This is a genomic window from Streptomyces sp. CNS606 (genome assembly GCF_000426325.1).
Map to the genome: position 1 here is coordinate 1 of NZ_AUFD01000005.1, position 57,339 is coordinate 57,339.

Genomic DNA, 57,339 nt, shown 5'->3' on the forward strand with positions numbered 1-57,339 from the left:
GGGGTCCTGGGCGTCGAGCCAGTCGACGAGCTGCTTGAAGGAGACGCAGCGCACGTCCTCCAGCGGGCACACCGTCTTGATGACCTCGGCGAGGCCCTCCATGTAGATGCCGCCGTTCCACTGCTCGAAGTGGTTGCCGACGATCATCGGGGCACGGTTGCCCTCGTAGGCGCGGCGGAAGCCCTGCAGGAGACCGTCGTGCCACTGACGCTCCCAGTACGCCCGCCTGGCCGGGTCGCCCTCGACCGTGCCGGACTGGTTGGCGAGGAAGTTGTAGTCCATCGACAGGGTCTCGAACGAACGCCCGGGCATGGGGATCTGCTGCAACGGCAGGTCCCACAGCCCTTCCTCCTTGCCGGGCCACACCTGGGTGCCGTTGCCGCTGGAGTCGTAGCGGAATCCCATGTCCCTGGCTGCGGGGAGCAGGTTGTCACGGCCTTCGAGGCAGGGGGTGCGGCCGCCGATCAGCTCCTTGTCGTAGTCGAAGGGCAGCGGGGGCATGCCCTTCCAGCCGGTGGTGGTCTTCCAGTGCTGGACGAAGTACTTGGACTGCCCGATCTCGCTGAGCCAGTCGTCGGTCGTCCAGTCGCGGATTCCGCCGCGTCCGCAGAAGTGCCCGTTGAAGTGGGTGCCGACCTCGCTTCCGTCGAGCCAGGCGAGGCGGAGTTCCCGGAGTGTGGCGCGGAGGTGACCGTCCGACAGGAAGGAGATGTCCGACGCACCCGCCTGGTGCCCGGGCGGGTGGTAGCGCGCGCGTTGCTCCTCGGGCAGCACGTACAGGCCGCTGAGGAAGTAGGTCATGGAGGCGTCGTGCTTCTTCGCCAGCTTGCGGAAGCGGGAGAAGAGGCGGTTGCCGTCCTCTCCGGCGCCGTCCCACGAGAAGACCACGAACTGCGGTGGCTTCGCGCCGGGTTCGAGCCTGGCCGGAGCCGGCTGGTGCGGTTGCGGGCCGGTCGCGGCCGTGGAGCCGTCTCCCAGCAGCCGCGTCCGCCCGTCCGGTTCGGGAGACTCGCCAAAGGTGGGGCCGGGAGCGGGCCCCGCGTGGTCGAGGGCCGGCCCGTCCCCGGTCAGCTCCGTGCCGGCGCCGATCAGCGCGGTGGTGAGGGCCAGCGCCGCAGCGCGTGCGGCCCAGCGTCGGAGGCCGGTCACGAGGACACCTTCTTCGGCAGGCGGTGCAGCGGTCGGCCAGGATGGTAGTGGACACGACAAGATGGCGTGACCGCGGGGCCGGAGCTGCGTCCCCGGCGCCGTTGCCGGAAGGGCGCGGGTCTGCCGTACGCGGCCTGAGCGCGCAACGGGGGCGGAGCCGGCTACCGCCGGACGCCCGCCCCCGTTGCGCTGTCCCGAAGGGGTGCCGGGTCAGGTGTTGTTGGCGAGCGCGAGCAGGCGCGAGCGGCTGCCGTTGAACTTGTTGCGGTCCACGTTTCCGGAGACGCCGTTGACGCTGCCGGTGCTGGTGTACTGCCAGGCCGTCCAGGTCGGGAAGCCGGCGGGGATTGTGGGGGAGGGGCTGCTCGTCCAGTGGGCGGCCCACAGCGGGCTCTTGTTCCCCATGCCCGACCAGCGGCCGGTGCAGGTGTTCCACCAGCTCGCCGTCGTGTAGATCACCACGTCACGGCCCGTGCGCGACTTGTAGGTGTTGTAGAACGCGGAGATCCAGTTGCGCATCTGCGCGGTGGACTTGCCGTAGCACATGGCGCCGTACGGGTTGTGCTCGATGTCCAGGACGCCCGGCAGGGTGCGGTTGTCGCGCGACCACGCGCCTCCGTTGGAGGCGAAGAAGTTGGCCTGGACGGAGCCGCTGGAGACGTTCGGGCGCGCGAAGTGGTAGGCGCCCCGGATGACGCCGGCGTTGTAGGCGCCGGTGTAGTTGGTGTTGAACCGCGAGTCCTCGAAGCTGGTGCCCTCGGTGGCCTTGATCCACGCGAACTGGATGCCGGAGTTGCGCACGGCGCCCCAGTTGATGCCTCCCTGGTGGTGCGAGACGTCGATGCCCTGGACGCCGCCACCGGAGCCGTTGATGCCGAGGCCCGGCGGCGGGGTCGCCTCGGGGGCTCCGTGGATCTCCTGGCCCACGCCCATGTAGGCGTGCCCCTCCTCGATCGCGTGGTCGCCTGCGCTCTCGGGGGCCGCGGTGGCGGCGCCTGCCGTGCCCAGCATCAGGGCGAGAGCGGCGGCTCCGGCCAGAGCGGTGCGGTGCAGACGACGCCGGGGGGAGCGGGCTCTGTGCGGGTGCATGCGGCCTCCGGGGCAGCGAGAAACGGGGAACATGACGCGAGCACGTCAAAGCGAAGCTGCTCTGCGCGGTCGTGTAAAGACGTTCCGTCCACCGCCTGTGGTCCGGACCTCTGCCGGGGAGGTGAGAGCACGGGCCCCGGAGGAAAGTTTCACCGCTGAAGGTTCCGGCGCAGGCGCGGGGTCCGGGAAAGGGAGTCCGCCGTCGGCATGGCGAGAGCGCCGGGGCGGCTCCCGCCATGCCGACGGGACGCAGGGTGAGCGCGTCACCCGTCGTGTCGACGGTGCGTCACTTCTCCACGCGCCAGGTGCCCTGGTCGGTGAGGTCACCGCGCAGCGCCGGGTCGCGGACGGCGTCGGTGCGGACCGTGGCGCGGGCGCGCAGGCGGTGCGGGCCGTCGTCGGCGGCGGCCAGGGCGCGGGCGACCTTCACGGTCGTCTCCCCGCGCAGTTTCCGCAGCTCCGAGCCGTCCAGGTACCAGCGGACGTCGACCGACGCGCCCCCGGTCAGGTCCGGCACGCGGACGGACACCTCGTCCGCGCGCGTCAGCGTCGCCGTGCGGGCGGTGTCCGAGGCCAGCACGGAGGCGTGCCGGTAGAAGCCGGCGACCATGGCCTCACGGCCGACGAGGTTGAACTCCGTGCTGCTCAGCGACCGCATCAGGGAGTTCTCGCTCGGTCGGTGGATGCCGCGGGTGTGGTACGCGGCACCCTCGAAGGTGCCGATGACGCCGCCGTCCGGGGTGGGCTCGCCCAGCCACCGGTGCCACTTGGTCTGGCGGCTCGCCATCTCGGCTTCCGTGTACACGCTCGTGTTGGAGTCGGCGGTCTCCGGGCCGGTGTACGTCTGGTCGGTGTAGGCGTACTCGTCGGCCAGCTTGCCCAGCGAGTGACCGGTCTCGTGCACGGCGACCAGGCCGGACTGCGCGTTGTCGCCGGAGTGGGTGGCGATCCCGTCGTAACCGAGGCCGGAACTCACCTGGTTGTAGCCGGCTCCGCCGTACTTGCTGCTGTTGGCGATGACGACGACCAGGTCCGCCTCGGGCGCGAAGGCCGCGTAGTCCTCCACCTTGTTGGTGTCCACGCACAGCAGGCGCTCGGTGCCGTTGCACCAGAAGGAGGAGTCGAGTGCGGTGTCGCGGACGACGCCCTGGTCCGGGTCGCCGGAGACGCCGGACTCGGCGGAGACGGCGTCGATCGCCCAGACGTTGAACAGGTCCGCGTGCGCGGTGTACGGCTCGACGCCGAGCAGCGCGTCCCAGCTCTCGCGCGCGTCGGTGTGGAAGTGGTCGAGCTCGGCCGCGGTGTAGCCGTCGCCGATGACGGCGATGTCCAGCTTCTCGGCGGTCGGTCCGTTCTGCACGATCGTGGTGACGTCGCCGTCGCCGGCTGTCGCGCCGGGAGCGTGGGAGCCGTCGCGGGCCAGCCGGTCGGGCGCCGCGGCCGGCACCTCGGTGTGGCGCGGGTGGCCGTCCTCGCCGAAGTACTCGACGTGCAGCATCCGTTCGGACGGGCCGTCGTCGGGCGTGGGGGCGGGGGCCGCCTGCCCGGGGGCGGCGAGGGCGAGTGCTGCGGCGGCGGCCGTGCAGGCGGCCGCGAGGGTTCTGACAGTGCGCACCGGTGGTCCTCTCGTGGGGTCGGGGTTCCGGTGCACCCGCGGAGGCCCGGGTGTCGCCTCACGGTTCGAGGCCCCCCGTCCCGCCGCCGGCGCGCCGTCACGCTATGAACCTGCGATGCACCTGTCAACGTTCGGCGTGGGTGCGGTGACCGTCCACCGTCGGGGGTGCCCGCGCGGGGGCGGCACTCCGGGGACGTTGCCGGTGGCCGTGCGCGGGGTGACGATGGAGGGAGACGCGTGACCGGGTCCGCCCGAGCGCGACGGTGCGCGCGGCCCGGTCGCCGGAACGAGGTGAGGGCGATGCGGATGCTGCTCAAGGCCCGCCTGCGCACCGAGCAGGGCAACCGGGCGATACAGAGCGGGGAGATGGAGAAGACGCTGCTGGCCCTACTGGAGGACCTGAAGCCGGAGGCCGCCTACTTCGTGCCCGACGAGGGGAAGCGGTGCGCGCTGATCTTCTTCGACATGGAGGACTCCTGGGAGCTGCCGCGCATCACCGAGCCGTTCTTCATGGAGTACGACGCGGAGGTCTCGATCCAGCCCGCGATGAACGTCGAGGACGCGCAGCGGGGGCTCGCGGCCCTCACCGGCCACGGCTGAGTGCCCGGAGCCGGCCGGGGACGGCAACGGCCGGGTCGGGAAGCGGTCAGGCCGTGGTGCGGATCAGCTCGTCGGCGGCGTCGTTGACGGCCTGCGGGGTGCCCGTGAGGTCCAGCACGAACAGCGGCAGCGCCAGTTCGTCCGCGCGGACGCGGGCGTCGTGGGAGTAGCCGGCGAGGGAGAAGCAGGCGGCCGTCGCGGACTCGTTGAGCCCGTTCAGCCACAGCGTCTCGATCTCCCGCAGCGGTGTCGGTGTCGTCGTCGGGTCGACGTGCGCGACCAGCGCCGGTCCCCGCAGGTCCACGCCGGACGCGGGGCGGTTGCCGGCGACCCGCACGTCGTGGAAGCCGAGCCAGCGCAGGTAGTGCGCGGCGGCCGTCTTGGCGTCCTGCGCGGTGCGGATGGTCACCGGCCGGAACGCGGGCCGCCGGGTCGGCGGCCTGCCGGGGCGGGTGCGTGCCGGCCGCTGCCGCACGGCCGACCCGGGGTCCGGGCCCGTCTCCAGGCCGTCGCCGGAGGGCAGCGGCCCCAGCTCGGTGTGCGGCCGCGGCGGGGGTGTGGCCGTGGGCACCCGCACGGTCGTGCCGCAGGGGCAGCCGAACTCCGGCTGCGGCCACTCGTCGCTGCGTCCGCACGCCCGGCATCGCACCGCGACCCAGGAGGACGCCCAGGTCCGGTGCTCCACCCGCACCGGGACCCCGCCGGCCAGCAGTGGCAGCGTCACGGGCTGCCCGCACGCGCACGGATAGGTCGGCGGGGCGTACGCGTGCTCGCGACGGCAGTCGGGGCAGCGTACGGTCACGCTCTCGGCCACTCGGCGGCTCCAGCGGGATGACGTGGCGAACGGCGGCGGATGGTGCGGTCACCCGCGCCGGGGTACGGCCGGGTAGGTCCCCATCGTCCCTGATCGACGCCGTTCGGCGAAGAGTTTTCCGCGGCGAGATGCGCGAGTCCGGATCACGTGGTGGCCCCGTGCGGGCAGCACGCGCCGGACGGGCTGCGGCAGGACGACGTGCTGCACGGTGACGCGGGTGGGCGGGGACGGCGCGGCCGGGGACGCGAAATGCCCCGCCGCCGGGCCGGTCACCCCTCCTGCATGGACCGGCCGGCGACGGGGCGCGCTTCAGGCAGACCTCTCCCCGGTCGTCACCCTTCGCGCAGCTCGCGCACGGCTTCCTCGACTCGCTCGCCGTAGTGCGGATCGGCAGCGTGGAAGTGCGCGAGGTTCTTCTCGATCACGTCCTCGCGGGAGAACTGGGAGAGACCTCCGGCGATGTTCGCGACCAGGCGTGCCTTCTCGTCCTCCGACATCAGCCGGTACAGCTCGCCGGCCTGGAAGAAGTCGTCGTCCTTGGTGTGCTGGGGCGCCTGGTGGGTGCCGGTCCAGCCGGACACCGGGAGGGGCGCGGACAGCGGACGGCCGGTCTCCACCGGTCCGCCGTAGGAGTTGGGCTCGTAGTTCCGCGCGTACCGGCCCTGCGGGTTGACCGCCATCAAGCCGTCCCGGCCGTGGTTCGAGGCGGTGGCCCGCGGCGCGTTGACGGCGAGCTGGGTGTGGTTGACGCCCAGCCGGTAGCGGTGGGCGTCGGCGTAGGCGAAGAGCCGTCCCTGGAGCATCTTGTCCGGCGACGGGCCGATGCCCGGCACGAAGTTGTTGGGCGAGAACGCGGACTGCTCGACCTCGGCGAAGACGTTGTCCGGATTGCGGTCCAGCACCAGTCGGCCCACCCGCCGCAGCGGGTAGTCCGCGTGCGGCCACACCTTGGTGAGGTCGAAGGGGTTGAAGCGGTAGCCGGCCGCCTCGTCCGCGGGCATCACCTGGACGTACAGCGTCCACGACGGGTACACGCCCCGCTCGATGGACTGGAGCAGGTCGGTCTGGTGGCTGTTCGGGTCGGCGCCGGACAGCTCCGCGCCCTGTTCGCTGCTCAGGCAGCGGACGCCCTGGTTGGTCTTGAAGTGGTACTTGACGAAGAAGGTCTCGCCCGAGGCGTTCGTCCACTGGTAGGTGTGCGAGCCGTAGCCGTTCATGTGGCGGTAGGAGGCGGGGATGCCGCGGTCGCCCATCAGCCAGGTCACCTGGTGGGTGGCCTCGGGGGAGTGGGCCCAGAAGTCCCAGACGTTGTCCGGCTCCTGGCGTCCGGTGAACGGGTCGCGCTTCTGGGAGTGGATGAAGTCCGGGAACTTCAGCGGGTCCTTGATGAAGAACACCGGGGTGTTGTTGCCGACGAGGTCGTAGTTGCCCTCCTCGGTGTAGAACTTGAGCGCGAAGCCGCGCGGGTCGCGTGCGGCGTCCGGGCCGCCGAGGCTGTCGGCCACGGTGGAGAAACGCAGGAAGGTCTCCGTGCGGCGGCCGACCTCGCCCAGGAAGTGGGCGCCGGTGTACGCCGAGACGTCGTCGGTGACCTCGAAGTGGCCGTAGGCGCCCGAGCCGCGGGCGTGCACCACGCGCTCCGGGATGCGCTCGCGGTTGAACCGGGCCAGCTTCTCCAGCAGGTACTGGTCCTGGAGGAGGAGCGGACCGCCGGCGCCGGCCGTGGCGGAGTTCTGGTTGTCTGCGACGGGGGCGCCGGACTCCGTGGTGAGAGTCCCCGCCGTCGGCTGGGGCTGCGTCATGGTGACCCTTCTGGGAGAGGTGCGCCGCGGGGCGGGCGCGCGGAAGACGGTTTCCGCATCCTGGGAGCGTAGGGACGGCGCGCGACATCGTCAACAGTTTGTTGAAGTCGCCTGGGTGGGCGGCGTGGGACGCGAAGCGCGCGCCGTTTGCGGTCAGGGCGCGAGGGTCCTGATCGCGGTGGGGGCGTGGCCCGGCTCGGTGGCGACGTCCTCGAACTCCTTGACGGCGCTGATGTCCGCCGTGGGGCTCATCGAGATGTTGGTGATGCGCTCGAGGATGGCCTCGACGACCACCGGCACCCGGTGCTCGGCCGCCAGCTTCCTGGCCCGTTCGAAGGCGGGCAGCAGGTCGTCCGGCTCGGTCACGCGCAGCGCCTTGCAGCCCAGGCCCTCGGCCACCTTGACGTGGTCGACGCCGTACACGCCCAGCTCGGGGGTGTTGATGTTCTCGAATTCCAGGTTGACCTGGAAGTTGATGTCCAGGCCGATCTGGGCCTGGCGGATCAGGCCCAGGTAGGAGTTGTTCACCAGGACGTGGACGTACGGGATCCGGTGCTGCGCGCCGACCGCCAGTTCCTCGATCATGAACTGGAAGTCGTAGTCGCCGGACAGGGCGACGACCGTCGCGTCCGGGGCCGCGGTGGCGACGCCGAGCGCGGCCGGGACGGTCCATCCGAGCGGCCCGGCCTGGCCGCAGTTGATCCAGTGCCGGGGCCTGTAGACGTGCAGGAACTGGGCGCCGGCGATCTGCGACAGGCCGATGGTCGACACGTAGACGGTGTCCCGGCCGAACGCGCGGTTCATCTCCTCGTAGACGCGCTGCGGCTTCAGCGGCACGTCGTCGAAGTGCGTCCGGCGCTGGAGCGTGGCCTTCCGCTCCTGGGCGGAGGCCGCCCACGCCGAGCGGTCCGGCAGCCGTCCGTCTGCCTTGAGTTCCCTCGCCACCTCGACGAAAAGCGTGAGCGCGGCCCCGGCGTCGGAGACGATGCCGTAGTCGGGCGCGAAGATCCTGCCGATCTGCGTCGGTTCGATGTCGACGTGGACGAAGGTCCGGCCCTCGGTGTAGACGTCCATCCGGTAGCCGGTGTGGCGGTTGGCCCAGCGGTTGCCGATGCCGAGGACGAAGTCGGACTCCAGGAAGGTCGCGTTGCCGTAGCGGTGGCCGGTCTGCTGGCCGACCATGCCGGCGTTGAGCGCGTGGTCGTCGGGCAGGACGCCCCAGCCCATCAGGGTCGGCACCACCGGGATGCCGGTGAGCTCGGCGAACTCGACCAGCAGGTCGCAGGCGTCGGCGTTGACGATGCCGCCGCCCGCGACGATCAGCGGGCGCTCCGACGCGCCGAGCATGGTGAGCGCCTTCTCGATCTGCCGGCGGCTCGCGGCGGGCTTGTGCACCGGGAGCGGTTCGTAGAAGTCCGGGTCGAACTCGATCTCGGTCTGCTGGACGTCGATCGGCAGGTCGATGTGCACCGGCCCGGGACGGCCGGAGCGCATCAGGTGGAAGGCCTCCTGGAAGACGCCCGGCACCTGGGCCGCCTCCAGCACGGTGGTGGCCTTCTTGGTGACCGGCGCGGCGATGGCCTCGATGTCGACGGCCTGGAAGTCCTCCTTGTGCAGGAGGTGGGTCGGCGCCTGGCCGGTGATGGTCAGGATCGGGATGGAGTCGCCGCTCGCGGAGTACAGGCCGGTGATCATGTCGGTGCCCGCCGGTCCCGACGTGCCGATGCAGACGCCGATGTTGCCGGCCTTGGCGCGGGTGTAGCCCTCGGCCATGTGCGAGGCGCCCTCGACGTGCCGGGCGAGCGTGTGGTCGATGCCGCCGCTCGCCTTGAGGGCGGCGTAGAAGGGGTTGATCGCCGCTCCCGGCACGCCGAAGGCGGTGTCCACCCCTTCCCGCTTGAGGATTTCGACTGCCGCCCGTGCGGCGGTCATACGAGGCATGGGTGCTCCAGGTCGGTGAGAGGAGTGGGTATCCGGACGGCGGCGCCTGGGCGCGACAGGACAGGTGTCGGCGCCGCCGTCCGGACGTTCGGGGCAGGGCCGGTCAGCCCTGGGAGGGGACGCCGGACAGGCGCTCGACGCCCCGCAGCAGCGCGGAGTGGTCCAGGCCGCCGTCGCCCTGCGCGCGCAGGGAGGCGACCAGGTTCGCGACCACGGCGCCGACCGGCAGGGCCGCGCCGACGCTGCGGGCGGCGTCGGAGACGATGCCCATGTCCTTGTGGTGGAGGTCGATGCGGAAGCCCGGCTGGAAGTCGCGCTTCTTGAAGTTGTCCTTCTTGCGCGCCAGCACGGTGGAGCCGGCGAGGCCGCCGGCCAGGACGTCGAGGGCGGCGTCGAGGTCGACGCCGGACTTCTCCAGGAAGACCACGGCCTCGGCGCAGGCCTGGATGTTGACCGCCACGATCAGCTGGTTGGCGGCCTTGACGGTCTGTCCGGAGCCGTGCGGGCCGCAGAGGATGACGGTCTTGCCCAGCGCGTCCAGGATCGGCTTCGACCGGTCGAAGACGGCCTGCTCGCCGCCGACCATGATGGACAGCACAGCCTCGATCGCACCGGCCTCGCCGCCGGAGACGGGGGCGTCCAGGACGCTGAGGTCCTTGTCCAGCGCGGCCGCCGCCTCCGCGACCGCGACCGAGGTCTGCGGAGTGATGGACGACATGTCGATCACCGTGGCGCCGCGCCTGGCGTGGGCGAGTACGCCGTCCTCGCCGAGGACGACGGCCTTCACCTGCGGGTCGGCCGGGACCATGGTGATCACGACGTCGGCGTCGCGGACCGCCTCGGCGACGGAGGCGGCGGCGGTGCCGCCGTTCTTCGCGAGCCGGTCCAGCTTGTCCTGCTCGAGGGTGAAGCCGGTGACGTCGTAGCCGGCCTTGACGAGGTTCTCGGCCATGGGGGAGCCCATGATGCCGAGGCCGATCCAGGCGATCTTCGGGAGCTTGCTCATGAGGGTGACGCTGCCTTTCGGTCGGTCGGTCGGGTGGCGGGGCGCGGGTCGGTCCGCGTGGGGCGTTCGGGGAGGCGCCGCGTCAGCGCGCGCCGCGCAGCGGTGCGGGGAGCCAGCCGAAGGACCCGGCGCTGGGGCCGTCGCCCGGCTTGTACTCCAGGCCGACCCAGCCGTCGTAGCCGTGCTTGCGGAGACGTCCGAGCAGGTCGGTGAAGTCGAGGTCGCCGGTGCCGGGGGCGCCCCGGCCCGGGTTGTCGGCGATCTGCACGTGTCCGGTGACGCCGGCGTACCGCTCGATCACTCCCGGGAGGTCCTCGCCGTTCATGGACAGGTGGTACAGGTCCATCAGGAAGCGGGCGTTGTCCAGCCCGGTGGCGGCGTTGACCTGCTCGACGACCTCGACGGCCCGGGGTGCGCCGACGATCGGGCACCGGGGGGACTCGGGCGCGTTCAGCGCCTCGATCAGCACCACCGCGCCGATCCGGTCGGCCGCGCGGGCGGCGAGCTGGAGGTTCGCCAGGGCGAGCGCATCCTGTTCCTCGTCGCTCACGCCCTCGACGCGGTTGCCGTAGAGGGCATTGAGCGCCGTGCAGCCGAGGGACTCGGCGAACCCGGCCGCGACGTCGATGTTGGCGCGGAAGCGCTCCGACTCCTCGCCGGGCACGGACAGCGCGCCGCGGTCGGGGCCGGGGAGCCGCCCGGCGTAGAAGTTCAGGCCGGTCAGCTGCGTCCCGGCGTCGCGCAGGGCGTCGCGCAGGGCGTCCAGGTCGGACTGCGGCGGTACGGGCGCGTCGACCCAGGGCCACCACAGCTCCACGGCCCGGAAGCCCGCGGCCGCGGCGGCGGCGGGACGCTCCAGGAGCGGCAGTTCGGTGAAGAGGATCGACAGGTTGACCGTGAACCGGTGGTCGCTGCTGCCGATTTCTGCGAGGGGGGCCACGTCGATCGTGCTCCCTTCCGTGAGCGGTCCGCGTGAATGCACTGAGATTTCACAATGCGGAAGTTGTATTCTGCTTGTTGGAAGAGTGCAGTCGTCTCCCGTCGGCTGTCAAGTGCCGTCCACCGCGCTTACGCTGATCCCGTGCGATTGAAAGTGGAGTTCACGACGGAGCCCTTCGACCTCGACGAGCCCCCGCAGCACGCGGTCGTGGCCCGGGAGACCCTGCAGGCCGCGCCGCTGGACGCGGTCGACGTCGGCCCGTTCGGCAACACCGCCGAGGGCGGCTCGGAAGAGGTCCTGGCGGCGGTCGGCGAGATGCTGCGCCGGGCCCTCGGCGCCGGTGCCACGCGGGTGTCCCTCCAGGTCAACGTCGTGGACGGCGAGAGCGGGGACGCCCGGTGAGCGTCCCGCAGGAGCACCCGTTCGTGGCGGCGGTGAAGCCGCTGGTCGACGCCATGGGTGGCGAGATGGTCACCCCGGACGAGGCGGCCGGCGACGACGTCGTGCTCGCCTGGGAGGGCCGGGACGTCCTGGCCGTACGGCTGCCGCACCTGTCCGACTCGCTGGATCACATCCTGGCCGAGCTGGAACGCCGGCACGGGATGCCGCTGGCGGAGCTGGACCGCAGGACGAAACAGTCCGTCGTGCGCATTCTGGAGGCCCGCGGCGCCTTCTCGGTGCGGCACGGCGTCGAGACGGTGGCCGGTGCACTGGGTGTCAGCCGCTTCACCGTCTACAACTACCTGAACAGGGAGAACGCGGCCCGCGCCACCGAATAGCCGGGCCGGGCCGTGTGACGGGTGCGTGCGGCGCAAAAAATTCAACAAAGTGTTGACGTTCCGTGTCCCGGGGGCTTAGCTGTACGTCAGCCCGAACAGCACCACGGCTTCGGAGGCCCCCGTGACGTCGAGTCCGAAACCAGGTCTGACCTGGTTGAACACCACCGAGGAAGGTGCGGCGCGGACCGCGCTGACCGAGGTGTGCGCCTCGGACGCCTGGGCGAGCCGGGTGCTCGCCCGGCGCCCGTACACCGATGCCGCCGCACTGTTCGCCGCCAGCGACGCCGCCATGGCCGAGCTGACGGCGGCGGACCTGGCCGAGGCGATGGCGGGGCACCCCCCGATCGGCCGCCCCAAGCCCGGCGACCCGGCCTCCGCCCGCGAACAGCGCGGCATGGCCGGCGCGCCGGAGGAGCTCAGGGCGCGGATGCTCGAACTCAACCTGGAGTACCAGGAGAAGTTCGGGCACGTCTTCCTGATCTGCGCCACCGGCCTGACCGGCGAGCAGATGCGGGACGCGGTCCTGGCGCGTCTCGCCAACACGCCGGCACGCGAACGGGAGAACGTCCGCAACGAGCTGGTGAAGATCAACCGCATCCGGCTCACCCGCCTCGCGCACGAAGGAGACTCGCGATGACCGCCGCATCCTCCCCGGCCGCCGCAGCAGACCGCACCTCGGTGTCCACGCACATCCTGGACACCAGCCGGGGACGCCCCGCCGGGGGCGTCGCCGTGCAGCTGTCCGTGCGCGACGGCGACGGCGGCGCCTGGATCCCGCACGGCGCGTCGAGCACCGACGCGGACGGGCGCTGCAAGAACCTGCCGGACCTTCCGGAGGGCACCGCGCAGGTACGGCTCCGCTTCGAGGTGGCGCCCTACTTCGCACGCACCGCACACCACACATCCGACACACCCGACAACGCCGAGGAACAGCAGGACGCCCCCCGCGCAAGGGACAGCGGCCCTGACACCAGGACGCGTGGCCCGTTCTTCCCCGAGGTCGTCCTCACCTTCGCGGTGGACCCGGGCGAGCACTACCACGTACCGCTGCTGCTCAACCCGTACGGCTACTCCGTGTACCGAGGGAGCTGACACCCATGACCGCAACGTCCCGCCCGGCCCGCCCGGTGGTTCTCGGCCAGAACCAGTACGGCAAGGCGGAGAACCGCGTCGTCAAGATCACCCGCGACGGGGACACCCACCACATCAAGGACCTCAACGTCTCCGTCGCGCTGTCCGGCGACATGGACGACGTGCACTACTCCGGGTCCAACAGCCACGTCCTGCCCACCGACACCACCAAGAACACGGTGTTCGCCTTCGCCAAGGAGCAGGGCATCTCCTCGGCGGAGCAGTTCGGCGTCCACCTCGCCCGGCACTTCGTGGAGAGCCAGGAAGCCATACACCGCGCGCGCATCCGGATCGAGGAGTACTCCTGGGAGCGCATCGCCACCTCGGACGCCAACTCCCGTTTCATCGGCGCCGACGAGGTGCAGCACTCCTTCGTCCGCACCGGCCAGGAGACCCGCACCGCCCAGGTCACCTACGACGGCGAGCACTTCGAGGTGCTGTCCGGACTCAAGGGCCTCACCGTGATGAACTCGACCAACAGCGAGTTCTGGGGGTACGTCAAGGACCGCTACACCACCCTCAAGGAGGACTACGACCGTATCCTCGCCACCGAGGTCGCGGCCGTGTGGCGGCACACCTGGAGCACCGACGAGCAGCGCATGCCGCGGTGGGACAGGTCCTACGCGGAGACGAAGAAGCACATGCTCCAGGCATTCGCCGAGACCTACTCGCTGTCCCTCCAGCAGACCCTGTACCAGATGGGCGCCCGCGTGATCAACAGTCGCGCGGAGGTCGAGGAGATCCGCTTCTCCATGCCCAACAAGCACCACTTCCGGGTGGACCTGGAGCCCTTCGGCCTGAAGAACGACGCCGCCGACGGCGCCGTCTACTACGCGGCCGACCGTCCGTACGGCCTGATCGAGGCCACCGTGCTGCGGGACGGAGCCGAACCGCGCATCCCGGTCGACATGACCAACCTCTGACCGCGCCGCCCCCGACCGCGAACCGGTCGCGGTGGCGACGCATCGGCACCCGGAGCGGGCACGGTGGGGCGGTAACTGTCAGCCGTCCCGCCGGCTCCGGCACTCAAATCCCCGGGCCCTTGCCGCGCCCCAGCCGAGAAGAGAACGAGGAACACCGAATGACAGAGCGAGCCCCGAGCGCAGAACGCCTCGTCATCGAGAACTGCGCGATCGCGACCGTCGACGCCGACGACACGGAGTACGCTTCCGGGCACCTCGTCATCGCCGGGAACGTCATCGAGTCCGTCGGTGCCGGCCCGGCTCCCGAAGGGCTTTCGGGTGTCGTCCGCAGGGTCGACGGCACCGGCCACCTGGCCACCCCCGGGCTGGTCAACACCCATCACCACTTCTACCAGTGGATCACCCGCGGCCTGGCGCAGGACTGCAACCTCTTCGACTGGCTGGTCTCCCTCTACCCGACCTGGGCCCGCATCGACGAAAACATGGTGCACGCGGCGGCGCAGGGCTCGCTGGCGATGATGGCCCGCGGCGGCGTCACCACCGCCATGGACCACCACTACGTCTTCCCGCGCGGCTCCGGCGACCTGCTCGGTGCCGAGATCCGCGCCGCCCGCGACATGGGCGTCCGCTTCACCGCAGCCCGGGGCTCCATGGACCGCGGCGAGTCCGACGGAGGTCTGCCCCCGGACTTCGCCGTCGAGACCACCGAGGACGCGCTGCGCGCCACCGAGGAGGCCGTGGACCGGCACCACGACTCCTCCTTCGGGTCGATGCTGCACATCGCCGTCGCTCCCTGCTCACCCTTCTCCGTCTCCACCGAACTCCTCAGCCGGGCGGCCGAACTGGCCCGCCGCAAGGGCGTACGACTGCACACCCACGGGTCGGAGACCGTGGAGGAGGAGAAGTTCTGCCACGAACTCTTCGGCAAGGGCCCCACCGACTACCTGGAGTCCACCGGCTGGCTCGGTGAGGACGTGTGGATGGCGCACTGCGTCCACATGAACGACTCCGACGTCGCCGCCTTCGCCCGCACCGGCACCGGTGTGGCGCACTGCCCCTCCTCCAACGCCCGCCTCGGAGCCGGCATCGCGCGTGTCCCCGACATGCTCGCCGCCGGGGTGCCGGTCGGGCTCGGCGTGGACGGCACCGCCTCCAACGAGTCCGGCGAACTCCACACCGAGCTGCGCAACGCGCTGCTGGTCAACCGGCTCGGTGCGCACCGCGAGAAGGCGCTGAACGCCCGGCAGGCACTCCGCCTGGGCACCTACGGCGGCGCGCAGGTACTCGGCCGCGCCGCCGAGATCGGTTCGCTGGAGGCCGGGAAGCTGGCCGACCTGGTGCTGTGGAAGGTGGACGGCCTCGGCCACTCCTCCATCGCCGACCCGGTCGCCGCACTCGTCCTCGGCGCGGCCGCCCCGGTGACGCTCTCCCTGATCGACGGCCGCCCGGTCGTCGAGGAGGGCCGCCTGACCACGGTCGACGAGGACGCCGTCGCCCGTACCACCCGCGACGAGGCGCGCCGGCTCGCGCGCATCGCCGCCGACGCGGGCTGACCCGCGGCCGCCCCCACGGCGGCCCCCACGACTCCGGCCGGGAGGGACGGCTCCCGGCCGGGTCTGAGCAGCCGAGCGGGATGCTCAGACACACCGTTCCCGGGACGCGGCACGCCCGCGTCCCGGGAACGGACGGCCCACACCCGGGCCCGGGCGCGACGGACACCCCCTCGCACAGCGAGAAACCACCAACAGGACGCATCACCTCCCTGAAACCGCGTGCCGTTCGGCGGCACTCGTTCAACCGACAGGAGGAACCGCCGTGGCCGAGACGCCCGGGTTCACCGCGCAGAGCAACACCGACGAGGGCGGCGGGAAGCCGCCGCAGGACGAGGCGGAAGGGGCCGGCAAGCACCCGGTCGACCGCTCGCTGCCTCCCCTCAAACTCCTCACCACCGGACTCCAGCACGTCGCCGCCATGTACGCCGGAGTTGTCGCCCCGCCGCTCGTCGTCGGCGTCGCCGTCGGACTCACGCCCACCGAACTGACCTTCCTGATGGGGGCCAGCCTCTTCACCGCCGGCATAGCCACCCTGCTGCAGACGCTCGGCATCTGGCGCATCGGCGCCCGGCTGCCCTTCGTCAACGGCGTCACCTTCGCCGGCGTCGCCCCCATGCTGGCCATCGTCGGCAGCGAGGCGAAGGAGGACGCCCTTCCGGTGATCTTCGGGGCGGTGATGGTCGCCGGCGCCGTCGGCTTCCTCCTCGCGCCCTACTTCAGCAAGCTGGTCCGCTTCTTCCCGCCCGTCGTCACCGGCACCGTCATCACCCTCATCGGCATCTCGCTGCTCCCGGTGTCCTTCGACTGGGCTCAGGGCGGCGACCCCGAGGCCGCCGACTTCGGCTCCGCACGCAACCTGGCGATGGCCGCCGCCACGCTGGCGATCGTGCTGGTGCTGCGCCGCTTCACCCGCGGCTTCGTGAAGCAGATCGCCGTGCTGATCGGCCTGGTCGCCGGAACGCTGCTCGCGATCCCGCTCGGGCTCACCGACTTCGCCGCCCTGGGCGCGGCCGACGTCGTCGGCTTCCCGACGCCCTTCCACTTCGGCGCCCCGCAGTTCTCCCTCGCGGCCATCCTCTCCCTGTGCATCGTCATGATCGTCTCCATGACCGAGTCCACGGCGGACATGCTCGCCCTCGGCGAGATCGTGGACCGGCCCGCGGACGAACGCACCATCGCCGCCGGGCTGCGCGCCGACACCCTGGGGTCGTTCGTCAGCCCCTTCTTCAACGGCTTCACCTGCAGCGCCTTCGCCCAGAACATCGGGCTGGTCGCCATGACCCGCATCCGCAGCCGCTTCGTGGTCGCGGCGGGCGGCGGCATCCTCGTGCTGATGGGTCTGTGTCCCGTCGCCGCAGCCCTCATCGCCACCGTTCCCCTGCCCGTGCTCGGCGGAGCCGGTGTGGTGCTCTTCGGGTCGGTCGCCGCCAGCGGCATCCAGACGCTGGTGAAGGGCGGGCTGGAGAAGGACAACAACGTCGTGATCGTCGCCGTCTCGCTGGCCGTCGGCATCATCCCCATCACCGCCGAGGGTTTCTACCACGCCTTCCCGGAGAGCGCGCGCATCGTGCTGGACTCGGGCATCTCCACCGGCTGCATCGCCGCCATCGTGCTCAACCTGCTCTTCAACCACTTCGGCGGACGCCGGGACGAGGAGACCGTCGCCCACCCCATGGAGCCGGGCGCCGACCCGGCCGGCGCGACCTCCGTCCCGCCGGCGCGAGCCGCCGAACGGGACAGCACCGCCACCACGGAGGCGTCCCGGGCCGGCGGCTGACACCCGCCCCGCCGGACCTCCCGCGCACGCCCGCGACCGGACACCCGGCCGCGGGCGCGCGGCGTGCGCGGGTGCACGCCGCGCGCCCGCGTGCACCGCATCGCGTGCATACCGAATCCGTATCGGATCAGGTGCTCGCCCCGGACCCTCCGGGCCGCCGCGACCTGCGGCGCAGTCCCGGGGGCGTGCCGCGCGTCACACCCAACAGGCCCCGCACGGCGGGAACCTGGTCACGGCCGCCCCGCGTGCTGGTTCAAGATGATCCTTCAGTACGTGAAGAAGGAGCCCGACCCCGTGCACGCCACCCGACGCCGCTTCATCGCCGGATCGGCCGCCGCTCTCGGTCTCGCCGGAACCACCGTGGCCGTGACCGCACTGGCCGGAGAGGGCCGCGCGAAGCCCGCCGCGCGCCCCGAGCCCCGCCGCCCCAACGTCATCGTCGTCCTCGCCGACGACCTCGGCTACGGCGAACTCGGCTCCTACGGCCAGGACCTCATCCTCACCCCGCGCCTGGACGAACTCGCCGCCGAAGGACTCCGCTTCACCAGCGCCTACGCCGCCGCCCCGGTGTGCGCGCCGTCCCGCTGCTCCATGCTCACCGGCCTGCACGTCGGCCACGCCGCCGTCCGCACCAATCCGCTCGGCGGGCCGCAGGGCTCGCTCGGCGACGAGGACACCACCTTCGCCGAACTCCTCCGCGACCAGGGCTATCGCACCGCCTGCATCGGCAAGTGGGGGTTCGGACCCGAGGAGCCCGACCAGCCCAGCCACCCCAACAACCGCGGCTTCGACGCGTTCTACGGCTACATCGGCCACCACCACGCACACGACTTCCACCCGGCGGCGCTGTGGGAGAACGGCCGGCGCGTCCCCGTCCCCGGCAACGTCGCCGGCCGGCGCGGCACCTACGCCCCCGACCTGTTCCGGGACCGCGCCCTGGAATTCATCCAGGACCAGGCCGACCGGCAGCAGCGGGCCCGCCGCGCGGACGACGGGCAGGACTCCGGCACGGCGAGCGGCGCAGCCGCGACGGAAAGCCCCTTTCTGCTCTACTTCGCACCGAACGTCCCCCATGCCCCGAGTCGCCGGCTGGAACAGGCCGGCTACGCCTCCCGCCCCTGGACCAAGGCCAACAAGGGCCACGCGGCGCAGGTGAGCCACCTCGACACCACCGTCGGCGCCATGGTGGACCTGCTGCGGGCCCGCGGCATCGCGGACGACACCGTCATCCTGGTCACCAGCGACAACGGGCCGCACGAGGAGGGCCGCGTCGACCCGACCCGGTTCGACGCCGCCTCCTCCCTGCGCGGCGTCAAGCGCAACCTGTACGAGGGCGGCATCCGCGTACCCCTCCTCGCCTGGGGCCCGGGCCGGGTCGCCGCCGGCACCGAGACCTCCCGGCAGACGCCGCTGACCGACGTGCTGCCCACCCTCACCGAACTTGCCGGGGCCCGCACGCCGGACCACCTCGACGGGCTCTCCCTGGCCGGTCTGGTCGGCGGCGTCCGCGCGCCCGGCGACCACCGGCACCTGTACTGGTACCGCAACGACCCGTTCGCCACCCCCACCTCGCAGGCCGCGGACGGCGGCCGGGGGCTCCAGGCGTGCGAGGCCGTTCGGCGCGGCGACTGGAAGGCCGTGCGGTTCGCGCCCGGCCGCGACCGTACCGTGCCCGACCACCGGTGGGACGTCGAGCTCTACAACCTGCGCGACGACCCCGGTGAGCGGCAAGACGTCGCGGCCGAGCACCCCGAGACCGTCGCGCGGCTGGTCAACCTGATGCACGGGTCCTGGACCGAGCCGGAGCCGCTGCGCGCCTGACGCCGCGCCCGCCCGGCGGCGTCCGGCTCCCGCGCCCGGCGTCGCTCACCGGCCGTCGGCGACGAACTCGCACCAGATCGCCTTGCCCGTGCCGCGGGCCTCCACGCCCCACACGTCGGCGAGATGGTCAACCAACAGCAGGCCCCGGCCGGAGATGCTGGATGCGCCCGGTTGCATCACCTGCGGCACCGTGCTGGAACGGTCCGTCACCTCGACCCGGATGCGCCGCTGCGCCCCGGAGAGCGGGTGTACCGTCACCACCGCCCCGCCGCCGGTGTGCAGCAGCGCGTTGGTGACCAGTTCGTCGGTGACCAGCGACAGGTCGTCCGCCCGGTCGCCGGCTCCCCAGGACAGCGCTGCGGCGTGCACCATGTGCCGGACCGTGGCCAGCGACTCCGGGTCGCGCGGAGCGACGTGCTGGTGCAGCCGCCGGGCGGGCCGCGTCGGGGCGGAGACCTCGCGGTGCAGCAGCACCAGCGCCAGGTCGTCGGTGCCGTTCCACGCCTCGGGCACCTCGCACAGCCGGTCCGCGAGCTTCGCGATCTCCGACGGGCCGGTGCGCACCGCCTCCGCGAGGTCCTCGATGCCCTGCTCCACGTCGCCGCCGGGCTGCTCCACCAGGCCGTCGGTGTACAGCACCAGCGTCTCGCCGTGCTCCAGCTCCATGGTCGTCACCGGGTACTTCGGCTGCCCGAACTGGGTGGACAGCCCCAGCGGCAGCGCCCCCATCACGGGGAAGGGGCGGCACCGCCCGTCGGACCGGCGCAGCAGCGGCAGCGGGTGCCCGGCCCGGACGATGCGCAGCCAGCCCGTCGAGGGGTCCGCCTCCACGTACAGGCAGGTCGCGAACCGGTCGGAGTCCAGGTCGTGCAGGAACGACGAGGCGCGGGCCATCACCGTGGGCGCCGAGTGGCCCTCGGCCGCGTACGCCCGCAGCACGATGCGCAGCTGTCCCATCACGGCCGCCGCGTCGGTGTCGTGGCCCTGCACGTCGCCGACCACGGCGGCGACCCTGCCGCCGGGCAGCGGGATGACGTCGTACCAGTCGCCGCCGATGTCCCGCCCCTGCTGGGCCGCGCGGTAGCGGACCTCGGCGTGCACACCGGGGATGCTGGGCAGCGAGTGCGGCAGCATCGCGCGCTGCAGCCCCTCGGCCAGTTCGTGTTCCTGCTCGAACAGCCGGGCGCGTTCCAGGCTCTGGGCGATGCTGCTGGTCAGCGCGGTGAGCAGGGTCCGCTCCTCGCTGGTGAAGGAGTACTTGTCGCGGTAGACCAGGCCGATGGCGCCGAGCGCCTCGCCCTGGGCGATCAGCGGCAGGAACGCGGCCGCGCTCCAGCCCAGTTCCCTCGCCCACGACCACAGCGGCGGGTAGCGCCGGGCGAACTCCTCGCGGGAGGCGATGTAGCGCGGGGTCAGGGTGCGTACGGCCTCCGGCAGCGGCAGCGGCTCGTCCAGCCGCCGCCGGCTCATCGGCAGCATGCCGCTCAGTTCGCCCTCGCCGTACAGCTGCATCCGCCCGTCCTGCACCAGCCCCACCACGACGCTGATCACCCCGAGCTGATCCAGGCCGCGGGAACTGCCGAGGGCGTCCAGCACCTCGCGGACCGTACGGGCGTGCGCGAGCCCCGCCGTGGTCGCGTCGACCACGTCGGTGTGCAGCGAGCGCTCGGCGTCCAGGGTCAGACGTTCGGTGGACTGGCCGAGCTCCTCGGTGGCGTCGCGCAGGATGCCGACGATCCGGTGCGGACGGCCGTCGGGGGTGCGCAGGATCGCGCCCTGGGTGTGGGTCCAGCGCTGAGTGCCGTGCTGCGTGTCCATCCGGAAATACGCGCCGTAGGAGGAGCGGCCGCCCTTCAGGGCCTGGGCGACGAGCAGGTCGAGGCGGGCCGCCTCCGCGGCCGGGACGCGGGCGGTGAGGATCGAGGGGTCGCCGTCGAACTCCTCCGGCGCCACCCCGAACAGCGCCAGCGCCGAGGGGTCCATGTGCACGACTCCCCGGTCCAGGTCCCAGTCGAAGGACCCGGTGTGGTTCAGGGCGAGGGCCTCTTCGGGCCCGGCGGGCCACGGCACGGGCGGCGGCCCGCCGCCAGGCGGCGCCCCTCGAGCGTCCATGCGGACAAGGGTGTCACCGGCGCGCGCCGCTCGCGACCAGGGCGCTTCGCTCCGGGCCGCTCCTTCCCGGCCGGGGCCCGGCCGGGAAGGAGCGCCCGCCCGCAGGCGGGCCCGCCTCCCCGCCGGGGTCCGGGGGGAGCGGTCAGTCCAGCAGCTCGTAGGCCGGGAGGGTGAGGAAGGCGGCGTAGTCCTCGTCCAGGGAGACCCGGAGCAGCAGGTCGTGGGCCTGCTGCCAGCGTCCGGCGGCGAACGCCTCCTCGCCGGCCTCGTCCCGGATCGCGGCCAGGTCCTCCGCGGCGATCTCGCGCACCAGCTCCGGGGTGACCCGCTCGCCGGTGTCGAGCACCACGCCCGCGTTCACCCACTGCCAGATCTGCGAGCGTGAGATCTCGGCCGTGGCGGCGTCCTCCATCAGCCCGAAGATCGCCACCGCTCCCAGCCCGCGCAGCCAGGCCTCGATGTAGCGGGTGCCGACCTGCACCGCGTTGCGCAGGCCCTCGCGGGTCGGACGGGCTTCGAGGGAGTCGACGGCGAGGAGGTCGGCGGCCTTCACGTCGACGTCCTCGCGCAGCCTGTCCTTCTGGTGCGGGCGGTCGCCGAGGACCGCGTCGAACGAGGCCTGCGCGACCGGCACCAGGTCCGGGTGGGCGACCCAGGAGCCGTCGAAGCCGTCGCCCGCCTCGCGGTCCTTGTCGCTGCGGACCTTCTCCAGGGCCTTCTCGTTCGCCTCCGGGTCGCGGCGGTTCGGGATGAACGCGGCCATGCCCCCGATGGCGTGCGCGCCGCGCTTGTGGCAGGTGCGCACGAGCAGCTCGGTGTAGGCCCGCATGAAGGGCGCGGTCATCGTCACCGCGTTCCGGTCGGGGAGGACGAACCGCTCGCCGCCGTCGCGGAAGTTCTTCACGAGGGAGAACAGGTAGTCCCAGCGGCCCGCGTTGAGTCCCGAGGCGTGGTCGCGCAGCTCGTAGAGGATCTCGTCCATCTCGTACGCGGCGGTGATCGTCTCGATGAGCACGGTGGCCCGGACGGTTCCCTGCGGGATGCCGCACCAGTCCTGGGCGAAGACGAAGACCTCGTTCCACAGGCGGGCCTCGAGGTGCGACTCGGTCTTGGGCAGGTAGAAGTACGGGCCCTTGCCGAGGTCGAGCAGCCGCTGGGCGTTGCGCAGGAAGTACAGGCCGAAGTCGACCAGTGCGCCCGGCACGGGCCGCCCCTCGACGGTGAGGTGCCGTTCGTCGAGGTGCCAGCCCCGCGGCCGCATCACCACGGTCGCCAGCTCCTCCGCCGGGCGCAGCGCGTACGCCTTCCCGCGTTCGTCGGTGAAGTCGATGCGGCGCTCGTACGCGTCGGTCAGGTTGAGCTGCCCGCCGATGACGTTCTCCCAGGTCGGGGCGGAGGCGTCCTCGAAGTCGGCCAGCCAGACCCGGGCTCCCGAGTTGAGCGCGTTGACCGTCATCTTGCGGTCGGTCGGACCGGTGATCTCCACCCGCCGGTCCTGCAGAGCCGCCGGGCAGTCGGCGACCCGCCAGTCGCCCTCGCGGACGTGGGCGGTCTCCGGCAGGAAGTCCAGCGTCGTGGTGCGGGCGATCTCCGCCCGCCGCTCGGCGCGCGCGGCCAGCAGTGCGTCCCGGCGCGGGGTGAACCGGCGGTGCAGCTCGGCCACGAAGGCGAGCGCCTCGTCCGTCAGGACCTCCTCCTGACGTGCGACGTGCTCGGCGTCGACGCGGGCCGGCTGGGACGGCGCTGGTGCGGACATGCTGGTCACTCCTTGCGGATGGTGCGTGCTCTGTCGTGGCGGAGGAGCGGCCCGGTGGAGCGGGCGCTTCTGATCAGTGGAGGCTAGTTTCCTTATCGTGGAACTTCAATAGTTTGTTGACGTCGAGATACTTCTCACTGCCGTCGCCCGCAGGTCAGGGCGAGAGCCGCGGGAGGTCCTCCGGGGTGTCGATGTCGGCCGGGTCCGCGACGTCGCCGCACTCCACGAGCCGCACTTCCTCCTCGTGCCGCCTCAGGTACCCCCGTGCGCCCCGGTCACCCGAGGCCGCTGCCGCGACCCCGGCCCAGTGGTCCGCGCCCAGCAGCACCGGATGGCCGCGCCGCCCGCCGTACGCTGCGGCGGCGAGTGTGGCGGGGGAGCGGTACGCCGCGCGGACCCGGGCCACCGCCTGCGGTCCGACGCCCGGCTGGTCCACCAGGAACACCAGGGTCGCGGCGGCGCCCGAGCCCGTCAGCGCGTCGAGTCCGGCGCGCAGCGAGGAGCCCATGCCGGCCTCCCACTCCGGGTTCTCCAGTAGTACGCATCCGGACAGGTCCGCGGTCCCCCGCACCTCGTCCGCCGCTGCGCCGAGCACCACGTGCACGTCCGGTGTGCAGCCGCCGTCCCGCAGCGTGCGGACCGCGTGTTCGACGAGGGGGCGCCCGTGGTGCGAGAGGAGTGCCTTGGGGCGCCCGCCCAGGCGGCGTCCGCCCCCGGCTGCGAGCAGCAGGGCGGCGATCTTCCTGCCGTGTCCGACGTCCTGGTCGGTGCGGTCGTTCATCGGGTCCATGGTGCTCCCGGCTTCCCCGTCCGGTGACTGTGTGCGGTGAGCCGATAACATTACCGGCCTGAATTTCGCCCTCCGTGTAGCGCGCTGTGCGGAGAGTGGCGTTTACTGTGCGAACCTTTCGGGCCCGACCGGGTGAGAAGGGGACAGACGGCGCTGCCCGTGGGGGAGAGGAGCATGGTGCGAAGTGAGACCGTGACGCAGCGGGCGCCCGCAGCCGCGGGTGCGCTCCGTGCGGCCGTGGACCGTGTGAGCCGGGAGCTCGCCGCCCACCCCGCCCGGCTTTCCGACCGGGGGGCCGCCGAGGAGGAACTCGGCCGCCTCCGCGTCCTGGCGGCCGGTGAGCCGCCCGACGTCGCCCGGCTGCGCGGTTCGCTGCTCCTCGTCGCCGCCGCCCTCGGCTCGGTCAGCGCCCTCGCTGCCGCACTGGAGGAACTCCGCCAGGCCGTCGACGCCTTCGGCTCCGGCGCCCGTCCCCCTCACCCCGGGGCCGGATAGTCCGGCGACCGCCTGCCCCGGGCCGGCCCGGGGAGGTGCCGCCCGTCCGCCGCGCCCGCGGGGGCGGATGAGGACGGCGGGGGCGCCCTCCCGTGCGCCGTGGACGGCGCACGGCTGCCGGGCCGGTCCGGCGAACGCGCCCTAGCCGCCGTTCGTCGTGGTGGCCAGTGCGGTGGACAGGTCCCGGGCCACCTCCCGGAGCAGGGGGACGAAGGTGTCCGTCGCCGCCTGAGTCACCCGGCCCGCGGGCCCGGAGATGGAGATCGCCGCGGGCGTCGGTGCGTCCGGGACCGTCACCGCGATGCACCGCACCCCGATCTCCTGCTCGTTGTCGTCCGTGGCGTATCCGCACTCCCGCACTTCGACCAGCGCATCGAGGAACGCCTCGGGTGTGGTGAGGGTCTTCTCGGTGGCCGCCGGCATCCCGGTGCGGGCGAGCAGTGCCCGCACCTCCTCCGGCGGCGCGTCGGCCAGCAGCGCCTTGCCGACGCCGGTGGAGTGCGGCAGCACGCGCCGCCCGACCTCGGTGAACATCCGCATCGAGTGCCGGGACGGCACCTGGGCGACGTACACGACCTCGTCGCCGTCCAGCAGCGCCATGTTCGCCGTCTCCCCGGTCTCCTCGACGAGGCGGGCCAGGTGGGGGCGCGCCCAGGTGCCCAGCAGCCGGGAGGCGCTCTCGCCGAGTCGTATCAGCCGGGGCCCGAGCGCGTACCGGCGGTTGGGCTGCTGCCGCACGTAGCCGCAGGCGACGAGGGTGCGCATCAGGCGGTGGATCGTCGGGAGCGGCAGACCGCTGCTGCCGGACAGTTCGCTCAGCCCGACCTCGCCGCCGGCGTCGGCCATCCGCTCCAGCAGGTCGAAGGCGCGCTCCAGGGACTGCACCCCGCCACTCGATGCGGGGGCGGACGGGTTGGCGGGTTTGCGCTCGGCGGACGACGGCACGTCGCGTTCCTTTCCTGCGGTGTGTGGCGCATGCTACCGGCCCTGCCCCGGCGGGTACCGCCCCGTGGGGCCCGTCGTCGCCGGTCACGACGGCTGTGGGCGGGTACGAAGAGGGTGTCCGGACGCCGCCACTGGCAGGACGTCCATACCGGGATGCGGCAACTGTCTTCCATTTCGTGGAAACCTCCAGGAATCCGTGAAGGCTTGACGCGCCGTGTCCCGGGCGGGAAGACTTCTCAACAGAACGTTGAAATTCCGCTTCGCGGAAGAACCGATCTCCGCCCCGGCGGAGGCCCAGAGGAGGAACCGAGGTGGCCGACGTCCGGCTGGTGCTGCGTTCGACCCGTGTGATCACCCCGGAGGGCGCCCGGGCGGCGTCCGTGGCCGTCGGGCAGGACGGCCGGATCGACGCCGTCCTGCCCCACGACGCCCCGGTGCCCGACGGCGCGCGCCTGGCCGAACTGGGCGACGACGCCCTGCTGCCCGGCCTGGTGGACACCCACGTGCACGTCAACGACCCGGGCCGCAGCGCGTGGGAGGGCTTCTACACCGCCACCCGCGCCGCCGCCGCGGGCGGCGTCACCACGCTCCTGGACATGCCGCTCAACTCGCTGCCGCCCACCACCACCGTCGACCACCTGCGCACCAAGCAGGACGTCGCCCGCGAGAAGGCGCACATCGACACCGGCTTCTGGGGCGGCGCCGTGCCCGGCAACGTCGCCGCCCTGAAGCCGCTGCACGAGGCGGGCGTGTTCGGCTTCAAGTGCTTCCTGTCCCCCTCCGGCGTCGAGGAGTTCCCCGAGCTGGACCCGGAGCAGCTGCAGGCCGCGCTCACCGAGATCGCCTCCTTCGACGGCCTGCTCATCGTGCACGCCGAGGACCCCGGCCGGCTCACCGCCGCCCCGCAGCGCGCCGGCGGCCGCTACGCCGACTTCCTGGCCTCCCGGCCCCGCGAGGCCGAACACGACGCCATCGCCCTGCTCATCGACCTCGCGCGCCGCCTGGACGCCCGCGTCCACGTCCTCCACCTGTCCTCCGCCGACGCCCTCCCGATGATCGCGGACGCCCGCCGCGACGGCGTCCGGCTGACCGTCGAGACCTGCCCGCACTTCCTCACCCTGACCGCCGAGGAGGTCCCCGACGGCGCGACCGAGTTCAAGTGCTGCCCGCCCATCCGGGAACGCGCCAACCAGGACGCCCTCTGGCAGGGCCTCGCCGACGGCCTCCTCGACTGCGTGGTCTCCGACCACTCGCCCTGCACCACCGACCTCAAGACCCCCGACTTCGCCGACGCCTGGGGAGGCATCTCCTCCCTCCAGCTCGGCCTGCCCGCCGTGTGGACCGCCGCTCGCGAGCGCGGCCACTCCCTGGAGGACGTCGTGCGGTGGATGTCCGCCGGGCCCGCACGGCTCGCCGGCCTCGCCCACAAGGGCGCCGTCGCCCCCGGCCACGACGCCGACTTCGCCGTCCTCGCCCCCGAGGAGACGTTCACCGTCGACCCCGCCGCGCTGCACCACCGCAACCAGGTCACCGCCTACGCCGGACGCACCCTGCACGGCGTGGTCCGGTCCAGCTGGCTGCGCGGCGAACAGATCACCGACCACTCCCGGCCCCTGGACCGGACCGGGCGGCTCATCGCCCGTCCGACCGCCCACCGGGCCGGCTGAGCGAAAGGAAGGCAGCACATGAGCGCGGCGACCCCCGCGATCCCCCGCCACACCGGCGACGCGAACCCGTACCCCGGCGGCGACCCGTACGCCGACTACCGCGACGCCGAACTGCCCTTCACCCACCTCGCCGACCTGGCCGACCGGCGGCTGGGCGCCGGCGTCGTCGCCGCCAACGACGAGTTCTTCGCCGAGCGGGAGAACCTCCTCACGCCGGAACCGGCCGCGTTCGACCCCGAACGTTTCGGCCACAAGGGCAAGATCATGGACGGCTGGGAGACCCGCCGCCGCCGCGGCACCGGCGCGGACACTCCGCACCCGGAGGCCGACGACCACGACTGGGCCCTGGTGCGCCTCGGCGCCCCCGGCGTCATCCGCGGCGTCGTCGTCGACACCGCCCATTTCCGCGGCAACTACCCGCGCGCCGTCTCCGTCCAGGCCGCGTCCGTTCCCGGCACCCCCTCGCCCGCGGACCTCCTCGGCCCCGACGTGAAGTGGACCGAGATCGTGCCCCGCACCGAGATCGGCGGCCACGCCGCGAACGGCTTCGAGGTCACCGCCGAACAGCGCTTCACCCACGTGCGCCTGGTGCAGCACCCCGACGGCGGCGTCGCCCGGCTGCGGGTGCACGGCGAGGTCGTCCCCGACCCGGCGTGGCTCGCGGCGCTCGGCACGTTCGACGTCGTCGCGCAGGAGAACGGCGGCGCCGTCGAGGACGCCTCCGACCGCTTCTACTCCCCGCCCGCCCACACCATCCAGCCCGGCCGCAGCCGGAAGATGGACGACGGCTGGGAGACGCGCCGCCGCCGCGACCGGGGCAACGACTGGATCCGCTACGCGCTGACCGGGCAGGCCGTGATCCGCGCCGTCGAGATCGACACCGGCTACCTCAAGGGCAACGCCGCCGGCTGGGCCGCGCTCGTCGGCCGTGACGGCGAGGACGGCGCGTGGCACGAACTGCTGCCCCGCACCCGGCTCCAGCCCGACAGCGTGCACCGCTTCCTGCTCGACGACGCCACCGCCGTGACGCACGTGCGACTGGACATCTTCCCCGACGGCGGTATCGCGCGGCTCCGGCTGCACGGCTCCCTCACCGAGGAGGGTGCGGGGAGCCTGGGCCGGCGCCACCGCGAACTCGGCGGCTGACGGCCGCCGTTCGCTTCCGGGCCCGTGCCCGCCGCCGGCGGCGGGCACGGGCCCCGGGGTGAGGGGGAAGAGGACGCCCTGGGGCGACCCGCCCGCACCGGGTAACCTCGCCCGGACAGGACAGCAGGTGGACAGGCGGGAGAGCGGCGTGGTGACCGGACCGGAGGCCGTGACATGCGGTGAGGCGATGCTGCTCATGCTCGCCGAGCCGGGCGTACCCCTCGACCGCGCGGTGCACTTCCGCCGTTCCGTCGCCGGAGCGGAGTCCACCGTCGCCGCGGCGCTCGCCCGGCTCGGCCACCCCACCCGCTGGCTGGGCCGGGTCGGCGCCGACGCGGCCGGCGAGGCGGTGCTGCGCGAGCTGCGCGCCGACGGCGTGGACGTCTCCTGGGCGGTCGCCGACCCGGACGCCCCCACCGGGCTGCTGCTCAGAGACAGCCACCCGCAGCGCCCCCTGGACGCCGTCTCCTACCGCGCCGGCTCCGCCGGCTCCCGGCTCACCGCGCAGGACCTCCCGCCCGAGGCCGTCGCCGGCGCACGGCTGGTGCACGTCTCCGGCGTCACACCCATGCTCGCGCCGGGCGCCGCGCAGGCGGTGCACCGGCTGGTCGAGCTCGCCCGCCAGTCCGGCGCCGCCGTCAGCTTCGACCCGAGCGTGCAGCACGCCCTGGGCACCGACCACGACTGGATGCGGATCGCCGGTCCGCTGCTGCGCGAGGCCGACCTCGTCGTCGCCGGCGAGGACGAGCTGGAGATGCTGCTCGGCGGCGGCGCCGAGCAGGCCGCCAAGGCCCTGCTGGAGCTGGGCCGCGCGCGGACCGTCGTCGTCAAGCGGCAGGACCACTCGACCCTCGCCGTCACGCGGGACGGGCAGTGGACGCACGCGCCGTTCGGCGTCCAGGTGACCGACCCCTCGGGTGCGGGGGAGGCCTTCACCGCCGGCTGGCTCTCGGCCTGGCTGCGCGAGCTGGACCCGGAACGCGCCCTGGCGGAGGCCGCGTGCGTCGCCGCCCTCGCCGTGCAGGCTCCCGGTGACACCGACGGCCTTCCCACCCGGGCCGCTCTCGCCCGGGCGCTCTCCCTCTACGGCTGACCCCGGCCGGGCGGCTGTCCCCGGCGGGGCGGCGTGGCCGAAATGCGCCTCTCGCCCCGGTGCGTCCCGGCGGCCTAGCATCGGCCCAGGGGACCCGGGACGCGAGGGGGAGCATGACGACGCACGCGCACGACACCGCTCACGGCGGAGACCACGGAGACCACGCGGACGGGGGAGGGCACGGCGGCCGGCGAGACCGGGAGCGCCTGGTCGATCTGGGCGCGCTGGGCGAGGAGTTCGCCCGGGACCCGTACCCGGTGTACGCGAAGCTCCGTGCGCAGGGCCCGGTGCACCGGGTGCGCACGCCGGAGGGGTTCGAGGCCTGGCTGGTGGTCGGCTACGACGCCGCCCGCACCACGCTCAACGACCCGCGGCTGTCGAAGGAGTGGGACAGGGCGTCGCCGCGTCTGGGCATGCGGTCCGTGGCATCCGGCAGGCACATGCTCGCGTCCGACCCGCCCGACCACACCCGGCTGCGCAAGCTGGTGGCGCGGGAGTTCACCGCGCGTCGCGTCGAGGCGCTCGCACCCCGCGTGCGGGAGATGACCGACGCGCTGTTGGACGCGCTCCTCGCGGCACCGGACGGACGCGGCGACCTGGTGGAGGCGCTGTCGTTCCCGCTTCCCATCGGCGTCATCTGCGAACTGCTGGGCGTGCCCGGCCTGGAGCGGGAGCCGTTCCGCCGCTGGTCGAACACGGTGGTCGGCGTCGCCTCGGACGGGGAGACGCGGGCCGCGGTCGCCGCCCTGACCGACTACCTCCAGGCGCTCATCGCCCGCAAGCGCGACGAACCCGGAACCGACCTGCTCAGCGGCCTGATCCGCACCACGGACGAGGACGGCGACCGGCTCGCCCCCGACGAACTCCTGGGCATGACCTGGCTGCTGCTCGTCGCGGGGCACGAGACCACGGTCAACCTGATCTCCAACGGCGTGCTCGCCCTGCTCCGCCACCCGGACCAGCTTGCGGCGCTCCGCGCCGATCCGGCGCTCATCGACGCCGCCGTCGAGGAGATGCTGCGCTACGACGGACCGGTGGAGACGCCGACGTACCGCTTCACCGTGGAGCCGGTGGAGATCGGCGGGGTGACGATCCCCGGCGGCGGCGAGGTGGTGCTGCCCGTGCTCGCCGACGGCGACCGCGACCCGCAGCGGTTCCCCGAGCCGGACCGTTTCGACATCCGCCGCGGCGAGGCGCCGGCACACGGCGGGGGAGCGGCCGGTACCCGGGGCCACCTGGCCTTCGGCCACGGCGTGCACTTCTGCCTGGGAGCCCCCCTCGCCCGGCTGGAGGCGCGCGTCGCCATCGGGCGCCTGCTGGAGCGTGCACCCCACCTCGCCCTGGACGCGGACCCGGACACGCTGCCGTGGCGCACGGGCATGCTGATGCGCGGGCCCGTACGGCTGCCCGTACGCTTCGGGCCGCCCGGCGGCACCTGAGCGCGGCCCTCCGTCCACCCCGGCCCCGGTCGCCCCGCTGTGGGGGGCCGGGGCGTTCCGGCGGAGGCGCCCCTCACGGCTTGCGCGCCACCCCCGCGTACAGGGACACCTCCGCGTCCGTGAGGTCGGCGACGGACTCGTCGCCGTCCGGGTGCCAGCGGTGCGGCACGACCACGCCGGGCTCGACCAGCTCCAGCCCGTCGAAGAACCGGGACACCTCCGCGTGGCTGCGCGCCTGGCCGGTGATGTCGCTGCGTGACGCCGCGAGCTGCGAGAGCCGCTCCCACGCCGGCGGGTCCAGCTCCGGCGTGCAGTGGGAGAGCATCAGGTAGCTGCCGGACGGCAGCGCCTCCATCAGCTCGCGCACCAGGTCGTAGGGCTTGCCCTCGTCGGTGACGAAGTGCAGCAGGGCCATCATCGACAGGCCGACCGGCCGGGTGAGGTCCAGCGTCTCGCGCAGCGCCGGCGCCGCCAGGATGCTCGCCGGGTCGGTGACGTCGGCGTGCACGTAGACCGTCCGGCCCTCCGGGCTGCTCTCCAGCAGCGCCTCGGAGTACGTCAGCACGATCGGGTCGTTGTCCGCGTACACCACCCGGCAGTCGGGGGCGACGGCCTGGGTGATCTGGTGCAGGTTCGGGGTGGTGGGGATGCCCGCGCCCACGTCGAGGAACTGCCGGACCCCGGCCTCCTCGGCGAGCCAGCGCGCGGCCCGCCGCATGAACCAGCGGTTCACCTGCGCGCCGGTGCGGACACCGGGCCACAGCGCCATGACGGCCTCGGCGGCCTCCGCGTCGGCCTCGTAGTGCGTCTTCCCTCCGAGCCAGTAGTCGTACATCCGGGCGGAGTGCGGGGCGGTGGTGTCGATGCGGTCGGCGGAGTAGCGGTTGCCGGTCATGGCGGCCTCTCGGGTCACGAAGTGGGCAGGAGGAAGTCGGCTTCGCCGTTCTTGGCTCCGGCGATGAAGCTCTCGATCTCGTGGGGGGAGTAGATGAGCGCCGGCCCGTCGGGATCGCTGGACTGCCGCAGGGCCACCCGGCCGTCCGACAGCTTCAGCGCCTCCACGCAGTTGCCGCCGTTGGGGCCGCTCCACGGCTTGCGCCAGCCGACGCTGCCCAGCTCCCGGGCGGGCATGCCGTTGTAGACGCGCGGGCCGTTGCGGACGTGCGCGCCGTCCTCCCTGCGGGGGCGGTACTTTCCCGGGACGTTCCCCGGGGTGCGGTGTTCGGTGGGGGACAGGTGTTCCATGGGGGGTGGTTCAGAGCTCCTTGCGCAGGTCACCGAGGATGCGTCCGGTGTCCGCCAGGGGCGCGGCCTGTGCGCCCATCCGGTCCAGCGCCTCGAGGTAGGCCACGGTGTCGGCGCGTTCGTCGTGGTAGACGGCGCCGGTGAGGCTCTCGGTGTAGACGATGTCCGGGAGTTCGGGAATGTCGAAGCGGAAGAGCTGGAAGGGGCCGAACATGCCGGGATGCGGCCCGGCGGCGTACGGCAGGATCTGGAGAGAGATGTTCGGCGCGGCCGCCGCCTCGGCCAGCCGGTCGATCTGCCCGCGCATCACCGCGGCCCCGCCGACCGGACGCCGCAGCACCGTCTCGTCGAGCACCGCCCACAGCCGGACGTCCTTCCGCCGGGCCAGCAGCGACTGCCGCGCCATGCGGAGCGCGACGCGCCGGTCCAGCTCCTCGTCGGGGGCGCCGGGGAAGCCGACACGCAGCAGGGCCCGCGCGTAGTCCTCGGTCTGCAACAGCCCCGGAACGCACTGGGGTTCGTAGGCCCGGATGACCGACGCCGACTCCTCCAGGCTCACGTACAGGCTGAACCAGCTCGGCAGCACGTCGCGGAACCGGTGCCACCAGCCGGGGTTGTTGGCCTCCTCGACGAGGGAGAGGAAGGCGAGACTCTCCGCGTGGCCGACGCCGTAGACCTGGAGCAGCTTCTCCACGTACACCGGTTTCAGGCCGACTTCGGCCTTCTCCATCCGGCGCACCGTGGTCGGGTTGACACGCAGCGCCTCCGCGGCCCGGTCGAAGCCGACCCCGGCCTTCTCGCGCAGGTCACGCAGCCGCAGACCCAGAACGATCTGCCCCACCGTGGGGGCCGAACGTGTCTCCGGCACGGCGGAACCCTCCCCTCGCCTCGACGGGCGGCCCGGCACACGGCGTCCCCCAACGCCTCAACCGCCCCTGCTGCCGGAAAGTGTGACACGCCGTCCGGGCAACGAACAGACTGCCCTCGCTATTCTGCAATTTGCAGAACGGGTCTTGCCATCCCAACTCCCGGGAATGGATAGTGAGAACCGACGGCCCGGCGCGGCAGCGCCGTGCGCGCCTCTGCGGACGGCGCGCCCCTGCGGACGGAAGGCGGAAGTCTCGTGCCCCCATCTCGTGGCACAGCGGTACTGACGCTCCCGGGCGACGCCGGACCGGGCTTCCTCGCCGCGGACTTCGAACTCGACGCGGAGGGCACCGCGGTCGCGGACGCCCGCCGCCGCGTCCGGCGCCAGCTGCGCCGCTGGGCCTTCCCCGCGGACGTCTGCGACACCGCCCAGCTCCTCGTCTCCGAACTCTTCACCAACGCCGTGCTGCACACGGACAGTTCGCGCGTGAGCTGCGTACTGCGCGCGGGGGGCAGCCGACTGCGGGTGGAGGTGCGGGACGACGGCAGCGGCGCCCGCGATCCGCTGCCCTGCTGGGCGACCCCGGAGGACGAGCACGGCCGCGGGCTGCTCCTCGTCGACACCTTCGCCGAGGAGTGGGGCGTCGACCGGGCCGGCCCGGGCGCGGGCTGCGTGGTCTGGTTCGAACTCGGGCACCTCGCCACCTGATCCGCCGGACCTGGCGCCCCGGGCGATAGGTTCGCTCCATGGCCACCACGGCGGACACCTTCGACGGCGCACTGGAGAAGTGGCGGGACTGGCAGCGCAGCCCATGGGGCCGGCTGCGCTACACCCTGGCCGCGCACAACCTCGCCCGCCACCTGCCCGCGCCGGGCGGGCAGCCGCTGCGCATCCTGGACCTGGCCGGCGCCGACGGCGGCGACGCCGTGCCGCTCGCCCGGGCCGGCCACCGCGTCACGATCGCCGACTACGCGCCCGGCATGCTCGCCGCGGCCCGCGAGCGTGCCGCCGAGGCCGGCGTCGCCGAGCGGATCACCACCGTCGAGGCCGACGTCTTCGACCTCCCCGCGTCACTGCGCGACGGCCGCTGGGACGTGGTCCTGTGCCACAACCTGCTCCAGTACCTGACCGAGGTGGAACCCGCGCTGCGCGCGGCCACCGCCCCGCTGCGCCCCGGCGGGCTGCTGTCCCTGATGGCGATCAACCGCCACTCCGTGCCGCTCGCCCTCGCCGTCCGCGACCTCGACCCGGCCGCGGCGCTCGAGGCGCTGGACGACCGCCGCGGCCGGACGGTGACCTTCGCCGCCCCGGTCGTCCTGCACACCGCGGAAGAGGTCCGCGCGGTCCTGCGCACCCTGGGCCACCATGAGCCCGCCCACTACGGCATCCGTACGGTCGCCGACCACATCACCGACGACGACCGCAAGCGGGAGCCCGGCTTCTACGCCGGTCTGGAAGCCCTCGAACTGGCGCTCACCGACCGCGACCCCTACGTGCACACGGCCCGCCTCTTCCAGCTCGTGAGCCGCGCGGCCTGAGAGCCGCGCCGCCCGGCGCCGCGGACTCCCCGGCACCGGTCCGCCGTCCGCTGCCGTGGCCGTGGCCGGTCCGAGCCCGGCCCGCCCGGACCATTGACGGGACGGTCGGCTGCCGCTGGAGTGTACGGGCGCGGGACCCGGTGTCCGCCCGCCGGGCACCGGTGGCCGATACTTGCCGGGAAGTCCGCCGGGCGCCCCCCACGGCCCGCGGACCAGGTCACAGGAGGTGGATCTACGCGTGTCCAGGGTGGAGAAGCGCCGCCGCAGGCGTGCCGGGTGGGCCCGGGTCGCCGGAGCGGCCATGGCGGCCGTCGTCGTCGCAGGACTCGCCGGGTGCAGCAGCACGGGCGGCAAGCAGGCGGAGGAACGGCGGGAGCAGGCCCTGGAGGGCGGCGGGTCCGCCGTGAACACGCCGCGCTGGAAGGTCGCCATGGTGACCCACTCCGGTGACGGCGACACCTTCTGGGACATCGTGCAGAACGGCGCCGAGATGGCCGCCCGCAAGGACAACATCGAGTTCCTCTACGCCCACGACAAGGACGCCGGACGCCAGGCGCAGCTGGTGAAGTCCATGGTCGACAAGCAGGTGGACGGCCTGATCGTCACCCTCGCCAAACCGGAGGCGATGAAGGACGTCGTGCGCCGGGCCACGAAGGCCGGCATACCGGTGATCACCATCAACTCCGGGCAGGACCGGTACGAGGAGTTCGGCGCCCTCACCCACATCGGCCAGGACGAGGTCGTCGCGGGCGAGGCGGTCGGCGAGGAGCTGAACGCCCGCGGCCGCGAGCGGGCCCTGTGCGTGGTCCACGAGCAGGGCAACGTGGGACTCGACCAGCGCTGCACCGGCGTCGAGAACACTTTCGACGGCGAGATCGACCGGCTCTACGTGGAGGGCACCAACATGCCGTCGGTGGAGTCCTCGATCTCCGCCAAGCTGCAGTCGGACGAGAAGATCGACTCCGTCGTCGCCCTCGGTGCCCCGTTCGCCGCCACCGCCGCGAAGTCCATCGACCAGACCGGCAGCAAGGCCGAGGTCGCGACCTTCGACCTCAACGCCCAGGTCGTCGACGGCCTCAAGGACGGCACGATCAGCTTCGCCGTCGACCAGCAGCCCTACCTCCAGGGCTACGAGGCGGTCGACCTGATGTGGCTCCGGCTCTACAACGACGACGTGCTCGGCGGCGGCCGCCCGGTGCTCACCGGCCCGCAGATCGTCACCCCCGAGGACGCCCCCGAACTGGAGAAGTACACCAAGCGGGGTACCCGGTGACGGCTGCTCCGCTTCCCGTCCCGGACGAGACGGACCAGGACGGCCTGCTGCGGGCCCGCTCGCTGCCGCGCCGGCTGATGAGCCGCCCGGAGCTGGGCGCGGTGATGGGCGCCGTCGCCGTCTTCGCGTTCTTCGCCCTCGTCGCCGACAGCTTCCTGCGGGCGGCCAGCCTGTCCACCGTGCTGTACGCCTCGTCGACCATCGGGATCATGGCGGTGCCGGTTGCGCTGCTGATGATCGGCGGCGAATTCGACCTCTCCGCGGGCGTCATGGTCGCCACCTCCGCGCTGGTGTCCTCGCAGTTCAGCTACCAGATGACGGCCAACGTCTGGGTCGGCGCCGGCGTCTCGCTGCTGGTCACCCTCGCCTTCGGCGCCTTCAACGGCGTGACGCTGACCCGCACCAGGCTGCCCAGCTTCATCATCACGCTCGGCACCTTCCTCATGCTCACCGGCCTCAACCTGGGCCTCACCAAGCTGATCAGCGGCACCGTCTCCACCCGGAGCATCGCCGACATGGAGGGCTTCGACTCCGCGCACGCCGTCTTCGCCTCCCAGCTCACCCTGTTCGGCGTGGACTTCCCGATCACCATCCTGTGGTGGTTCGCGCTGGTCGCCGTCGCCACCTGGATCCTGCTGCGCACCCGCGCCGGCAACTGGGTCTTCGCCGTCGGCGGCAACGCCCCCGCCGCCCGCGCGGTCGGCGTCCCGGTGTCCCGCACGAAGATCGGCCTGTACCTCGGCGTCGCCTTCGCTGCCTGGATCTCCGGACAGCACCTGCTTTTCAACTACGACGTCGTCCAGTCCTCCGAGGGCGTCGGCAACGAGCTGATCTACATCGCCGCCGCCGTCATCGGCGGCTGCCTGCTCACCGGCGGCTACGGCTCCGCGGTGGGCGCCGCCGTCGGCGCGTTCATCTTCGGCATGACCAGTAAGGGCATCGTCTACGCCCAGTGGGACCCGGACTGGTTCAAGTTCTTCCTGGGGGCGATGCTGCTGCTCGCCACCCTGCTCAACGCGTGGATCCGCAAACGGGCGGAGGCGAGCTGACATGACCACCGAGAACCAGCCCCTGATCGAGCTGCGGGACGTCGACAAGGCGTACGGCAACGTGACCGCCCTGACCGGAGTGTCGCTCCAGGTCCGCGCGGGCGCGATCACGTGCGTGCTCGGCGACAACGGCGCCGGCAAGTCCACCCTGATCAAGATCGTCTCCGGGCTGCACGGCCACGACGCGGGCACCCTGCTCGTGGACGGCGAGGAGACCCGGTTCGCCTCGCCCCGCGAGGCCCTGAACCGCGGCATCGCCACGGTCTACCAGGACCTCGCCGTCGTCCCGCTGATGCCCGTCTGGCGGAACTTCTTCCTCGGCTCGGAGCCCCGGCGCGGTCGCGGGCCCCTCGCCCGGCTGGACGTCGACGCCATGCGCCGCACCACCCGCGACGCGCTGGCCCGCATGGGCATCACGCTGCGCGACGTCGACCAGCCGATCGGCACCCTCTCCGGCGGCGAGCGGCAGTGCGTCGCCATCGCCCGGGCGGTGCACTTCGGCGCCCGCGTGCTCGTCCTCGACGAGCCCACCGCCGCACTCGGCGTGAAGCAGTCCGGGATGGTGCTCAAGCACGTCGCCACCGCCCGCGACCAGGGCCTCGGCGTGGTCCTCATCACCCACAACCCGCATCACGCGTACCTGGTGGGGGACCGGTTCGTTCTGCTCAAGCGGGGTGAGATGGCCGGCAGCCACGCCCGGGACGCGATCAGCCTGGACGAGCTGACCCGCCAGATGGCGGGCGGCAGCGAGCTGGAGCAGCTCAGCCACGAACTGGAGCGCTCGTGACACAATCGGTCTCCGCGGGCACCGTCCGCCCGGAGTCCCGGCGCGCCCGCCGCGGGAGGCGCTGACCGGGCGCCGGTCCGCCCAGCCCACAGACCACCGTGACCAGGCAGAGACGAGACGAGAAGGTGCGCGCAACCACGCCCCGCCCGGGCCGCAGCCGGCCCCGCCCTCGCCCCCGCACCGCCGGCGGTCCGGAGGCCGGGCCGTGAGCAGCCGCGGCGACCGCGTCTACCGGCGTGCCACCACCGGCACCAGCGCGCTGCGCACGGTCAGCACCCGCGAACGGCGTTCGCCGCACTCCGCGCCCCGCGTGCCCACCGTCGGCATCGACATCGGCGGCACCAAGGTCATGGCCGGAGTGGTGGACGCCGACGGGCAGATCCTGGAACGGGTGCGCACCGAGACCCCCGACAAGTCCAAGAGCCCCAAGGTCGTCGAGGACACCATCGCGGAACTCGTGCTGGACCTCTCCGACCGGCACGACGTGCACGCCGTCGGCATCGGCGCCGCCGGCTGGGTGGACGCCGACCGTTCCCGCGTGCTCTTCGCCCCGCACCTCGCCTGGCGCGACGAACCGCTCAAGGACGCCCTCACCTCCCGCCTCGCCGTGCCGGTGATGGTCGACAACGACGCCAACACCGCCGCCTGGGGCGAATGGCGCTTCGGCGCCGGGCGCGGCGAGGACCACCTCGTCATGATCACCCTCGGCACCGGGATCGGCGGCGCCATCCTGGAGGACGGACGGGTCAAGCGCGGCAAGTACGGGGTCGCCGGCGAGTTCGGCCACATGCAGGTCGTGCCCTCCGGCCACCGCTGCCCCTGCGGGAACCGCGGCTGCTGGGAGCAGTACAGCTCCGGCAACGCCCTGGTCCGCGAGGCCCGCGAACTGGCCGCCGCCGAGTCTCCGGTCGCCTACGGCATCCTCGACGAGGTCGGCGGCCGGGTGGAGGAGATCACCGGCCCGCTCATCACCGACCTGGCCCGGCGCGGCGACGCCATGTGCGTCGAGCTGCTCCAGGAGATCGGCCACTGGCTCGGCATCGGCATCGCCAACCTCGCCGCCGCCCTCGACCCGTCCTGCTTCGTCATCGGCGGCGGCGTCAGCGCCGCCGACGACCTGCTGATCGGGCCCGCCCGGGACGCTTTCCGCCGCCACCTCACCGGACGCGGCTACCGCCCCGAGGCCCGGCTGGTCAAGGCACAGCTCGGCCCGGAGGCCGGCATGGTCGGCGCCGCCGACCTCGCCCGGCTCGTCGCCCGCCGTTTCCGCCGCGCCAACCGGCGCCGCCTGGAACGCTACGAACGCTACGAACGCGCCGCCGACAACATCCGCCGGGCGGTGGGCCAGTGAGAACCACCGCCCCGCCCACCGTCCCGCCCGCCGACCGGCCCCCGCACCGCCCCAAGCACCGCGTGCTGGCGCTGTGCGTCGTGGTCCTGCTCATCGCGATCCCCGCCGGCTACCTGGTGCAGTCCGCGTTCGTCAGCCGGGACAGCGGCGAGAACAAGCAGCGCGAGGCCGCTCTGAGCAACCTGCACTACGAATGGCCCAGCAAGGTGCAGCGACGGGTCTACGAGGTGCCGATCCCCAAGGGCTCCAGCTACGTGGCGTACTGGGAGTCCAACGCCTGGGAGAAGAGCAGCCTGCACGTCCAGTTCCGCACCTCCCGGAAGAACCTCGCACGCTTCCTCCGCGACGTCGGCACCGACCGTGAGGCGCTGCGCGAGGGCGAGGTCGCCATCAGCCGGGAACAGGCCGAGCAGGTCGGCTGGGACCTGCGCGCCGACGGCCGCACCTACGCGGGCTTGGTGCACGAGCAGCCCGAGCCCGCGCCCGACCTGCGCATCGCCGTCGACACCACGCCCGACAAGCGCCCCCGCGTCTACGTCGTCTCCACCGTCGGCTTCTGACCCGGCCCCGGCACCGCGTCCCGGAAGCTCCGCCACCCGGGGCGCGGGGCACGCCGCGCGGTCGATACCGTGACCCGGGTGAGCGAGACCAAGACCCTCCAGTACCGGACCGACGGCCCCGACGGCGCGCCACTGATCGTCCTCGGTCCCGCCCTCGGCGCGACGTGGCACATGTGGGATCGCCAGATACCCGAGCTGACCCGGCACCGGCGGGTACTGCGCTTCGACTTCCCCGGGCACGGCGGCGCCCCCGCCCACCCGGCCCTGTCGGCCGCCGAACTCGCCGAGCGGCTGATCGTCACCCTCGACGCCCTCGGGGTCGAGCGCTTCGCCTACGCCGGCTGCTCGCTCGGCGGCGCCGTCGGCGCCGAACTGGCCCTCGCCCACCCGCACCGCGTCTCGTCGCTCGCGCTGCTGTCCTCCGCTCCGCGCTACGGCACCCCGGACGCGTGGCGGCAGCGCGGCGTGGTGATCCGTACGAACGGGCTGGACCCGGTTGCCCGCAGCACCCCGGAGCGCTGGTTCACGCCGGGCTTCGCCACCGCGCAGCCCGCGATCGTCGACTGGGCCGTGCAGATGGTCCGCACCACCGACCCGGGCTGCTACATCGCGGCCTGTGAGGCGCTGGCCGCGTTCGACATCCGCGACGCCCTGCCCCGCATCGGCGTGCCCGCCCTGGTGGTGGCCGGGGCCGACGACCGCGTCACACCGCCCTCCGACGCCCGCGCCCTGGTCGCCGGCATCCCGGACGCGCGTCTCGCTCTGGTGCCCGGCGCCTCCCACCTGGTGCCGGTCGAGCAGCCCGCCGCCGTCACCGACCTGCTCGTCACCCACCTCGGCGCCGAGACGCCCGGCGAGCCGCAGCGCGGCACCGGCCGGCCGCAGCCGGTGGGTGCGCCCCCGGCCGTGCGGCCGGTGATGCCCCCGCCGCCGCCCGTGGCCGTCGCCGAACTGGAGGCGGGCGCCTCCGCGGCCGTCCGCCGCGACCCGTACGAGGCGGGGCTCAAGGTGCGGCGCGAGGTGCTCGGCGACGGCTTCGTGGACCGCGCGCTGGCGGAGGCCGACGACGTCACGCGCGACTTCGAGGACTTCGCCACCCGCTACGCCTGGGGCGAGGTCTGGGACCGGCCGGGCATCGACCGCCGCACCCGCTCCGTGGTCACCCTCACCGCGCTCACCGCCGGCGGCCACCTCGACGAGCTGGCCCTCCACGTACGGGCCGCGCTGCGCAACGGCCTGACACCGGTGGAGATCACCGAGGTGCTGCTGCACGCCGGCGTCTACTGCGGCCTTCCCGCCGCGCGGGCGGCCTTCGCCGTCGCCCGGGACGTCGTCCGTGAGGAGACCGCCCCCGAGGACGACCCGGACGCCGCCTGAGACCGGCCGACGTCCCACGAGGCGTGCGGGACGTGCGCGGTGTGCGGGGCGTGCGGGACCTGCGGGGCGGTACACAATGGCCCGCATGGAGCTGATGAAGAAGGGCCACGCCTGCGTACGGCTGACGAAGGGGGGCCGCACCCTCGTCATCGACCCCGGCGGCTTCTCCGAGGAGGACGCCGCGCTCGGCGCCGACGCCGTCCTGGTCACCCACGAGCACCCCGACCACTTCGACGCCGGGCGGCTGCGCACCGCGATGGAGGCCAACCCCGCCGCCGAGATCTGGACACTCCGCAGCGTCGCCGAGAAGCTCGCCGGCGCCTTCCCCGGCCGGGTCCACACCGTCGGCCACGGCGACCGGGTCGACGCCGCCGGGTTCGAGGTCGAGGTGCACGGCGAGCTGCACGCGGTCATCCATCCCGACATCCCCCGCATCACCAACGTGGGCTACGTCGTCGACGGAGCCGTCTTCCACCCCGGGGACGCCCTGACCGTGCCCGGCCGTGCGGTGGACACGCTGCTGCTGCCGGTCCACGCCCCGTGGAGCAAGGTCTCCGAAGTCATCGACTACCTGCGCGAGGTACGGCCGCGGCTGGCCTACGACGTGCACGACGGCCTGCTCTCGCAGCACGCGCACGGCGTCTACGGGCGGATGCTGGGCCCGGACGGGCCCGGTGTCGGCGGCGCCGCACACACGCGGCTGGAACCGGGCGACTCCGTCGTCGTCAGTGCCGGGCGGTAGGTTTGCGGGCATGCGCATCGCCACCTGGAACGTGAACTCCGTCGGGGCCCGCCTGCCCCGTCTGCTGGACTGGCTCGAGTCCGCCGCGCCGGACGTGGTGTGTCTCCAGGAGCTCAAGTGCGACACCGACGCCTTCCCGGAGGCGGAGCTGCGCGAGCGGGGCTACGAGTCGGCCACCCTGTGCTCGGGGCGGTGGAACGGCGTGGCCGTGCTCTCCCGCGTGGGCCTGACCGACGCGGTGCCTGGGCTGCCCGGCGGCCCGGAGTACGACGGCGGGCAGGAGGCCCGCGCGCTCACCGCCACCTGCGACGGCGTGCGCGTGACCTCGGTGTACGTGCCGAACGGCCGCGAGGTGGGCCATCCGCACTTCGCCTACAAGCTTCAGTGGCTGGAGGCGCTGCGCAAGGCCGCCGAGCCGGACGCCGCCGCTGCGCGGCCGTACGCCGTGCTCGGCGACTTCAACGTCGCCCCCACTGACGACGACGTCCACGACGTCGCCGCCTTCGAAGGGTCCACCCACGTCACGGAGGAGGAGCGGGCGGCGCTGGCCGCGCTGCGCGACGCCGGGCTTTCCGACGTCTTCCCGCGGCCGCTGAAGTACGACCACCCGTTCACCTACTGGGACTACCGGCAGCTGTGCTTCCCCAAGAACCGCGGCATGCGCATCGACCTGGTGTACGGCAACGCGCCGTTCACCTCGGCCGTACGGGACGCCTACGTCGACCGGGAGGCCCGCAAGGGCAAGGGGCCGTCCGACCACGCCCCGGTGGTCGTGGACCTGGAGCCCTGAGACCGCCCGCCCCGGACGGCGGGCGGGCGGCACGGGAACACCGGCGGGCGCCGCGGGCCGCGCGCCCTGTGGTGCAGACCGCACGCGGGGTGACACGCTGGGCGGTATGCACATTCCATTCCTCGAGCACTGGCGCAGACGGCACGGCGACACCACGCACGGCACGGGCTTCGCGAACGCGCTCTCCGACGACCCCGAGGGCGTCGCCGAACTGCTCTCGGAGTGCGAGCTGTTGCGTGACCACGCAGAACGCGCCGGCGTCGAACTGGACGACTCCGCCGAGTCGCTGGCCGCCCTCGACCAGCTCTTCCCGCTGTGGCGCGACGACACGGAAGCCGCGAACTGGCTCGGCAGCGACGCCGGCCTCTACCTGGGCACGGTGCTGGTGCGGACGGTGCCCGGCTCCTCCTGGCAGCTGTGGGAGACCGGCCAGCCGGTCGTCCGGCTGCCGTCCGGGATCGAGGTGGACGTGCTGGAGGAGGGCCGCGCGTGGGCGGCCACCGGCACCCCCGAACTCGCCCAGCTCTACGCGGAACTGTCCGACGACTGAGCCTCGCGCTCCTCCGCCGGATCCTCCTCCGCCGGATCCTCGTCGGCCGGACGGGGAGCCCGAGTGGTCGCCGCCCGCGTCACGTCCCCGACCAACTCGACCACGTCCGGTCCGTAGGCCGACGAGTTGAGCACCTTCAGCAGCAGGCAGAACGTGCCCTTCCGCCCGTACTTGCGGATGAGCCGCGTCTCGTGGCGGGCCAGGTAGCGGGCCGCCGCCTGGTTCGTGATGCCCGTCTGCCCGGCGATGAGGAACACCGGCCGGGTCTCCTCGCCGCCGCCGGCGGTGAGCCGGGCCAGCAGCACGTGTTCGGCACCGCCCTTGTCCATGACGTACCGCTCGCCACCGACGGTGAACGCCGCCCGCCCGGGACCCGGTTCGGCGTCGGTGTTCACCAGGACGCCGGGGAGGAGCGACTGCAGGTGCGCCGCCGTGCGGGCGTTGGACGCGGGCCCGCCGACGCAGAACTCGGTGCGCTCCCCGAAACCCTGCAACGCCGTGTCGTGCGTGACGATGTCGGCGTGCGCCCCGCAGTCCTTGATCAGGGCGGAGAGCTCCAGCAGGGCGAACACGTCGCGTCGCGCCACCGACCAGGAGGACGCGGCCGGATCACGGTTGACGATCAGCAGGCACTCGGAGTGCGGCAGCAGCCCGTAGAATCGCTGTCTGCGGCGGAGTCTGCGCCGCCACAGGTACGTGCGGGCGAACCAGCCGAGAGCCGCCGTGATGCCCGCGGCCAGTATCCCGAGCACGATCTCGCGCATGTCATCTGTCATGAGGCGGGAGCGTACATGTCACGAGTTTCGGCGGGTCCGGGCCGGGATGCAGACGCCGGGAAGGAGGCGGGTCTACGCTGCGCGCACGCACGTGACTGGAGGTTTCCTCGGATGCGCCGTCGTTCCGTCCGCCTGTCGGCCCTGATCACCGCAGTGGCGGCAGTGGGTTCCCTGTCCGTAGCGGCCGCGCCGGCCGCACCACCGCCGTCCGACCGCGGGACGCCGCCCAAGGAGCCGGTCGCCGTCGGCTACGGCGGCGCCGTGGCGAGCGTCGACCCCGACGCCTCCGCCATCGGCGTCGACGTCCTGAGACGAGGCGGCAACGCCGTCGACGCGGCGGTGGCCACGGCCGCCGCACTCGGTGTCACCGAGCCGTTCTCCGCCGGAATCGGCGGCGGCGGCTACTTCGTCTACTTCGACGCCGACAGCGGCCGCGTCCACACCCTCGACGGCCGCGAACGCGCCCCGCTGAGTGCCGACGAGACGCTGTTCCTGGAGAACGGCGAGCCGCTGCCGTTCGACGAGGCCGTCACCAGCGGCCTCAGCGTCGGCACCCCCGGCACCCCCGCCACCTGGGACGCGGCCCTCGACGCGTGGGGCACCACGTCGCTGCGCAAGGCCGTCAGGCCCGCGGCGAAGCTCGCCCACCGCGGCTTCACCGTCGACGAGACCTTCCGGTCGCAGGTCGCCGACAACGAGGATCGGTTCCGCGACTTCCCCGCCAGCGCCGAACTGTTCCTGCCCGGCGGCGAACTCCCCGAGGTCGGCTCCACGATCCGCAACAAGGACCTGGCCCGCACGTACACCAAGCTCGGCCGTCGGGGCGTGGACGCCTTCTACCGGGGCCCGCTCGCGCGCGACATCGCCGACACCGTCCAGGACCCGAAGGTCGCCGAGGGCGCCGAACGCGTCGTGCGGCCCGGCGACATGACGGCGCGCGACCTGCGCGAGTACGACGTGAAGTTCCAGGACCCGACGCACGTCGACTACCGCGGCCTGGACGTGTACGGCATGGCGCCGTCGTCCTCCGGCGGCACCACCGTCGGCGAGGCGCTGAACATCATGGAGAACGAGGACCTCTCCGAGGCGTCGAAGAAGGAGTTCCTGCACTACTACCTGGAGGCCAGCAAGCTCGCCTACGCCGACCGCGGCCGGTGGCTCGGCGACGCGGCCTACGAGGACGTGCCCGTCGAGGGCCTGCTGTCCCAGGAGTTCGCCGACGCCCGCGCCTGCCTCGTCGACGACGAGAAGGCGCTGAAGAGCCCCGTCGCCTTCGGCGACCCGCGCGAGCCGGCAGGCTGCGAGCGCGGCGACCAGGTCGCCCCGCTCACCTACGAGGGCACCAGCACCACGCACCTGACGACAGCCGACCGGTGGGGCAACGTCGTCTCGTACACCCTCACCATCGAGCAGATCGGCGGCAGCGCGATGACCGTGCCCGGCCGCGGTTTCCTGCTCAACAACGAGCTGACCGACTTCTCCTTCGCCCCGGCCGCCGAGGACGTGCCCGACCCGAACCTCCCCGGCCCCGGCAAGCGGCCCCGCTCGTCGATGTCGCCCACCATCGTGCTGGAGGACGGCAAGGCCGCCTTCGCCCTCGGCTCGCCGGGCGGCTCCACCATCATCACCACGGTGCTCCAGACGCTGGTCAACCGCGTCGACCGCGACATGAGCCTCCCCGAGGCCATCGCCGCACCGCGTGCCACCCAGCGCAACACCGAGGAGACGCTGCTGGAGAAGGACCTGTACGACAGCTCCCTGCGCGGCGAACTGGAGGACATGGGCCACCTGTTCGCGGAGACCGGCGAGATCGGCGCCGCCACCGGCATCGAGCGCCTCGGCCGCGGCAAGTGGCTGGCCGCCGCCGAGCCGGAGCGCCGCGGCGCCGGCTCCGCCATGGTCCCCCACCCGGTGCGCCAGGACCGGTGACGCGCCGCCACGCGTAGCGCCCGCACCGCCAGGGGTGTGTGGTCCGTGCCCGCCGCAGGGCACGGACCACACACCCCTGTTCGCGTGCGAACTGCTCCGTACGCCGTACACCGGGAAGATCGTTCCGGCGACCTCGCGTCGATGCCCTTGCCACCGTCGGTGACGGGATCTACGGTCGCATCCTCACGCTGATCTACGCGAGTCGATCCGCGTGTTCGTACCGCGGGGCCACCGCCTACGCCCGGACTCGAGGAGCAGCTCATGCCCGACATCGTGCGCGCCGCACTCGTACAGGCCACCTGGACCGGCGACACCGAGTCGATGATCGACAAGCACGAGCAGCACGCCCGGGAGGCGGCCCGGCAGGGCGCGAGAGTGATCGGCTTCCAGGAGGTCTTCAACGCGCCGTACTTCTGCCAGGTGCAGGACCCCGAGCACTACAAGTGGGCGGAGCCGGTACCCGACGGGCCGACCGTGCGGCGGATGCAGGACCTCGCCCGCGAGCTGAGCATGGTGATCGTCGTACCGGTCTTCGAGGTCGAGCAGTCGGGCTTCTACTACAACACCGCGGCCGTCATCGACGCCGACGGCACCGTGCTCGGCACCTACCGCAAGCACCACATCCCGCAGGTCAAGGGCTTCTGGGAGAAGTACTACTTCAAGCCCGGCAACCTCGGCTGGCCCGTCTTCGACACGGCCGTGGGCAAGGTCGGCGTCTACATCTGCTACGACCGCCACTTCCCGGAGGGCTGGCGCGCGCTCGGCCTGGCCGGCGCGCAGATCGTCTACAACCCCTCCGCCACCTCCCGCGGCCTGTCCGCCTACCTGTGGCAGCTGGAGCAGCCGGCCGCCGCGGTCGCCAACGAGTACTTCATCGCCGCCATCAACCGCGTCGGTCAGGAGGAGTACGGCGACAACGACTTCTACGGCACCAGCTACTTCGTCGACCCGCGCGGCCAGTTCGTCGGCGAGGTCGCCAGCGACAAGGAGGAGGAACTCGTCGTCCGCGACCTCGACATGTCGATGATCGACGAGGTCCGGCAGCAGTGGGCCTTCTACCGCGACCGGCGGCCGGACGCCTACGACGGGCTGGTGCAGCCGTGAGCGACCTGCACTCCGCGGGCGACCTGCACCACCGGCACCGGGCCGTGATGCCGGACTGGCTCGCCCTCTACTACGACCGTCCGATGGAGATCACCCACGGCGAGGGCCGGCACGTCTGGGACGCCGAAGGCAACCGCTACCTGGACTTCTTCGGCGGCATCCTCACCACCATGACCGCCCACGCGCTGCCCGAGGTCACCAAGGCGGTCGCCGAGCAGGCCGGGCGCATCCTGCACACCTCCACCCTCTACCTCGACCGCCACATGGTCGAGCTGGCCGAACGCGTCGCCGCCCTGTCCGGCATCCCCGACGCCCGGGTCTTCTTCACGACCTCCGGCACCGAGGCCAACGACGCCGCCCTCCTGCTGGCGACCACGTACCGTCGCTCCAACCAGGTGCTGGCGCTGCGCAACAGCTACCACGGCCGTTCCTTCTCCGCCGTCGGCATCACCGGCAACAGCGCCTGGTCGCCCACCAGCCTGTCCCCGCTCCAGACGCTCTACGTGCACGGCGGCGTGCGCAGCCGCGGCCCGTACGCGCACCTGGACGACGACGCGTTCACCGCCGCCTGCGTGGCGGACCTGCGGGACATGCTGGGACAGACGCGCGGGGGCGTGGCGGCGCTGATCGCCGAGCCCGTGCAGGGGGTCGGCGGCTTCACTTCCGGTCCGGACGGGTTGCTGGCCGCGTTCCGCGAGGTGCTCGACGCGCACGGCATCCTGTGGATCTCCGACGAGGTGCAGACCGGCTGGGGCCGCACCGGGGACCACTTCTGGGGCTGGCAGGCCCACGACCGGGCCGGGCCGCCCGACATGCTGACGTTCGCCAAGGGCATCGGCAACGGCATGTCCGTCGGCGGCGTCGTCGCCCGTGCCGAGGTGATGAACTGCCTGGACGCCAACTCCATCTCCACCTTCGGCGGCAGCCCGGTCACCATGGCCGCAGCGCAGGCCAACCTCAACCACCTCCTCGAACACGACCTCCAGGGCAACGCCCGCCGCGTCGGCGGCCTGCTGCTGGAACGGCTCCGTGCCGCCGTCGCGGGCCTGGACGTCGTCCGCGAGGTACGCGGCCGCGGCCTGATGATCGGCCTCGAACTGGTCCGCCCCGGCACCGACGAGCCCTCGCCGGAAGCCGCCTCCCTGGTTCTGGAGGCCGCCCGTGAAGGCGGACTGCTCATCGGCAAGGGCGGCAGCCACCTCGGCAGCGTGCTGCGCATCGCCCCGCCGCTGTCACTGACCGTCGCCGAGGCGGAGGAGGGTGCCGGAATCCTGCAGCGCGCCCTGGAGACGGCGCAGACCCGACTCGAAGGGAACGCACGCGCATGAGCAGCAGCAACCGCACGGTCGTCCGGGGCGGGCTGGTCGTCACCGCCGCCGACGAACTCCACGCCGACGTGCTGATCGAGGACGGCCGCGTCGCCGCGCTCGCCGCACACGGCAGTGAGGCCGCCGCCGGCTGGACCGCCGGGAACGTCATCGACGCGACGGGCAGGTACGTGCTGCCGGGCGGCGTCGACGTGCACACCCACATGGAGCTGCCGTTCGGCGGCACCTTCGCCTCCGACACCTTCGAGACCGGCACCCGCGCCGCCGCCTGGGGCGGCACCACCACCATCGTCGACTTCGCCGTCCAGACCCAGGGGCACGCGCTGCGCGAGGGTTTGGACCAGTGGCACGCCAAGGCCGACGCCAAGTGCGCGATCGACTACGCGTTCCACATGATCGTCTCCGACGTCAACGACGCGACGCTCAAGGAGATGGACCTGCTCGTGGAGGAGGGCATCACCTCCTTCAAGCTGTTCATGGCCTACCCCGGCGTCTTCTACAGCGACGACGGCCAGATCCTGCGCGCCATGCAGCGCGGCGCCGACAACGGCGCGCTCACGATGATCCACGCCGAGAACGGCATCGCCATCGACGTCCTGGTGCAGCAGGCCCTGGACGCGGGCCGTACCGACCCGCGCCACCACGGCGAGGTCCGCAAGGTGCTGCTGGAGGCGGAGGCCACCCACCGCGCCATCCAGCTGGCCCGCGTCGCCGGCGCACCGCTGTACGTGGTGCACGTCTCGGCGGACGAGGCCGTCGCCGAACTCGCCGCGGCCCGGGACAAGAACCTCCCCGTCTTCGGGGAGACCTGCCCGCAGTACCTCTTCCTGTCCACCGACAACCTGGCGGAACCCGACTTCGAGGGTGCCAAGTACGTGTGCAGCACCCCGCTGCGGCCCCGCGAGCACCAGGCCGCGCTGTGGCGGGGCCTGCGCACCGACGACCTCCAGGTGGTCTCCACCGACCACTGCCCGTTCTGCTTCAACGGCCAGAAGGAACTGGGCCGCGGCGACTTCTCCAAGATCCCCAACGGCATGCCGGGCGTCGAGCACCGCATGGACCTGCTGCACCAGGCGGTGCTGGACGGCCACATCAGCCGGCGCCGCTGGATCGACATCGCCTGCGCGACCCCGGCGCGGATGTTCGGCCTCTACCCGAAGAAGGGCACCATCGCCCCTGGCTCGGACGCCGACATCGTCCTCTACGACCCCACCGCCGAGCAGACCCTCTCGGTCGAGACCCACCACATGAACGTCGACTACTCCGCCTACGAGGGCAAGCGCGTCACCGGACGGGTCGAGACGGTGCTCTCCCGCGGCCACACCGTCATCGACCGGCGGGAGTACACCGGCCATGCCGGCCACGGCCAGTACACCCCGCGCGGCACCTGCCAGTTCCTCGCCTGACCCGGAACGGCCCCGGGAATCCCCCGGGGCCCGGCACCCGACAGGAGACCACCGACCATGGACTTCGGCCTCGTCCTGCAGACCGACCCGCCCGGCGCCGCAACCGTCGGCCTGATGCGCCGCGCCGAGCGCAACGGCTTCCGCTACGGCTGGACGTTCGACTCCGCCGTTCTCTGGCAGGAGCCGTACGTCATCCACAGCCGCATCCTGGCCAACACCCAGCGGCTGATCGTCGGCCCCATGGTGACCAACCCGGGCACCCGCACCTGGGAGGTCACCGCCTCCACCTTCGCCACGCTCAACGAGATGTACGGCAACCGCACCGTCTGCGGCATCGGCCGCGGCGACTCCGCGATGCGCGTCGCCGGGCGCAAGCCCAACACCCTCGCGCGGCTCAGCGAGGCCATGTCCGTCATCCGCGACCTGGCCGAGGGCCGCGAAGCCGTCGTCGACGGCACCCCGCTCCGGCTGCCCTGGGTGGCCGGCTCCCGGCTGCCGGTCTGGATGGCCGCCTACGGTCCCAAGGCGCTCGCGATGGCCGGACGCGAGGCCGACGGCTTCATCCTGCAGCTCGCCGACCCCTACCTCACCGAGTGGATGGTCAAGGCCGTACGGCAGGCCGCGGCCGACGCCGGACGCGACCCCGACGAGGTCACCGTGTGCGTCGCGGCCCCCGCCTACGTCACCGAGGACGCGAGCGACGCGGCGATGGCCCACGCCCGCGAACAGTGCCGCTGGTTCGGCGGCATGGTCGGCAACCACGTCGCCGACCTCGTCGCCCGCTACGGCGAGGAGTCCTCCCTCGTCCCCGCCGCGCTGACCTCCTACATCAAGGCGCGGCACGGCTACGACTACGCCCACCACGGGCGGGCCGGCAATCCCGACACCGAGTTCGTGCCGGACGAGATCGTCGACCGCTTCTGCCTCGTCGGCCCCGTGGAGACGCACCTGGAACGGCTGCGCGCCCTGCGGGAACTCGGCGTCGACCAGTTCGCCGTGTACGCCATGCACGACGCCCGGGAAGCGGTCGTCGACGCCTACGGCGAGCACATCGTCCCCGTCCTGCACGACGGACCCGCGACCTCGTGAGGTGAACAACGCATGACCGGCACCGCCCCCGCGAAGTCAGACCGGCCGTCCGACGGCGGTACCGCCACGCCGGACGGCCGGGTGGAGCTGCCGCCCGGCGCGATACCCGCGGACAGCCGCTTCGCCAACGCCGACCTGTACCCCGTGCCGGTCGCCGAACGCCGCTGGACGACGTACAACTTCGCCGCCCTGTGGGTCGGCATGGCCGTCAACATCCCCTCCTGGACGCTCGCCTCCGGCCTCATCGCGCTCGGCATGGACTGGAAACAGGCCGTGCTCACCATCGCGCTGGCCAACGTCATCGTGCTGCTGCCGATGCTGCTCACCGGTCACGCCGGCCCGAAGTACGGCATCCCCTTCCCCGTCCTGGCCCGCGCCTCGTTCGGCGTGGTCGGCGCGAACCTGCCTGCGTTGCTGCGCGGCCTCGTCGCCTGCGCCTGGTTCGGCATCCAGACCTGGATCGGCGGCCAGTCCATCTTCTTCCTCGCCGGGAAGATCTTCGGTGAGGGCAGCTGGTGGGTGCTGGCGGGGGAGACCTTCGGCTACCCGTGGACGCAGTGGCTGTCGTTCCTGCTGTTCTTCCTCATCGAGGTCGTGGTCATCGTCCGCGGCATGGATGCCGTCCGCCACCTGGAGAACTGGGCGGCGCCGCTGATGCTCCTCGGCGCACTCGCGCTGCTGTGGTGGATCGCCGACAAGGCGGGCGGGCTCGGACCGCTGCTCGACCAGCCCTCGCAGCTCGGCTGGGGCGCCGACTTCTGGCCGGTCTTCTTCCCCGCCCTGATGGGCATGATCGGCTTCTGGTCCACCCTGTCGCTCAACATCCCCGACTTCACCCGCTTCGGCGCCGGCCAGCGTTCCCAGGTGTGGGGCCAGACCCTCGGGCTGCCGACCACCATGGCCGCGTTCGCCCTGCTCTCCGTCCTGGTCACCTCGGGCTCGCAGGCCGTCTACGGCGAACCCGTCTGGGATCCCAGTCAGCTGGCCGCGCGGATGGACAGCACGGTCGGCGTGCTCTTCGCGCTGTTCGTCGTCCTGATGGCGACGCTGAGCACCAACATCGCCGCGAACCTGGTCAGTCCCGCGTACGACCTGTCCAACCTCGCGCCGCGCCTGATCAGCTTCCGCACCGGCGCGCTGCTGGCCTGCGTCATCGGCGTGGTCATCTTCCCGTGGAAGCTGATCGAGAACCCGTCGGTCTACATCTTCACCTGGCTCGGCACCGTCGGCGGACTGCTCGGCACGGTCGGCGGCATCCTCATCGCCGACTACTGGCTGGTGCGCCGCACCCGGCTCGAACTGGCCGACCTCTACCGTCCGGACGGCGCGTACTGGTACAGCGGCGGCTGGAACTGGCGTGCCCTCATCGCCTTCGCGGTCGGCGGCACGCTCGCGGTGGGCGGCTCCTCCTCCGCCCCGGGCTCCGGCCCCTTCCCCGCGGACGGCCTGATCCCCCTGCTGGAGCCGCTCGTCGACTACGGCTGGGCCGTCGGCCTCAGCAGCTCCGCCCTGCTCTACCTCGTGCTGACGGCCGCCTTCCGTCCGCGCGGTGCCGGACGGAAGACGGCCGCGGGACCTCAGTAGCCGTTGGGGCCGAGCACGTTGACGAAGAGCGGGTTGCGCTGCGTGCCGCCGAGGGTGACGCTCTGGGTGACGACCTTGCCGTAGTAGGCGCTCGCGTTGATGACGCGGTTGTTGCCGATGTAGATGCCGGTGTGGTCGAGGTCGCCGCCGTAGCGGATGCCGTCGCGCTTGTTCGTGTCCCAGAAGACGAGGTCTCCGGGACGCGGGTTGTTGGTCTTCCGGCCCTGGTTGATCTGGCCCTGGAGCCAGTAGTTGAGCTGCAGGCCGCGGCCGGTGGCGTTCTTGGTGCCGTGCCAGATCGCGTTGCGGTTGAAGCACTCGCAGTCCATGGCGTTCTCGCGGCAGGTCCAGCCGTACTCCAGCCGGTACGGGCGCCCCAGCCGGTTCTTCGCGGCGCGCACCACCGCGTTCCGGACACCGGCGGCGGTGGTCGAGGCGTCCGTCGCGGTGGCTCTCTCCTGCTGGGCCGGCGCCGTGTCCGGAACGGCCGCGGCCGAACCCCCGGTCACCAGGCCCGAGGACGCCACCAGGGCGGCCGCGACGAGCGCGCTGCGCTTCATGCGTGTCATGCAGGGACCTCTCTGTACATCGCAGTCTCCCCGCGGGGCCGGGCGGCGGATCACCCCCGGGAGTTTGTCGTCTCACACGATAAAGAATGAGCATGACAACGACAAGCCTGTGCGGCGGCCCCCTTCGGCAGGTGAACCCGGCCCGGGAGACGCCGCCCGTCAGTCCCCGGCGAGCGCGTCCAGCAGGGCGGGCAGGGCGATGCCGATCGGGTCGCGGACGACCTCGGTCGCCAGCGCGTCGTACGGCGTCGGCTCCGCGTTGACGATGATCAGCCGGGCGCCGTGCTCGGCGGCCAGTCCGGCCAGCGACGCGGCGGGCTGCACCTGGAGGCTCGTCCCGACCGCGACGAACACGTCGCACGCCTTCGCCACGGCCATCGCCTGCGACAGCACCTCCGGGTCCAGGGCCTGACCGAACATCACCGTCGCCGACTTGAGGATGCCGCCGCAGCTCTCGCAGGCCGGGTCGGCCTCGCCCGCCTCGACCCGTGCCAGCGCGTCCGCCATCGTGCCGCGCGCGTCGCACCCGGTGCACACCACCGTCCGCGACGTGCCGTGCAGCTCCAGCACCTTCCGCTCCGGAACCCCGGACAACTGGTGCAGCCCGTCCACGTTCTGCGTGATGACCCGCACCGGCGTGCCCGAGCGCTCCAGCCGGGCCACCGCCTCGTGCGCGCCGTTCGGCTTCGCCGCCCACACCGGGCTGTCCCGCCGCATCCGCCAGGAGCGGCGCCGCACGTCCGCGTCGGCCATGTAGAAGCCGTAGGTGACGAGCTTCTCCGCCTCAGGGTCCCGCTTCCACAGCCCCTGCGGCCCCCGGTAGTCCGGAATCCCCGAGTCGGTGGAGATCCCCGCCCCGCTGAGGATCGCCACAAGTGGGCGTTTCCCCTGCTCCGTGCTCTCGTCCGCGCTCATACCGGAAGCGTACGCTCCGGCCATGTTCACCACCCGGCCCACGCTCCAGGGCACCTTCGGCATGGCCGCCGGAACACACTGGCTCGCCGCCCAGACCGCCATGGCCGTCCTCGAGGACGACGGCAACGCCTTCGACGCGGCCGTCGCCGCGGGATTCGTCCTCCAGGTCGTCGAGCCGCACCTGAACGGCCCGGCCGGCGAGGTGCCGATCCTCCTCGCCCCCGCCGGGGGACCCGTGCGGGTCCTGTGCGGCCAGGGCGTGGCTCCGGCCGGTGCGACCGTCGCGCACTACACCGGACTCGGCCTGGACCTCGTCCCCGGCACCGGCCCCCTCGCCGCCGCCGTGCCCGGCGCCTTCGACGCCTGGCTCACGCTGCTCCGCGACCACGGCACCCGGTCGCTGCGCGAGGTGCTGACCTACGCCGTGGGGTACGCCGAACGCGGCCACCCGGCCGTCGAGCGGATCGGCGAGACCGTCGAGACGGTCCGCGCACTCTTCGAGACGGAGTGGACGGACTCCGCCGCGGTCTACCTGCCCGACGGCCGCGCCCCGCGCCCCGGCGCGCTGCTGCGCAACCCCGCGCTCGCCCGCACCTGGCGGCGGCTGCTGGACGAGGCCGAAGCCGCCGGGCCGGGCCGCGAGCAGCAGATCGACGCCGCGCGGCGCGCCTGGCGCGAGGGCTTCGTCGCCGAGGCCCTCGCCGCGGCCGCCGCCCGCCCCACCATGGACACCTCCGGCGAACGGCACACCGGCACCCTCACCGGCGACGACCTCGCCGGCTGGCACGCCACGTACGAGGAGCCGGCCACGTACACCTGGAACGGCTGGACGGTCTGCAAGCCCGGGCCCTGGTCGCAGGGCCCCAGCCTCCTCCAGCAACTCGCCCTGCTCCCCGACGACCTGCCCGAGGCGTACGGCAGCCCCGACTCCGTGCACCGGCTGGTGGAGGGCACCAAGCTCGCGATGGCCGACCGGGAGGCCTGGTACGGCGACGCCGACGGCGCGGAGCACGTACCGCTCGCGGACCTGCTGTCGCCCGCGTACGGCGCCGAGCGCCGCCGCCTCGTCGGCGACACCGCCTCCTACGCGCTGCGCCCCGGCAGCCCCGGCGGCCGCACGCCCCGGCTGGCCGCCGCCGCGCTCGCCGCCGCCGGGCGCGGACCCGCCGCCGCGGGCACCGGCGAGCCGACCGTGCCGTCGCCCGTCGCCCCCGCGGACGACCGGGTGGGGAAGGGGCCCTCCGCCGCCCAGGCCGACGTGGCCCCGGCCGACGCCGCCGGCCCGGACGGCGGCGGCCCCCACGTGGACCGGAACGGCCTCACCCGCGGCGACACCTGCCACATCGACGTCGTGGACCGCTGGGGCAACATGGTCAGCGCCACGCCCAGCGGCGGCTGGCTGCAGTCCAACCCGGTCATCCCCGAACTGGGCTTCCCGCTCGGCACCCGCCTCCAGATGGCCTGGCTGGAGCCCGGACTGCCCAACACCCTCACGCCCGGCCGCCGCCCGCGCACCACGCTGTCGCCCTCGCTCGCGCTCCGCGACGGGCGCCCCGTGCTGGCGTTCGGCACCCCCGGCGGCGACCAGCAGGACCAGTGGCAGCTGCACCTGCTCCTCGCCGCCGCCCTGCGCGCACCGGTGCGCGGCGGCCTCGACCTGCAAGGGGCCATCGACGCCCCCAACTGGCACACCGAGAGCTTCCCCGGCTCCTTCTACCCGCGCACGATGCGGCCGGGCTCCCTCGTGGTGGAGTCCCGGATCGGCGAAGAGGCCGTCGCCGGGCTGCGCGCCCGCGGCCACCGGGTCACCGTCGGCCCGCCGTGGTCCGAGGGCCGGCTCAGCGCCGTGGCCCGTGACCCGGAGACGGGCGTGCTCGCCGCCGCCGCCAACCCGCGCGGCATGCAGGGTTACGCGGTGGGCCGGTGAGTCGGGCGGCTCCGCAGGAGGGACGGCGTGCGGGGCGGAGCGCCCCCGTCGGCAGGGCGTGCTTCCATGGAGGCATGATCGACGATGCCCTGGTGTCCGGAGCCGAAGAGGCGGTACGCGAAGCGGTGGCGGAGGAGGTCATGCCGCGGTGGCGCCGGCTCGCCACGCACGAGGTGCTGGAGAAGAGCGGCCCGCACGACCTGGTGACCATCGCCGACCGGAAGGCGGAGGAGCACCTCACCCGCGCCCTCACCGCCCTGTTGCCCGGCTCGGTGGTCGTCGGCGAGGAAGCCGTCCACGACGACCCCGTGCGGTACGAGGCGCTGCGCGGCCCCGACCCGGTGTGGATCATCGACCCGGTCGACGGCACCCGGCAGTTCGTGCGCGGCGAGGACGGCTTCTGCACCCTGCTCGCCCTCGCCCAGCACGGCGAACTGCTCGCGTCCTGGACGTACGTGCCCGCCCGCGGTGACATGGCCATCGCGCGCCGCCGCGGCGGCGCGCTGCTCAACGGCGAAGCCATGACGGCCGGTTCGCCCGCGCCGGGAGCAGTCCTCGAAGTCGCCACCTCGCACCCGGACTTCACCACCGAGGACCAGAAGCGCGCCCTGCTCGGGCTGCGCACGGACGGCGTCGCGCCGCGGCCGTGCGGGTCGGCCGGCCTGGAGTACCTGCGGGTGGCGGGTGGCGAGCTGGACGCCGTCGCCTTCTCCTGGGAGAGCGCCTGGGACCACGCGGCGGGCCTGCTGCTGGTGGCGGAGGCCGGCGGCGCGAGCAGCACGATCGCTGGGGACTCTTTCACACTCGCCGGGAACAACGCGCTTCCCTTCACCGCGGCGCGCGACGCGACGACCGCACGGCGTATCGTCGAGCTGCTGCAGACCGGCAGCTGACGCACAGGGGCGAGGGGAGAGCCGAAATGCCGTCGATCCGGGACGCGGTGGTGGTGGGTGCCGGCCCCAACGGACTGACCGCGGCGGTGGAGCTGGCCCGTCGGGGCTTCTCCGTGGAGCTGTTCGAGGCGCTGGACACCGTCGGTGGAGGCGCGCGCACCGAGGAGCTGACGCTTCCGGGCTTCCGGCACGACCCCTGCTCGGCCGTGCATCCGCTCGGTGTCAACTCCCCGGCCTTCCGCGACATGCCGCTCGCCCGACACGGCCTGGAGTGGCTGGAGTCCGAGCTGGCGATGGCGCACCCCTTCCCGGACGGCACGGCTGCGGTGCTGGCCCGTTCGGTGGGGGAGACCGCCGCGTCCCTGGGCAGCCGCGACGCGGGCGCGTACCGCAGGCTGGTCGCACCGCTGCTGCCCCGCTGGGACACCCTCGCCGCCGACTTCCTCGGCCTCGGCTCGGCCCTCAACGGACGTCTGCCGAGCGCCCCGTTCGGTCTCGCCCGCTTCGGCATGGCCGGGCTGCAGCCGGCGGCCTGGCTGAGCCGCCGCTTCCGCGACGAGAAGGCCCGTGCCCTGGTGGCCGGCATGGCCGGGCACGTCATCGCGCCCACGACCACGTTCGCGACCGGTGGCATCGCGCTGGTGTTCGCCCTGGCCGCGCACGCCCGCGGCTGGCCCGTCCCGCGTGGGGGTTCGCAGTCCGTCTCCGACGCCCTCGCCGCCTACCTGCGGGAGCTGGGCGGCGTGATCCACACCGGCTCCGAGGTGAAGCGGCTGGACGAGTTGCCGCCCGCGCGCGCGTACGTCTTCGACACCTCGCCGACCGCCCTGGCCCGCATCGCCGGTCTGGGCCACGCCTACGCCGGCTACACGTACGGAGCCGGCACGTTCAAGATCGACTACGCACTGGACGGCCCGGTCCCGTGGACCTCTCCCGAGGCCCGCCGCGCCACCACCGTGCACGTCGGGCACACCGCCGGGACGATCGACGACGCGCTGCGGCGCGCCATGCGGGGCCAGGACCCGGAGCGGCCCTTCCTGATCACCGCCCAGCCCGGCCTCGTCGACCCGTCACGCGCGCCGGAGGGCCGGCAGGTCTTCTGGGTCTACGGCCACGTCCCGAACGGCTGGGACGGCGACGCCACCAAGGTCGTCGAGGAGCAGCTGGAGCGCTTCGCCCCCGGCTTCCGCGACCGGGTCCTCGCCCGTGCCACGGCCGGTCCGCCGGAACTCGCCGCGCGCAACGCGAACTACGTCGGCGGCGACATCGCGTGCGGCTCGGCGGCGGGCCTGCAGCTGCTGCTGCG

52 protein-coding genes (1 of these 52 only partly in view) are annotated in these 57,339 nt (G+C 72.9%); 34 read left to right on the forward strand and 18 right to left on the reverse strand.

Going from position 1 to position 57,339, the window contains the following annotated elements; translation table 11 throughout:
* From K304_RS26505 to K304_RS26510, 3 genes are all read right to left on the reverse strand, one after another.
* The coding region (locus tag K304_RS26505; RefSeq protein WP_037788862.1) for a lipoprotein at positions 1–1,149 on the reverse strand (1,149 nt) is incomplete at its 3' end.
* 210 nt (positions 1,150–1,359) lie between these two features.
* Complete coding sequence (locus K304_RS0100010) at positions 1,360–2,238, reverse strand: lysozyme (RefSeq protein ID WP_027762050.1); 879 nt, start codon at positions 2,236–2,238, stop codon at positions 1,360–1,362.
* 286 nt (positions 2,239–2,524) lie between these two features.
* Positions 2,525–3,853, reverse strand: coding sequence for a M64 family metallopeptidase (locus tag K304_RS26510; RefSeq protein WP_037788865.1), 1,329 nt, complete (start codon positions 3,851–3,853; stop codon positions 2,525–2,527).
* A 300-nt stretch (positions 3,854–4,153) separates the two neighbouring features.
* On the opposite strand from K304_RS26510, the gene K304_RS0100020 reads away from it, so the two are divergent.
* Positions 4,154–4,453, forward strand: a complete 300-nt coding sequence (locus K304_RS0100020) for a hypothetical protein (RefSeq protein WP_027762051.1) — start codon at positions 4,154–4,156, stop codon at positions 4,451–4,453.
* A gap of 46 nt (positions 4,454–4,499) precedes the next feature.
* Here the strand turns inward: K304_RS0100020 and K304_RS0100025 are convergent, their stop codons facing one another.
* The 5 genes from K304_RS0100025 to K304_RS0100045 form a co-directional block, all read right to left on the reverse strand.
* Entirely contained in the window at positions 4,500–5,267 is a 768-nt protein-coding gene (locus K304_RS0100025) for a hypothetical protein (protein ID WP_027762052.1), read from the reverse strand.
* A 332-nt stretch (positions 5,268–5,599) separates the two neighbouring features.
* Positions 5,600–7,069, reverse strand: coding sequence for a catalase (locus K304_RS0100030; protein WP_027762053.1), 1,470 nt, complete (start codon positions 7,067–7,069; stop codon positions 5,600–5,602).
* Between the two features lie 153 nt (positions 7,070–7,222).
* On the reverse strand, positions 7,223–9,010 hold the full coding sequence (gcl, locus tag K304_RS0100035; protein ID WP_027762054.1) for a glyoxylate carboligase: 1,788 nt from the start codon (positions 9,008–9,010) through the stop codon (positions 7,223–7,225).
* Positions 9,011–9,113: 103 nt separating this feature from the next.
* Positions 9,114–10,016, reverse strand: coding sequence for a 2-hydroxy-3-oxopropionate reductase (locus K304_RS0100040; protein ID WP_027762055.1), 903 nt, complete (start codon positions 10,014–10,016; stop codon positions 9,114–9,116).
* Between the two features lie 82 nt (positions 10,017–10,098).
* A complete protein-coding gene (locus K304_RS0100045; protein WP_027762056.1) occupies positions 10,099–10,938 on the reverse strand; it encodes a TIM barrel protein in 840 nt (279 codons plus the stop codon).
* Between the two features lie 159 nt (positions 10,939–11,097).
* Between K304_RS0100045 and K304_RS0100050 the strand changes: the two genes are divergently transcribed.
* From K304_RS0100050 to K304_RS26520, 8 genes are all read left to right on the forward strand, one after another.
* Positions 11,098–11,358, forward strand: coding sequence for a YkoF family thiamine-binding protein (locus tag K304_RS0100050; RefSeq protein WP_027762057.1), 261 nt, complete (start codon positions 11,098–11,100; stop codon positions 11,356–11,358).
* A 53-nt stretch (positions 11,359–11,411) separates the two neighbouring features.
* Entirely contained in the window at positions 11,412–11,735 is a 324-nt protein-coding gene (locus K304_RS0100055) for a helix-turn-helix domain-containing protein (RefSeq protein WP_486591546.1), read from the forward strand.
* Between the two features lie 121 nt (positions 11,736–11,856).
* Entirely contained in the window at positions 11,857–12,372 is a 516-nt protein-coding gene (uraD, locus tag K304_RS0100060) for a 2-oxo-4-hydroxy-4-carboxy-5-ureidoimidazoline decarboxylase (protein WP_027762059.1), read from the forward strand.
* On the forward strand, positions 12,369–12,827 hold the full coding sequence (locus K304_RS0100065) for a hydroxyisourate hydrolase (protein WP_027762060.1): 459 nt from the start codon (positions 12,369–12,371) through the stop codon (positions 12,825–12,827). Before uraD ends, K304_RS0100065 begins: the two co-directional genes overlap by 4 nt.
* Positions 12,828–12,832: 5 nt before the next feature.
* Positions 12,833–13,789: a factor-independent urate hydroxylase gene (gene pucL / locus K304_RS0100070; protein ID WP_027762061.1), complete on the forward strand. Its 957-nt coding sequence runs from the start codon at positions 12,833–12,835 to the stop codon at positions 13,787–13,789.
* Positions 13,790–13,947: 158 nt separating this feature from the next.
* Positions 13,948–15,342, forward strand: coding sequence for an 8-oxoguanine deaminase (locus tag K304_RS0100075; RefSeq protein ID WP_027762062.1), 1,395 nt, complete (start codon positions 13,948–13,950; stop codon positions 15,340–15,342).
* A 370-nt stretch (positions 15,343–15,712) separates the two neighbouring features.
* The gene (locus tag K304_RS26515) at positions 15,713–17,119 is read left to right on the forward strand and encodes a nucleobase:cation symporter-2 family protein (protein WP_051307675.1); all 1,407 of its coding nucleotides are present in this window, start codon (positions 15,713–15,715) and stop codon (positions 17,117–17,119) included.
* Positions 17,120–17,392: 273 nt separating this feature from the next.
* Positions 17,393–18,940, forward strand: a complete 1,548-nt coding sequence (locus K304_RS26520) for an arylsulfatase (protein WP_486591532.1) — start codon at positions 17,393–17,395, stop codon at positions 18,938–18,940.
* 45 nt (positions 18,941–18,985) lie between these two features.
* Here K304_RS26520 and K304_RS0100090 read toward each other — a convergent pair whose 3' ends face one another.
* The 3 genes from K304_RS0100090 to K304_RS26525 all read right to left on the reverse strand — a co-directional run bounded on the left by K304_RS0100090 (position 18,986) and on the right by K304_RS26525 (position 23,589).
* Entirely contained in the window at positions 18,986–21,052 is a 2,067-nt protein-coding gene (locus K304_RS0100090; protein WP_027762063.1) for a SpoIIE family protein phosphatase, read from the reverse strand.
* 142 nt (positions 21,053–21,194) lie between these two features.
* Positions 21,195–22,808, reverse strand: coding sequence for a malate synthase A (gene aceB, locus K304_RS0100095; RefSeq protein WP_027762064.1), 1,614 nt, complete (start codon positions 22,806–22,808; stop codon positions 21,195–21,197).
* Positions 22,809–22,962: 154 nt separating this feature from the next.
* A complete protein-coding gene (locus tag K304_RS26525; protein ID WP_051307677.1) occupies positions 22,963–23,589 on the reverse strand; it encodes a nucleotidyltransferase family protein in 627 nt (208 codons plus the stop codon).
* Positions 23,590–23,772: 183 nt separating this feature from the next.
* On the opposite strand from K304_RS26525, the gene K304_RS26530 reads away from it, so the two are divergent.
* On the forward strand, positions 23,773–24,093 hold the full coding sequence (locus K304_RS26530) for a DUF5955 family protein (RefSeq protein WP_051307587.1): 321 nt from the start codon (positions 23,773–23,775) through the stop codon (positions 24,091–24,093).
* 141 nt (positions 24,094–24,234) lie between these two features.
* On the opposite strand, the gene K304_RS0100110 is transcribed toward K304_RS26530, so the two are convergent.
* Positions 24,235–25,038, reverse strand: coding sequence for an IclR family transcriptional regulator (locus K304_RS0100110; protein WP_027762065.1), 804 nt, complete (start codon positions 25,036–25,038; stop codon positions 24,235–24,237).
* A gap of 311 nt (positions 25,039–25,349) precedes the next feature.
* On the opposite strand from K304_RS0100110, the gene allB reads away from it, so the two are divergent.
* The 4 genes from allB to K304_RS0100135 all read left to right on the forward strand — a co-directional run bounded on the left by allB (position 25,350) and on the right by K304_RS0100135 (position 30,383).
* Positions 25,350–26,705, forward strand: a complete 1,356-nt coding sequence (gene allB, locus K304_RS0100115; RefSeq protein ID WP_027762066.1) for an allantoinase AllB — start codon at positions 25,350–25,352, stop codon at positions 26,703–26,705.
* A gap of 18 nt (positions 26,706–26,723) precedes the next feature.
* Positions 26,724–27,851, forward strand: coding sequence for an allantoicase (alc, locus tag K304_RS0100120; RefSeq protein WP_027762067.1), 1,128 nt, complete (start codon positions 26,724–26,726; stop codon positions 27,849–27,851).
* Positions 27,852–28,038: 187 nt separating this feature from the next.
* Positions 28,039–28,944, forward strand: coding sequence for a sugar kinase (locus K304_RS0100130; protein WP_051307679.1), 906 nt, complete (start codon positions 28,039–28,041; stop codon positions 28,942–28,944).
* Between the two features lie 113 nt (positions 28,945–29,057).
* On the forward strand, positions 29,058–30,383 hold the full coding sequence (locus K304_RS0100135; protein WP_078528155.1) for a cytochrome P450: 1,326 nt from the start codon (positions 29,058–29,060) through the stop codon (positions 30,381–30,383).
* Positions 30,384–30,456: 73 nt separating this feature from the next.
* Here the strand turns inward: K304_RS0100135 and K304_RS0100140 are convergent, their stop codons facing one another.
* Genes K304_RS0100140 through K304_RS0100150 form a run of 3 tightly spaced genes read right to left on the reverse strand, consistent with a single transcriptional unit; the run spans position 30,457 to position 32,496 of the window.
* Positions 30,457–31,278 carry an SAM-dependent methyltransferase gene (locus K304_RS0100140; protein WP_027762070.1) on the reverse strand — a complete coding sequence of 274 codons (822 nt, stop codon included), beginning with the start codon at positions 31,276–31,278 and terminating at the stop codon, positions 30,457–30,459.
* A 14-nt stretch (positions 31,279–31,292) separates the two neighbouring features.
* Positions 31,293–31,628 (reverse strand): DUF397 domain-containing protein, encoded by a 336-nt coding sequence (locus K304_RS0100145; protein ID WP_078528158.1) that lies wholly within the window; start codon positions 31,626–31,628, stop codon positions 31,293–31,295.
* A gap of 10 nt (positions 31,629–31,638) precedes the next feature.
* A complete protein-coding gene (locus tag K304_RS0100150; protein WP_027762072.1) occupies positions 31,639–32,496 on the reverse strand; it encodes a Scr1 family TA system antitoxin-like transcriptional regulator in 858 nt (285 codons plus the stop codon).
* 255 nt (positions 32,497–32,751) lie between these two features.
* On the opposite strand from K304_RS0100150, the gene K304_RS26535 reads away from it, so the two are divergent.
* The 11 genes from K304_RS26535 (at position 32,752) to K304_RS0100205 (ending at position 42,513) form a co-directional block, all read left to right on the forward strand.
* On the forward strand, positions 32,752–33,204 hold the full coding sequence (locus tag K304_RS26535; protein WP_051307589.1) for an ATP-binding protein: 453 nt from the start codon (positions 32,752–32,754) through the stop codon (positions 33,202–33,204).
* 38 nt (positions 33,205–33,242) lie between these two features.
* Complete coding sequence (locus tag K304_RS0100160) at positions 33,243–34,034, forward strand: methyltransferase domain-containing protein (protein WP_027762073.1); 792 nt, start codon at positions 33,243–33,245, stop codon at positions 34,032–34,034.
* Positions 34,035–34,335: 301 nt separating this feature from the next.
* Positions 34,336–35,307 carry a sugar ABC transporter substrate-binding protein gene (locus tag K304_RS0100165; protein ID WP_027762074.1) on the forward strand — a complete coding sequence of 324 codons (972 nt, stop codon included), beginning with the start codon at positions 34,336–34,338 and terminating at the stop codon, positions 35,305–35,307.
* A 77-nt stretch (positions 35,308–35,384) separates the two neighbouring features.
* Entirely contained in the window at positions 35,385–36,356 is a 972-nt protein-coding gene (locus tag K304_RS0100170; RefSeq protein ID WP_078528271.1) for an ABC transporter permease, read from the forward strand.
* 1 nt (position 36,357) lies between these two features.
* Entirely contained in the window at positions 36,358–37,143 is a 786-nt protein-coding gene (locus K304_RS0100175; RefSeq protein ID WP_027762076.1) for an ATP-binding cassette domain-containing protein, read from the forward strand.
* Between the two features lie 205 nt (positions 37,144–37,348).
* The gene (locus K304_RS0100180) at positions 37,349–38,494 is read left to right on the forward strand and encodes an ROK family glucokinase (RefSeq protein ID WP_027762077.1); all 1,146 of its coding nucleotides are present in this window, start codon (positions 37,349–37,351) and stop codon (positions 38,492–38,494) included.
* Entirely contained in the window at positions 38,491–39,054 is a 564-nt protein-coding gene (locus K304_RS0100185) for a hypothetical protein (protein WP_027762078.1), read from the forward strand. Before K304_RS0100180 ends, K304_RS0100185 begins: the two co-directional genes overlap by 4 nt.
* A gap of 78 nt (positions 39,055–39,132) precedes the next feature.
* The gene (gene pcaDC, locus K304_RS0100190) at positions 39,133–40,431 is read left to right on the forward strand and encodes a bifunctional 3-oxoadipate enol-lactonase/4-carboxymuconolactone decarboxylase PcaDC (RefSeq protein ID WP_027762079.1); all 1,299 of its coding nucleotides are present in this window, start codon (positions 39,133–39,135) and stop codon (positions 40,429–40,431) included.
* A gap of 85 nt (positions 40,432–40,516) precedes the next feature.
* On the forward strand, positions 40,517–41,173 hold the full coding sequence (locus K304_RS0100195; protein WP_027762080.1) for an MBL fold metallo-hydrolase: 657 nt from the start codon (positions 40,517–40,519) through the stop codon (positions 41,171–41,173).
* A gap of 10 nt (positions 41,174–41,183) precedes the next feature.
* Positions 41,184–41,963, forward strand: coding sequence for an exodeoxyribonuclease III (locus K304_RS0100200; RefSeq protein ID WP_027762081.1), 780 nt, complete (start codon positions 41,184–41,186; stop codon positions 41,961–41,963).
* A gap of 106 nt (positions 41,964–42,069) precedes the next feature.
* Positions 42,070–42,513 (forward strand): DUF6278 family protein, encoded by a 444-nt coding sequence (locus K304_RS0100205; RefSeq protein WP_027762082.1) that lies wholly within the window; start codon positions 42,070–42,072, stop codon positions 42,511–42,513.
* On the opposite strand, the gene K304_RS26540 is transcribed toward K304_RS0100205, so the two are convergent.
* Positions 42,489–43,289: a hypothetical protein gene (locus K304_RS26540; protein ID WP_051307591.1), complete on the reverse strand. Its 801-nt coding sequence runs from the start codon at positions 43,287–43,289 to the stop codon at positions 42,489–42,491. The genes K304_RS0100205 and K304_RS26540 overlap by 25 nt on opposite strands.
* Positions 43,290–43,400: 111 nt before the next feature.
* Between K304_RS26540 and ggt the strand changes: the two genes are divergently transcribed.
* The 6 genes from ggt (at position 43,401) to K304_RS0100240 (ending at position 51,729) form a co-directional block, all read left to right on the forward strand.
* On the forward strand, positions 43,401–45,218 hold the full coding sequence (gene ggt, locus K304_RS0100215) for a gamma-glutamyltransferase (RefSeq protein ID WP_027762083.1): 1,818 nt from the start codon (positions 43,401–43,403) through the stop codon (positions 45,216–45,218).
* Between the two features lie 261 nt (positions 45,219–45,479).
* Positions 45,480–46,322, forward strand: coding sequence for a nitrilase-related carbon-nitrogen hydrolase (locus K304_RS0100220; protein ID WP_027762084.1), 843 nt, complete (start codon positions 45,480–45,482; stop codon positions 46,320–46,322).
* 47 nt (positions 46,323–46,369) lie between these two features.
* Positions 46,370–47,650 (forward strand): aspartate aminotransferase family protein, encoded by a 1,281-nt coding sequence (locus K304_RS26545; protein WP_051307681.1) that lies wholly within the window; start codon positions 46,370–46,372, stop codon positions 47,648–47,650.
* Positions 47,647–49,056, forward strand: a complete 1,410-nt coding sequence (gene hydA, locus K304_RS0100230; RefSeq protein WP_027762085.1) for a dihydropyrimidinase — start codon at positions 47,647–47,649, stop codon at positions 49,054–49,056. Before K304_RS26545 ends, hydA begins: the two co-directional genes overlap by 4 nt.
* A gap of 57 nt (positions 49,057–49,113) precedes the next feature.
* Positions 49,114–50,145 carry a TIGR03842 family LLM class F420-dependent oxidoreductase gene (locus K304_RS0100235; protein ID WP_027762086.1) on the forward strand — a complete coding sequence of 344 codons (1,032 nt, stop codon included), beginning with the start codon at positions 49,114–49,116 and terminating at the stop codon, positions 50,143–50,145.
* Between the two features lie 12 nt (positions 50,146–50,157).
* Positions 50,158–51,729: an NCS1 family nucleobase:cation symporter-1 gene (locus K304_RS0100240; protein WP_027762087.1), complete on the forward strand. Its 1,572-nt coding sequence runs from the start codon at positions 50,158–50,160 to the stop codon at positions 51,727–51,729.
* On the opposite strand, the gene K304_RS0100245 is transcribed toward K304_RS0100240, so the two are convergent.
* Together K304_RS0100245 and K304_RS0100250 are read right to left on the reverse strand one after the other, a co-directional pair.
* A complete protein-coding gene (locus tag K304_RS0100245) occupies positions 51,723–52,298 on the reverse strand; it encodes an NlpC/P60 family protein (protein WP_027762088.1) in 576 nt (191 codons plus the stop codon). The two genes, K304_RS0100240 and K304_RS0100245, sit on opposite strands and share 7 nt — an antisense overlap.
* Before the next feature lie 159 nt (positions 52,299–52,457).
* Complete coding sequence (locus tag K304_RS0100250; RefSeq protein ID WP_027762089.1) at positions 52,458–53,213, reverse strand: Sir2 family NAD-dependent protein deacetylase; 756 nt, start codon at positions 53,211–53,213, stop codon at positions 52,458–52,460.
* 22 nt (positions 53,214–53,235) lie between these two features.
* On the opposite strand from K304_RS0100250, the gene K304_RS0100255 reads away from it, so the two are divergent.
* The 3 genes from K304_RS0100255 to K304_RS0100265 form a co-directional block, all read left to right on the forward strand.
* Positions 53,236–55,140 carry a gamma-glutamyltransferase gene (locus K304_RS0100255; protein ID WP_027762090.1) on the forward strand — a complete coding sequence of 635 codons (1,905 nt, stop codon included), beginning with the start codon at positions 53,236–53,238 and terminating at the stop codon, positions 55,138–55,140.
* A 74-nt stretch (positions 55,141–55,214) separates the two neighbouring features.
* Complete coding sequence (locus K304_RS0100260) at positions 55,215–56,033, forward strand: inositol monophosphatase family protein (RefSeq protein ID WP_027762091.1); 819 nt, start codon at positions 55,215–55,217, stop codon at positions 56,031–56,033.
* A gap of 26 nt (positions 56,034–56,059) precedes the next feature.
* On the forward strand, positions 56,060–57,339 hold the 5' portion of the coding sequence (locus K304_RS0100265) for a phytoene desaturase family protein (RefSeq protein ID WP_027762092.1). 148 nt of this gene lie beyond the right edge of the window; 1,280 of the gene's 1,428 nt are visible here — the first part of the coding sequence; the start codon lies at positions 56,060–56,062; its stop codon lies off the right edge, out of view.

Bases quoted from the DNA above. Each gene is read 5' to 3' on its own strand.
- K304_RS0100135 (WP_078528155.1), top strand. From the start codon at position 29,058: ATGACGACGCACGCGCACGACACCGCTCACGGCGGAGACCACGGAGAC.
- hydA (WP_027762085.1), top strand. From the start codon at position 47,647: ATGAGCAGCAGCAACCGCACGGTCGTCCGGGGCGGGCTGGTCGTCACC.
- K304_RS26530 (WP_051307587.1), top strand. From the start codon at position 23,773: ATGGTGCGAAGTGAGACCGTGACGCAGCGGGCGCCCGCAGCCGCGGGT.
- K304_RS0100055 (WP_486591546.1), top strand. From the start codon at position 11,412: ATGGGTGGCGAGATGGTCACCCCGGACGAGGCGGCCGGCGACGACGTC.
- gcl (WP_027762054.1), bottom strand. From the start codon at position 9,010: ATGCCTCGTATGACCGCCGCACGGGCGGCAGTCGAAATCCTCAAGCGG.
- K304_RS0100030 (WP_027762053.1), bottom strand. From the start codon at position 7,069: ATGACGCAGCCCCAGCCGACGGCGGGGACTCTCACCACGGAGTCCGGC.
- K304_RS0100195 (WP_027762080.1), top strand. From the start codon at position 40,517: ATGGAGCTGATGAAGAAGGGCCACGCCTGCGTACGGCTGACGAAGGGG.
- K304_RS0100205 (WP_027762082.1), top strand. From the start codon at position 42,070: ATGCACATTCCATTCCTCGAGCACTGGCGCAGACGGCACGGCGACACC.
- K304_RS0100175 (WP_027762076.1), top strand. From the start codon at position 36,358: ATGACCACCGAGAACCAGCCCCTGATCGAGCTGCGGGACGTCGACAAG.
- ggt (WP_027762083.1), top strand. From the start codon at position 43,401: ATGCGCCGTCGTTCCGTCCGCCTGTCGGCCCTGATCACCGCAGTGGCG.
- K304_RS0100140 (WP_027762070.1), bottom strand. From the start codon at position 31,278: ATGACCGGCAACCGCTACTCCGCCGACCGCATCGACACCACCGCCCCG.
- K304_RS0100130 (WP_051307679.1), top strand. From the start codon at position 28,039: ATGCTGCTCATGCTCGCCGAGCCGGGCGTACCCCTCGACCGCGCGGTG.
- K304_RS0100245 (WP_027762088.1), bottom strand. From the start codon at position 52,298: ATGACACGCATGAAGCGCAGCGCGCTCGTCGCGGCCGCCCTGGTGGCG.
- alc (WP_027762067.1), top strand. From the start codon at position 26,724: ATGAGCGCGGCGACCCCCGCGATCCCCCGCCACACCGGCGACGCGAAC.
- K304_RS0100090 (WP_027762063.1), bottom strand. From the start codon at position 21,052: ATGGACGCTCGAGGGGCGCCGCCTGGCGGCGGGCCGCCGCCCGTGCCG.
- K304_RS0100235 (WP_027762086.1), top strand. From the start codon at position 49,114: ATGGACTTCGGCCTCGTCCTGCAGACCGACCCGCCCGGCGCCGCAACC.
- K304_RS0100020 (WP_027762051.1), top strand. From the start codon at position 4,154: ATGCGGATGCTGCTCAAGGCCCGCCTGCGCACCGAGCAGGGCAACCGG.
- K304_RS26545 (WP_051307681.1), top strand. From the start codon at position 46,370: ATGCCGGACTGGCTCGCCCTCTACTACGACCGTCCGATGGAGATCACC.
- K304_RS0100220 (WP_027762084.1), top strand. From the start codon at position 45,480: ATGCCCGACATCGTGCGCGCCGCACTCGTACAGGCCACCTGGACCGGC.
- aceB (WP_027762064.1), bottom strand. From the start codon at position 22,808: ATGTCCGCACCAGCGCCGTCCCAGCCGGCCCGCGTCGACGCCGAGCAC.
- K304_RS0100170 (WP_078528271.1), top strand. From the start codon at position 35,385: ATGAGCCGCCCGGAGCTGGGCGCGGTGATGGGCGCCGTCGCCGTCTTC.
- K304_RS0100160 (WP_027762073.1), top strand. From the start codon at position 33,243: ATGGCCACCACGGCGGACACCTTCGACGGCGCACTGGAGAAGTGGCGG.
- K304_RS0100200 (WP_027762081.1), top strand. From the start codon at position 41,184: ATGCGCATCGCCACCTGGAACGTGAACTCCGTCGGGGCCCGCCTGCCC.
- K304_RS0100165 (WP_027762074.1), top strand. From the start codon at position 34,336: ATGGCGGCCGTCGTCGTCGCAGGACTCGCCGGGTGCAGCAGCACGGGC.
- K304_RS26540 (WP_051307591.1), bottom strand. From the start codon at position 43,289: ATGACAGATGACATGCGCGAGATCGTGCTCGGGATACTGGCCGCGGGC.
- pucL (WP_027762061.1), top strand. From the start codon at position 12,833: ATGACCGCAACGTCCCGCCCGGCCCGCCCGGTGGTTCTCGGCCAGAAC.
- K304_RS0100040 (WP_027762055.1), bottom strand. From the start codon at position 10,016: ATGAGCAAGCTCCCGAAGATCGCCTGGATCGGCCTCGGCATCATGGGC.
- K304_RS0100075 (WP_027762062.1), top strand. From the start codon at position 13,948: ATGACAGAGCGAGCCCCGAGCGCAGAACGCCTCGTCATCGAGAACTGC.
- K304_RS0100145 (WP_078528158.1), bottom strand. From the start codon at position 31,628: ATGGAACACCTGTCCCCCACCGAACACCGCACCCCGGGGAACGTCCCG.
- K304_RS26525 (WP_051307677.1), bottom strand. From the start codon at position 23,589: ATGAACGACCGCACCGACCAGGACGTCGGACACGGCAGGAAGATCGCC.
- K304_RS0100260 (WP_027762091.1), top strand. From the start codon at position 55,215: ATGATCGACGATGCCCTGGTGTCCGGAGCCGAAGAGGCGGTACGCGAA.
- K304_RS0100010 (WP_027762050.1), bottom strand. From the start codon at position 2,238: ATGCACCCGCACAGAGCCCGCTCCCCCCGGCGTCGTCTGCACCGCACC.
- K304_RS0100255 (WP_027762090.1), top strand. From the start codon at position 53,236: ATGTTCACCACCCGGCCCACGCTCCAGGGCACCTTCGGCATGGCCGCC.
- K304_RS0100250 (WP_027762089.1), bottom strand. From the start codon at position 53,213: ATGAGCGCGGACGAGAGCACGGAGCAGGGGAAACGCCCACTTGTGGCG.
- K304_RS0100240 (WP_027762087.1), top strand. From the start codon at position 50,158: ATGACCGGCACCGCCCCCGCGAAGTCAGACCGGCCGTCCGACGGCGGT.
- K304_RS0100065 (WP_027762060.1), top strand. From the start codon at position 12,369: ATGACCGCCGCATCCTCCCCGGCCGCCGCAGCAGACCGCACCTCGGTG.